57 protein-coding genes, 1 pseudogene and 1 riboswitch (2 of these 59 cut by a window edge) are annotated in these 54174 nt (G+C 64.6%); of the genes and pseudogenes, 27 read left to right on the top strand and 31 right to left on the bottom strand.

Translation table 11 applies throughout. The features are described from left to right. Positions 1-771, bottom strand: partial view of a GTP cyclohydrolase FolE2 gene (gene folE2, locus DEA8626_RS02980; RefSeq protein ID WP_108851572.1) — the 5' portion only. The gene continues 327 nt to the left of window position 1, outside the view; 771 of the gene's 1098 nt are visible here — the first part of the coding sequence; it begins with the start codon at positions 769-771; the stop codon falls past the left edge of the window. 104 nt (positions 772-875) lie between these two features. Continuing rightward, positions 876-2054 carry an O-succinylhomoserine sulfhydrylase gene (gene metZ / locus DEA8626_RS02975; RefSeq protein WP_438502426.1) on the bottom strand — a complete coding sequence of 393 codons (1179 nt, stop codon included), beginning with the start codon at positions 2052-2054 and terminating at the stop codon, positions 876-878. 44 nt (positions 2055-2098) lie between these two features. Next, a riboswitch (SAM riboswitch) is annotated at positions 2099-2175 on the bottom strand. Between the two features lie 119 nt (positions 2176-2294). Between metZ and DEA8626_RS02970 the strand changes: the two genes are divergently transcribed. The 3 genes from DEA8626_RS02970 (at position 2295) to phaR (ending at position 4008) form a co-directional block, all read left to right on the top strand. Further along, the gene (locus tag DEA8626_RS02970) at positions 2295-2543 is read left to right on the top strand and encodes a hypothetical protein (RefSeq protein WP_108851570.1); all 249 of its coding nucleotides are present in this window, start codon (positions 2295-2297) and stop codon (positions 2541-2543) included. Positions 2544-2616: 73 nt separating this feature from the next. Further along, on the top strand, positions 2617-3318 hold the full coding sequence (locus tag DEA8626_RS02965) for a glutathione S-transferase N-terminal domain-containing protein (protein WP_108851569.1): 702 nt from the start codon (positions 2617-2619) through the stop codon (positions 3316-3318). Positions 3319-3420: 102 nt separating this feature from the next. Further along, positions 3421-4008 (top strand): polyhydroxyalkanoate synthesis repressor PhaR, encoded by a 588-nt coding sequence (phaR, locus tag DEA8626_RS02960; protein WP_108851568.1) that lies wholly within the window; start codon positions 3421-3423, stop codon positions 4006-4008. 16 nt (positions 4009-4024) lie between these two features. Here phaR and DEA8626_RS02955 read toward each other — a convergent pair whose 3' ends face one another. The 11 genes from DEA8626_RS02955 to DEA8626_RS02905 all read right to left on the bottom strand — a co-directional run bounded on the left by DEA8626_RS02955 (position 4025) and on the right by DEA8626_RS02905 (position 13919). Then, positions 4025-5227 (bottom strand): DegT/DnrJ/EryC1/StrS family aminotransferase, encoded by a 1203-nt coding sequence (locus tag DEA8626_RS02955; RefSeq protein ID WP_108851567.1) that lies wholly within the window; start codon positions 5225-5227, stop codon positions 4025-4027. Between the two features lie 104 nt (positions 5228-5331). Beyond that, positions 5332-6690: a glutamine synthetase family protein gene (locus DEA8626_RS02950; RefSeq protein ID WP_108851566.1), complete on the bottom strand. Its 1359-nt coding sequence runs from the start codon at positions 6688-6690 to the stop codon at positions 5332-5334. A gap of 14 nt (positions 6691-6704) precedes the next feature. After that, entirely contained in the window at positions 6705-7385 is a 681-nt protein-coding gene (locus tag DEA8626_RS02945) for a type 1 glutamine amidotransferase (RefSeq protein ID WP_108851565.1), read from the bottom strand. A gap of 66 nt (positions 7386-7451) precedes the next feature. After that, positions 7452-8786, bottom strand: a complete 1335-nt coding sequence (locus DEA8626_RS02940) for a glutamine synthetase family protein (RefSeq protein WP_108851564.1) — start codon at positions 8784-8786, stop codon at positions 7452-7454. Positions 8787-8982: 196 nt separating this feature from the next. Then, positions 8983-9822, bottom strand: a complete 840-nt coding sequence (locus DEA8626_RS02935; RefSeq protein WP_108851563.1) for an ABC transporter permease — start codon at positions 9820-9822, stop codon at positions 8983-8985. After that, positions 9819-10700, bottom strand: coding sequence for an ABC transporter permease (locus DEA8626_RS02930; RefSeq protein WP_108851562.1), 882 nt, complete (start codon positions 10698-10700; stop codon positions 9819-9821). The genes DEA8626_RS02935 and DEA8626_RS02930 overlap by 4 nt, the downstream gene beginning before the upstream one ends. Before the next feature lie 45 nt (positions 10701-10745). Continuing rightward, the gene (locus DEA8626_RS02925; RefSeq protein ID WP_108851561.1) at positions 10746-11468 is read right to left on the bottom strand and encodes a transporter substrate-binding domain-containing protein; all 723 of its coding nucleotides are present in this window, start codon (positions 11466-11468) and stop codon (positions 10746-10748) included. Positions 11469-11504: 36 nt separating this feature from the next. Then, entirely contained in the window at positions 11505-12284 is a 780-nt protein-coding gene (locus tag DEA8626_RS02920) for an ABC transporter ATP-binding protein (RefSeq protein WP_108851560.1), read from the bottom strand. A 94-nt stretch (positions 12285-12378) separates the two neighbouring features. After that, positions 12379-13146 carry a phosphate/phosphite/phosphonate ABC transporter substrate-binding protein gene (locus DEA8626_RS02915; protein WP_108851559.1) on the bottom strand — a complete coding sequence of 256 codons (768 nt, stop codon included), beginning with the start codon at positions 13144-13146 and terminating at the stop codon, positions 12379-12381. Next, positions 13143-13586 (bottom strand): tellurite resistance TerB family protein, encoded by a 444-nt coding sequence (locus DEA8626_RS02910; protein WP_108853292.1) that lies wholly within the window; start codon positions 13584-13586, stop codon positions 13143-13145. Before DEA8626_RS02910 ends, DEA8626_RS02915 begins: the two co-directional genes overlap by 4 nt. 105 nt (positions 13587-13691) lie before the next feature. After that, positions 13692-13919, bottom strand: coding sequence for a hypothetical protein (locus DEA8626_RS02905; RefSeq protein ID WP_108851558.1), 228 nt, complete (start codon positions 13917-13919; stop codon positions 13692-13694). A gap of 145 nt (positions 13920-14064) precedes the next feature. On the opposite strand from DEA8626_RS02905, the gene DEA8626_RS02900 reads away from it, so the two are divergent. Both DEA8626_RS02900 and DEA8626_RS02895 read left to right on the top strand, forming a co-directional pair. Continuing rightward, positions 14065-14826 carry a TIGR01458 family HAD-type hydrolase gene (locus tag DEA8626_RS02900; protein ID WP_108851557.1) on the top strand — a complete coding sequence of 254 codons (762 nt, stop codon included), beginning with the start codon at positions 14065-14067 and terminating at the stop codon, positions 14824-14826. 137 nt (positions 14827-14963) lie between these two features. Further along, on the top strand, positions 14964-15737 hold the full coding sequence (locus DEA8626_RS02895) for a MipA/OmpV family protein (RefSeq protein ID WP_108851556.1): 774 nt from the start codon (positions 14964-14966) through the stop codon (positions 15735-15737). A gap of 68 nt (positions 15738-15805) precedes the next feature. Here DEA8626_RS02895 and pyrG read toward each other — a convergent pair whose 3' ends face one another. The 5 genes and pseudogenes from pyrG to DEA8626_RS02870 all read right to left on the bottom strand — a co-directional run bounded on the left by pyrG (position 15806) and on the right by DEA8626_RS02870 (position 20906). Then, a complete protein-coding gene (gene pyrG, locus DEA8626_RS02890; RefSeq protein ID WP_108851555.1) occupies positions 15806-17449 on the bottom strand; it encodes a CTP synthase in 1644 nt (547 codons plus the stop codon). A gap of 166 nt (positions 17450-17615) precedes the next feature. Further along, positions 17616-17972 carry a preprotein translocase subunit SecG gene (secG, locus tag DEA8626_RS02885; RefSeq protein ID WP_108851554.1) on the bottom strand — a complete coding sequence of 119 codons (357 nt, stop codon included), beginning with the start codon at positions 17970-17972 and terminating at the stop codon, positions 17616-17618. A 62-nt stretch (positions 17973-18034) separates the two neighbouring features. Next, positions 18035-18335 (bottom strand): annotated as a pseudogene (locus DEA8626_RS02880) (DUF6524 family protein). Between the two features lie 208 nt (positions 18336-18543). Beyond that, entirely contained in the window at positions 18544-18993 is a 450-nt protein-coding gene (locus DEA8626_RS02875) for a phasin family protein (RefSeq protein ID WP_108851553.1), read from the bottom strand. 119 nt (positions 18994-19112) lie between these two features. Further along, entirely contained in the window at positions 19113-20906 is a 1794-nt protein-coding gene (locus DEA8626_RS02870) for a PHA/PHB synthase family protein (protein ID WP_108851552.1), read from the bottom strand. Positions 20907-21003: 97 nt separating this feature from the next. Here DEA8626_RS02870 and phaZ point away from each other — a divergent pair, with 97 nt between their 5' ends. Then, positions 21004-22281 (top strand): polyhydroxyalkanoate depolymerase, encoded by a 1278-nt coding sequence (phaZ, locus tag DEA8626_RS02865; RefSeq protein ID WP_108851551.1) that lies wholly within the window; start codon positions 21004-21006, stop codon positions 22279-22281. Between the two features lie 7 nt (positions 22282-22288). Here the strand turns inward: phaZ and DEA8626_RS02860 are convergent, their stop codons facing one another. Together DEA8626_RS02860 and DEA8626_RS02855 are read right to left on the bottom strand one after the other, a co-directional pair. Continuing rightward, positions 22289-23269 carry an alpha/beta hydrolase gene (locus tag DEA8626_RS02860; protein ID WP_219929154.1) on the bottom strand — a complete coding sequence of 327 codons (981 nt, stop codon included), beginning with the start codon at positions 23267-23269 and terminating at the stop codon, positions 22289-22291. Then, on the bottom strand, positions 23262-24017 hold the full coding sequence (locus tag DEA8626_RS02855; RefSeq protein ID WP_108851550.1) for an alpha/beta hydrolase: 756 nt from the start codon (positions 24015-24017) through the stop codon (positions 23262-23264). Before DEA8626_RS02855 ends, DEA8626_RS02860 begins: the two co-directional genes overlap by 8 nt. A gap of 163 nt (positions 24018-24180) precedes the next feature. On the opposite strand from DEA8626_RS02855, the gene thrS reads away from it, so the two are divergent. The 6 genes from thrS (at position 24181) to DEA8626_RS02825 (ending at position 29201) form a co-directional block, all read left to right on the top strand. Next, complete coding sequence (thrS, locus tag DEA8626_RS02850) at positions 24181-26127, top strand: threonine--tRNA ligase (RefSeq protein WP_108851549.1); 1947 nt, start codon at positions 24181-24183, stop codon at positions 26125-26127. 196 nt (positions 26128-26323) lie between these two features. Continuing rightward, positions 26324-26617: a BufA1 family periplasmic bufferin-type metallophore gene (locus tag DEA8626_RS02845; protein WP_108851548.1), complete on the top strand. Its 294-nt coding sequence runs from the start codon at positions 26324-26326 to the stop codon at positions 26615-26617. A 58-nt stretch (positions 26618-26675) separates the two neighbouring features. Then, entirely contained in the window at positions 26676-27530 is an 855-nt protein-coding gene (bufB, locus tag DEA8626_RS02840) for an MNIO family bufferin maturase (RefSeq protein WP_108851547.1), read from the top strand. Beyond that, positions 27527-28270: an HvfC/BufC N-terminal domain-containing protein gene (locus tag DEA8626_RS02835; RefSeq protein WP_108851546.1), complete on the top strand. Its 744-nt coding sequence runs from the start codon at positions 27527-27529 to the stop codon at positions 28268-28270. Before bufB ends, DEA8626_RS02835 begins: the two co-directional genes overlap by 4 nt. Beyond that, on the top strand, positions 28267-28815 hold the full coding sequence (locus DEA8626_RS02830; protein WP_108851545.1) for a DoxX family protein: 549 nt from the start codon (positions 28267-28269) through the stop codon (positions 28813-28815). The genes DEA8626_RS02835 and DEA8626_RS02830 overlap by 4 nt, the downstream gene beginning before the upstream one ends. Positions 28816-28994: 179 nt before the next feature. Next, positions 28995-29201, top strand: a complete 207-nt coding sequence (locus DEA8626_RS02825; RefSeq protein ID WP_108853290.1) for a cold-shock protein — start codon at positions 28995-28997, stop codon at positions 29199-29201. 46 nt (positions 29202-29247) lie between these two features. Here DEA8626_RS02825 and DEA8626_RS02820 read toward each other — a convergent pair whose 3' ends face one another. Continuing rightward, positions 29248-29574: an arsenate reductase family protein gene (locus DEA8626_RS02820; protein WP_108851544.1), complete on the bottom strand. Its 327-nt coding sequence runs from the start codon at positions 29572-29574 to the stop codon at positions 29248-29250. A gap of 294 nt (positions 29575-29868) precedes the next feature. Here DEA8626_RS02820 and DEA8626_RS02815 point away from each other — a divergent pair, with 294 nt between their 5' ends. The 4 genes from DEA8626_RS02815 to DEA8626_RS02800 all read left to right on the top strand — a co-directional run bounded on the left by DEA8626_RS02815 (position 29869) and on the right by DEA8626_RS02800 (position 31787). Further along, a complete protein-coding gene (locus DEA8626_RS02815) occupies positions 29869-30150 on the top strand; it encodes a hypothetical protein (protein ID WP_146188826.1) in 282 nt (93 codons plus the stop codon). A 207-nt stretch (positions 30151-30357) separates the two neighbouring features. Continuing rightward, positions 30358-30639 carry a hypothetical protein gene (locus DEA8626_RS02810; RefSeq protein ID WP_108851542.1) on the top strand — a complete coding sequence of 94 codons (282 nt, stop codon included), beginning with the start codon at positions 30358-30360 and terminating at the stop codon, positions 30637-30639. A 59-nt stretch (positions 30640-30698) separates the two neighbouring features. Further along, on the top strand, positions 30699-31349 hold the full coding sequence (locus DEA8626_RS02805; RefSeq protein WP_108851541.1) for a hypothetical protein: 651 nt from the start codon (positions 30699-30701) through the stop codon (positions 31347-31349). A 177-nt stretch (positions 31350-31526) separates the two neighbouring features. Then, entirely contained in the window at positions 31527-31787 is a 261-nt protein-coding gene (locus DEA8626_RS02800; protein WP_108851540.1) for a hypothetical protein, read from the top strand. Positions 31788-31793: 6 nt separating this feature from the next. On the opposite strand, the gene DEA8626_RS02795 is transcribed toward DEA8626_RS02800, so the two are convergent. Continuing rightward, on the bottom strand, positions 31794-32204 hold the full coding sequence (locus DEA8626_RS02795; RefSeq protein WP_108851539.1) for a DUF1810 domain-containing protein: 411 nt from the start codon (positions 32202-32204) through the stop codon (positions 31794-31796). 396 nt (positions 32205-32600) lie between these two features. Between DEA8626_RS02795 and DEA8626_RS02790 the strand changes: the two genes are divergently transcribed. Further along, positions 32601-33074, top strand: a complete 474-nt coding sequence (locus DEA8626_RS02790; protein WP_108851538.1) for an REP-associated tyrosine transposase — start codon at positions 32601-32603, stop codon at positions 33072-33074. 241 nt (positions 33075-33315) lie between these two features. After that, the gene (locus DEA8626_RS02785) at positions 33316-33960 is read left to right on the top strand and encodes a VPLPA-CTERM sorting domain-containing protein (protein WP_108851537.1); all 645 of its coding nucleotides are present in this window, start codon (positions 33316-33318) and stop codon (positions 33958-33960) included. Positions 33961-34294: 334 nt separating this feature from the next. Here DEA8626_RS02785 and thyX read toward each other — a convergent pair whose 3' ends face one another. Continuing rightward, a complete protein-coding gene (gene thyX / locus DEA8626_RS02780) occupies positions 34295-35200 on the bottom strand; it encodes an FAD-dependent thymidylate synthase (protein ID WP_108851536.1) in 906 nt (301 codons plus the stop codon). A 183-nt stretch (positions 35201-35383) separates the two neighbouring features. On the opposite strand from thyX, the gene DEA8626_RS02775 reads away from it, so the two are divergent. The 4 genes from DEA8626_RS02775 to DEA8626_RS02760 are packed head-to-tail and all read left to right on the top strand — an operon-like array spanning position 35384 to position 37954. Continuing rightward, complete coding sequence (locus tag DEA8626_RS02775) at positions 35384-35812, top strand: VOC family protein (protein WP_108851535.1); 429 nt, start codon at positions 35384-35386, stop codon at positions 35810-35812. Further along, positions 35806-36495: a DUF1194 domain-containing protein gene (locus DEA8626_RS02770; protein WP_108851534.1), complete on the top strand. Its 690-nt coding sequence runs from the start codon at positions 35806-35808 to the stop codon at positions 36493-36495. Before DEA8626_RS02775 ends, DEA8626_RS02770 begins: the two co-directional genes overlap by 7 nt. Further along, on the top strand, positions 36492-37181 hold the full coding sequence (locus tag DEA8626_RS02765) for a DUF1194 domain-containing protein (protein WP_108851533.1): 690 nt from the start codon (positions 36492-36494) through the stop codon (positions 37179-37181). The genes DEA8626_RS02770 and DEA8626_RS02765 overlap by 4 nt, the downstream gene beginning before the upstream one ends. Next, positions 37178-37954: a DUF1194 domain-containing protein gene (locus DEA8626_RS02760; protein ID WP_108851532.1), complete on the top strand. Its 777-nt coding sequence runs from the start codon at positions 37178-37180 to the stop codon at positions 37952-37954. Before DEA8626_RS02765 ends, DEA8626_RS02760 begins: the two co-directional genes overlap by 4 nt. A gap of 109 nt (positions 37955-38063) precedes the next feature. On the opposite strand, the gene DEA8626_RS02755 is transcribed toward DEA8626_RS02760, so the two are convergent. From DEA8626_RS02755 to DEA8626_RS02745, 3 genes are all read right to left on the bottom strand, one after another. After that, positions 38064-38561: a MarR family winged helix-turn-helix transcriptional regulator gene (locus DEA8626_RS02755; protein WP_108851531.1), complete on the bottom strand. Its 498-nt coding sequence runs from the start codon at positions 38559-38561 to the stop codon at positions 38064-38066. A gap of 80 nt (positions 38562-38641) precedes the next feature. Then, complete coding sequence (locus DEA8626_RS02750) at positions 38642-38890, bottom strand: succinate dehydrogenase assembly factor 2 (protein ID WP_438502430.1); 249 nt, start codon at positions 38888-38890, stop codon at positions 38642-38644. 35 nt (positions 38891-38925) lie between these two features. After that, positions 38926-39348: a helix-turn-helix domain-containing protein gene (locus tag DEA8626_RS02745; protein WP_108851529.1), complete on the bottom strand. Its 423-nt coding sequence runs from the start codon at positions 39346-39348 to the stop codon at positions 38926-38928. An 84-nt stretch (positions 39349-39432) separates the two neighbouring features. Here DEA8626_RS02745 and DEA8626_RS02740 point away from each other — a divergent pair, with 84 nt between their 5' ends. Further along, complete coding sequence (locus DEA8626_RS02740) at positions 39433-40635, top strand: pyridoxal phosphate-dependent aminotransferase (protein ID WP_108851528.1); 1203 nt, start codon at positions 39433-39435, stop codon at positions 40633-40635. A 4-nt stretch (positions 40636-40639) separates the two neighbouring features. Here the strand turns inward: DEA8626_RS02740 and DEA8626_RS02735 are convergent, their stop codons facing one another. Beyond that, positions 40640-41530, bottom strand: a complete 891-nt coding sequence (locus DEA8626_RS02735; protein ID WP_181366339.1) for a LysR family transcriptional regulator — start codon at positions 41528-41530, stop codon at positions 40640-40642. Positions 41531-41615: 85 nt separating this feature from the next. Between DEA8626_RS02735 and DEA8626_RS02730 the strand changes: the two genes are divergently transcribed. Further along, positions 41616-42236 (top strand): class I SAM-dependent methyltransferase, encoded by a 621-nt coding sequence (locus DEA8626_RS02730; RefSeq protein WP_108851526.1) that lies wholly within the window; start codon positions 41616-41618, stop codon positions 42234-42236. 67 nt (positions 42237-42303) lie between these two features. Next, entirely contained in the window at positions 42304-42720 is a 417-nt protein-coding gene (locus DEA8626_RS02725) for a hypothetical protein (protein WP_108851525.1), read from the top strand. Here the strand turns inward: DEA8626_RS02725 and DEA8626_RS02720 are convergent, their stop codons facing one another. The 4 genes from DEA8626_RS02720 to DEA8626_RS02705 all read right to left on the bottom strand — a co-directional run bounded on the left by DEA8626_RS02720 (position 42721) and on the right by DEA8626_RS02705 (position 46468). Next, positions 42721-44100, bottom strand: coding sequence for an MATE family efflux transporter (locus DEA8626_RS02720; protein WP_108851524.1), 1380 nt, complete (start codon positions 44098-44100; stop codon positions 42721-42723). 65 nt (positions 44101-44165) lie between these two features. After that, entirely contained in the window at positions 44166-44702 is a 537-nt protein-coding gene (locus DEA8626_RS02715; RefSeq protein WP_181366338.1) for a GNAT family N-acetyltransferase, read from the bottom strand. 174 nt (positions 44703-44876) lie between these two features. Beyond that, a complete protein-coding gene (ppk2, locus tag DEA8626_RS02710) occupies positions 44877-45965 on the bottom strand; it encodes a polyphosphate kinase 2 (RefSeq protein WP_108851522.1) in 1089 nt (362 codons plus the stop codon). Between the two features lie 89 nt (positions 45966-46054). Next, positions 46055-46468 carry a c-type cytochrome gene (locus DEA8626_RS02705; RefSeq protein WP_181366337.1) on the bottom strand — a complete coding sequence of 138 codons (414 nt, stop codon included), beginning with the start codon at positions 46466-46468 and terminating at the stop codon, positions 46055-46057. A 202-nt stretch (positions 46469-46670) separates the two neighbouring features. On the opposite strand from DEA8626_RS02705, the gene DEA8626_RS02700 reads away from it, so the two are divergent. Next, positions 46671-47330, top strand: coding sequence for a glutathione S-transferase family protein (locus DEA8626_RS02700; protein ID WP_108851520.1), 660 nt, complete (start codon positions 46671-46673; stop codon positions 47328-47330). Between the two features lie 689 nt (positions 47331-48019). Beyond that, positions 48020-54174: the 5' portion of a CLIPPER-2 domain-containing protein gene (locus DEA8626_RS02695; RefSeq protein WP_181366336.1), read on the top strand. 919 nt of this gene lie beyond the right edge of the window; the window shows 6155 of its 7074 coding nt (coding positions 1-6155); the start codon lies at positions 48020-48022; its stop codon lies beyond the right edge, outside the window.

Raw genomic sequence — 54174 nt, 5'->3', positions numbered from 1 at the left:
CTCGACAACCGAGATCCGCGCGACCGAACGCTGCGAGTGCGGCGTGGCAAGCTGACCGCGCGACTGGCGGGCGTGTTCGGAAAGTTCAAGCGAACAGGGGCAGGTCGACGAATAGACGTAATCGAGATGGGTAATGCGCTTCTGCCGGCCTTCCCCCTCCATCAGTTCCAGCGCGATGTCGTAATACTGCCAGCCGGTGAGCCCCGACCTGAGCGAATCCACCCGCGCGGGAAAGGAAAACCGCATCATCAGCCGCGCATCGACGCTGTCATGGTCCTTCTTGTAGTCCTCGAGCACGGCTTCAAGGACCGAGAAGGAAAACGTCCGCTCGGCATGGGCGTAGAAGGACCGCATGATGCGGCTCATGTTGATGCCCTTCTTCTCGCCGATGAGACTGACGGTGCCGGTGACCGAGGTCTCGAGCGTGATGTCGCCGCCGTCACGGGTGTGGAACCGGATCGGCAGGCGAAAGTTCGAGATGCCGACATGCTGGATCGGCGCCTGCGCGCCGACGATGAGGCTGGCGGGGCCGTTCTGCAGGTCGGGCATCGAGGCGCGATAGCTCGCATCCGGCGTGAAGTTCTCCGGGTAGATTCTTGATAGCTCGGGATAGTTTCCGACTTCGCGCCCGGGCAGAAGCCGCGCGATGGCTGGGTCCAGCCGCACGATTTCCGCCGGGTCAGCTTTCTCCGCCCAGCGCCTTAGAAGGTCGAGCGCCTGTTCGGCGTCCCGACGGTCGGGTTCCCGGCCGATCTCGCCAACGAAGTTCATCGCCCTCTCCTCGAAGTCCCGGACGGCCCCGGGATGATCCATTATGTGGGATCGCGCCGCCAGATGTCCAATCCTACGCGGTAATCCGCGACCGATTCACGACCTCAGACCGATGCCAGCGCGCCGCGAATGTCGGCCAGAAGGTCGTCCACGTCCTCGATCCCGACCGAAAGCCGCACGAGGCCGGGCGTGATGCCGAGTTCTGTCCTCTGTTCGGGAGGGAGGCGCTGATGCGTTGTCGTCGCGGGATGGGTGATGATCGTCTTCGCGTCGCCGAGATTGTTCGAGATCTTCACGATCTCCAGCGCGTTCAGGAAACGGAAGGCACCCGCCTGCCCGCCCGCGACATCAAGTGACACGACCGTCCCGCCGGCCCCCATCTGCTCCATTGCGATCGCGTGCTGCGCGTGGCCGGGAAGGCCGGGGAAGAGCACGCGCGACAGCTTTTCGTGGCCTTCGAGCGCCTCGGCGATTGCATGCGCGTTGGCCGCCTGCTGCCGGACACGGAGATCGAGCGTCTCCATCCCCTTCAGCATGACCCAGGCGTTGAACGGGCTCATCGCTCCGCCGGTATGCTTGAGATAGGGCTCGAACACCTTGCGGACGTAGTCGCGCGGGCCGCAGACCACGCCGCCAAGGCAACGCCCCGATCCATCGATATGCTTGGTCGCCGAATAGACGACGACATCGGCGCCAAGTTCGACCGCCTTCGAGAAGGTGGGCGTGGCGAAGACGTTGTCGACGATGACGGTCGCGCCCTTCGCGTGCGCGATCTCCGCAACCGAGCGTACGTCGATGACCTCGAGCGTCGGGTTCGACACCGACTCGAGAAAGACAGCCTTCGTGCCGTCCCTGACCGCGTCGCGCCACTGATCCAGATCCGTGCCGTTGACCAGCGTGACCTCGACGCCGAACCGGCCGAGGATTTCGAGGACGTAAAGGCATGACCCAAAGAGCGCCCGCGCCGCGACGACATGGTCGCCCGCCTTCAGCATCGACGTCAGCGCGCCGTTGACGGCCGCCATGCCCGAGGCAGTGGCGAAGGCGTCCTCCGTCCCCTCGATCGCCGCCATGCGTTCCTCGAACATCCGTACGGTCGGATTGCCATAGCGGGCATAGATGAACTCATCCGGGCCGCTCTCAATGAACCTGGCCTCGGCCTGTTCTGCGCTGTCATAGACGAAGCCCTGCGTCACGAATATCGCCTCGGACATCTCGCCGTACTGGCTGCGCCGGGCGCCCGCATGGACAAGTTTGGTGCGCGTCTTCCATTCGTTCATCACCGTTCCTCCGGCAACAAAAAAGCCCCCACCGGTTTGGGTGGGGGCATTTTGGGCCACCTACCTCTTTAGCGGCATGTTTTACGTGGCCCGCAATCCGGTACAAATCGCCACGGCCTTTTCGATAGCGCGAAGCGTCTTCCGGGTCAACTGCGTTGCGGCATGGGGGCCAGACCGGGGCGGCTCTTGCGGCGACGCGAGATTTGCGGTCAACTGACGACTCGCCCCAACACAGCCGGTGCCATGTTCCGCCTCGCCCCCCTGTCCTTCGCCCTTGCCCTCTCCGCCTGCGTCACGGGCTCCAAGCCTGAACCTGTGGGCAGCGTCACGGTGAACAACGTGACCTATCCGATCGAGGCGCTTTCCGACGGGACTTGGCGGGTACGGGTGGATGGCAAGCCCGTCGTCTGCGCGCATGCAACGCTTGAGGCCTGTTTCTGGTCCGCGCGCCATCACCTGACCGCGCGGGAGCTGCTCGACGATCTGGGCTGAGCGGCCCCGCGCCTTGCAGACACGTGACTGACCGGCCAGATTGGCCCTGACGATTCCGACAGAGGACGACCGCATGACCGCCCCGATCGCGCTATATTACTGGCCCACGCCGAACGGCTGGAAAATCTCCATCGCGCTCGAGGAGATGGGTCTTCCCTACGAGACCCATCTGGTGAATATCGGCGCTGGCGATCAGTACAAGCCAGAGTTCCTGAAGATCTCGCCGAACAATCGGATGCCCGCGATCGTCGACCCCGACGGACCGGACGGAAAGCCGGTCTCCGTCTTCGAATCCGGCGCGATCCTCATGTATCTCGCCCGCAAGACGGGCAAGTTCTACGGCGCGAGCGAGCGCGACCGGATCGCGGTCGAGGAATGGCTCACGTGGCAGATTGGCGGCGTCGGGCCGATGGCTGGCCAGGCGCATCACTTCCTGAAATACGCGCCGTCGCTTGAGCCGGCGCAGGTCCTGCCCTATGCCCAGTCCCGTTACAAGCGCGAGGTCGCGAGGCTTTACGAGGTGCTCGACCGACGTCTGGCCGACAACCGCTATGCCGCGGGCGATTTCTTCTCGATCGCCGATATGGCGCTCTGGGGCTGGTGCTCGCTCTGGGAGGGACAGGGACAGACGCTCGACGACAAACCCCATTTGGCCCGCTGGCTCGACGAGGTTGGCGCTCGCCCGGGGGTGCAGCGGGGTCGTGCGCTGGCATCCGACAGGCGCTCCGACCTTCAAGCCGACCGAAAGGCGCAGAAAATACTCTTCCAGCGCTGAAAACCGGGCCTTCCTTCGCCTCACCGTTCTTTTTGTTGTCTTTTCTGCTGCGCAGCTTAATCTCGCCGCAACGCCAAAAAGAATGACTGGGGAGACTGGCCCATGGCCGAGGGTGCCAAGCCGCTGCTGATCAAGCGCTACGCCAGCAGGCGGCTCTACAACACCGAAACGAGCGACTATGTGACGCTCGAAGATATCGCCGCCTTCATCCGCGACGGGCGCGAGGTGCAGATCGTTGACCTGAAGTCGGGCGACGACCTGACGCGACAATACCTTCTTCAGATCATCGCGGAACATGAAAGCCGCGGTGAGAGCGTTCTGCCAATCGACGTCCTGACCGATCTCGTGCGCAGCTACACCACTAACGCGCAAAGCGTCGTGCCGCAGTTCCTGGCGGCAAGCTTCGAGATGCTGCGCGAAGGACAGTCGAAGATGCTCGAAAATCTGTCGACCTTTCCCAATCCGATGGCCTCGATGCCCGGCTTCGAGGCGCTTCAGCGCCAGCAGCAGGCCTTTCTGAAGTCCATCATGGCGGGCTTCCCCGGATCCTCCGGCCCCGAGCTGGAGGCGGACGAGGACGAAGCACCGAATGAGAAGGGCAAGGCGAAGTCCAAGGGGTCGGACGAAGGCGACCTGGAATCGATCAAGAAGCAACTCAGCGAGTTGCAGAAGAAGCTTTCCAAGCTCTAGTGGGTTGTCTGGCGCCTCAGGCGCCTTTCACCTCCGCAGCTGCGGCCAGGATCGCGTCGGCGATCACGTCCAGTTCCTCGCGCGTCAGACGCGCGGGCAGGCGCAGGTCGCAGGCCCGCATCAGCATCTCGCGCGTCTTTGGCAGGTCGGGCACGGGGCCAAGGAACTGCCAGTTCCAGAACGCGCGGGCGTTGTCCTTGGACAATCCGAAGACCTGCACCGAGACTCCGCGCCGCGCGGCCGCCTTCTGAAAGGCCCGCGCCGCGTCATCCTCATCAAAGCCTAGAAGGTTGAACTGCAGGGAATCCGGCGCGCGCGTCTCTTGTGGCAGGGGCGGCGGCACGTCGATCCAAACGCTCGTGCAGAGACGCTCGGCGACATAGTCGTGGTTGGACCGGCCCGCGGTCACGCGATCGTCGATGAGCGGGATCTGTGGTCGGATCACCGTGGCCGAAAGGTTCTGCATCCGCATGTTGTAGAGCGGCAACTTGTTCTGCCAGTAGTGGAAGCTGTTCTGCAGTCCGTGATGCTTTTTCCAGTTGTGCTCGTAGGCGCCCGACATGATGATCGCGCGGGCGGCCAAGTCTGGATCGTCAGTGATGAACATGCCGCCCTCGCCCGCATTGACGAGCTTGTAGGACTGAAACGAGAAGCAGCCGATCCTGCCGATCGTGCCGATCTTGCGGCCGTTCCAGAGCGTGCCAAGCGAATGCGCGGCATCCTCAATCACCGGCAGGCCGCGCGCATCCGCCTCTTTCATGATCGCGTCCATGTCGGAGGTGTGGCCGCGCATATGGCTGATAAGCACCGCATCGGCGCCGTCGAGTTTGGCGCGGAAATCATCGAGATCGATGCGGAAGTTGCGCCCGACCTCGACCAGAACCGGCACGCAGTCCGCGTGGACGACGGCCGAGGGGACGGCGGCGAAGGTGAAGGCCGGGATCAAGACGCGCGCGTCGCGCGGCAGACCGAGCGCCTTCAGCGCAAGGAAGAGCGCAGCGGAACAGGACGACACCGCAAGCGCGTAGCGCGCGCCGATATGTTCGGCGAATTCCCTCTCCAGAAGCGCCACCGGCGCGTTTGCGGGCGCCGTGTAGCGGAACAGATCGCCCGAATTCAGCAGCCGGTCGATTTCGGCCCGAGCGGATTCGGGGATCGGTTCGGCCTGGTAGGTGTCGGGGGCCTGGCCAGACTGAAGCGCAAGGGTCGCGGAGGCCATGGTTCACCTTTTTGAAATGTCAGGTTGCGAATTTCCTTACCCCATGCCCACGGAAAAGACTACAGGCTGCCCGGGGACGCCGCGGAAAACTGCCGATAAAAGCGTCACACATTCAGCAGCAGGTGCTCACGTTCCCAAGGGCTGATGACCTGCAGGAACTCCTTGTATTCGTTCCGCTTGACGGCCTCGTAGATATCGCAGAACTCTGCCCCGAGCGCCTCGCGCACGGGCACGCATTCGGAAAACAGATCGAGCGCGTCGCCTAGGTTCGTCGGCAGCTCGTCGGCGTTTATATAGGCGTTCCCCTTCGCCTGGGGGCGCGGTTGCTTCTTTTCCATCAGCCCGAGATAACCGCAGACGAGCGTCGCGACGATCCCGAGATAGGGGTTGCAGTCCATCCCTGGCAGCCGGTTTTCAAGCCGCCGCGCCTCGGGCTCGGAGATCGGAACCCGCAGCCCGGTCGTGCGGTTGTCCCGCCCCCATTCGAGGTTGATGGGCGCGGCGAAATCCGGCACGTAACGGCGGTAGGAATTCACGTAGGGCGCCATCAGCGCCACCACCGCTGGCAGGTAACTCTGCATGCCCGCGATGAAATGCATGAACTCCTCGGTCTCCTCGCCCTTCGCGTTCGAGAAAAGGTTGGTGTCGTTCGTGATGTCCACGACCGACTGGTGAATGTGCATGGCCGAACCGGGTTCGCCCTCGATCGGCTTGGCCATGAATGTCGCGAAGCAGTCGTGGCGAAGCGCCGCCTCGCGGATAAGGCGCTTGAAGTAGAAGACCTCGTCGGCAAGATCCACCGGCGCGCCGTGAGACAAGTTCAGTTCCACCTGCCCGGCGCCGCCTTCCTGCACGATGCCGTCGATTTCGAAGCCCTGCGCCTCGGCGAAGTCGTAGATGTCATCGACGACGCGGCCGTATTCGTCGACGGCCGACATCGAATAGGCCTGATTTGCCATCACCCGCCGGCCCGAGCGGCCGATGGGCGGGATCACCGGCTGGTTGGGGTCGATGTTGCGGGCGACGATGTAGAATTCCATCTCGGGCGCGATGATCGGTTTCCAGCCTTGATCGGCGTAAAGCTGGACCATTCGCTTCAAGACATTGCGCGGCGCCAGCGGCACCGGATTGCCCACCTGGTCATTCACGTCGTGGATCACCTGCAGCGTGATGTCGACCGACCAGGGTACCGCCGTCGCGGTCTTGAAATCGGGGACGAGCACCATGTCGGGCTCGGTGAATTCGCTTTCGTCCGGCATGTCGGCGTATTCACCGGTGATGGTCTGGGCGAAGATCGAGTTCGGCAGGTGGAAATATTTCTGCTTGCCGAATTTCGACGCCGGCATCGCCTTGCCCTTCGCGACCCCAGCGAGGTCGGAGACGAGGCACTCGACCTCGTCAAGCCGGCGTCCGGCGATGTAGTCCTGGGCGGCTTCGGGCAGTTCCTGGGTCCAGTCGGACATGAATCACACTGTTGTCAGTTTCGATGCTCTTTGAAGAAATCCGCAATCCGGTCGGCGATTGCCGCCGACGAATTGGGGGGGCCGAGTTTCTTGGCGGCCTCGGCCATGACGTCGTCGGGGACCACGCCCTTACCGCGTGTGCGCATCAGCCCTTCGACGAAGGCATCCTCGAATTCGGGATGGGCCTGCACCGTGAACGCGCGGTCGCCGTAGAGAAGCGCGGCATTCTCGCAGAAGTGGTTGCTGGCGACGACCTCGGCCCCCTCTGGCCGCGTGGTCACTTGGTCGCGGTGCCAGGCGTTCACTGTCAGGATCTCGCCGCCGAAATCGTAACTCGTCGGTCCGATCGCCCAGCCGCCCCCGAACCGCTCGACCTTGCCGCCGAGCGCCTGGGCGATGATCTGATGGCCGAAGCAGATTCCCACAAGCGGCACCTTGGCAGCAATGGCCGCCCGCACGAACTCCTCGAGCGGCGCGATGAAGGGGTGGTCCTCGTAGGTTCCATGACGCGAACCGGTGATGAGCCAGCCATCGCAGTCGTGGACATTCTCAGGGAACACCATCCCCTCGACATGGTAAGCGCGGAACTCGAGCCCGCGGCCGGCAAGAAGCCGAGCGAACATATCGGGATAGTCGCCCAACTCCTCCCGGAGGATGTCGGGCGATTTCCCGGTCTGGAGGATGCCGATCTTCATGAACGTGCCTGTATCCGGTTTCGAAGAACGTAGCGCCGCCCCCGGCGGGTCGGCAAGCGGGCGTCGTCAGACGGTGTCGAGATAGATCTCGGTCTTCTCCTCGGGCGTCAGTTCTTCCATGTAGTGCATCTCCTGCCGCTTGGTCATCACCAGATTGCGGATAAGCCCATCGGGGAAGATCCGGTGCATTGCCTCGCTCTTCTCGAACGTGTCGATCGCCTCGCCCCAGTTGTCGGGCAGAAGCGGAAGATCGAGCGCATAGGCGTTGCCGGTGATAGGTGGCGGCGGCGTCATTTCCTCCTCGATCCCGGTTAGGGCGGCGCCGAGAATGCCCGCGAGCATGAGGTAGGGATTTACGTCGCCGCCGGCGACGCGATGCTCGATCCTCCGCGCGCTCGGGTTGCCCGAGGGGATACGGATCGCCGAGGTGCGGTTCTCGTAGGCCCAGCAGATGCCGTTCGGTGCGTGGGCCTCGGGAACCAGCCGGTCGTAACTGTTGGCGTGAGGCGCGAAGAGCAGCGTGGAATCGGGCATCGCCGCGATGCAGCCGGCGACCGCGTGTTTCAGGCGCTCCGAGCCGTCCGTTCCGCCGTCCGAGAAGATGTTGTTGCCCTCGGCGTCGAGGACCGAGAAATGGGTGTGCAGACCGTTGCCGGAATATTCCGGATATGGCTTGGCCATGAAGCTGGCGGCAAAACCGTGGCGGCGCGCAAGGCCCTTCAGAAGCAATTTGAAAAGCCAGGCATCGTCGGCGGCGCGCAGCGCATCATCCGTGTGCATCAGGTTGATCTCGAACTGGCCGAGGCCCGCCTCCGAGATCGCAGTGTCGGCCGGAATGTCCATCGCCTCGCAGGCATCGTAAAGATCGGTGAAAAATGTATCGAAGGCGTCGAGTGCGCGGATCGACATGATCTCGGCTGCCTTGCGGCGTTTGCCGGATCGCGGGCTGGTCGGGACCTGCAGCGTCTTGCCGCTGTCGTCGATTAGGAAGAACTCAAGCTCCATCGCGCAGACCGGCGTCAAGCCCAGCGCCTTGTAACGTTCGACGACGCGCGCGAGCGCATGGCGCGGGTCACCCTCGTAAGGCTTGCCGTTCTCGCGGAACATCCAGATCGGTAGCAGCGCCGTCGCGGAGTCGAGCCAGGGCATGGGCATGAATCCGCGCTCGGTGGGCTTTAGGATGCCGTCCTGGTCGCCGGTTTCGAAGACCAAGGGGCTGTCTTCGATATCCTCGCCCCAGATGTCGAGGTTGAGGACCGACATGGGAAAGCGCGTGCCGTTCTCGACGACCGTGTCGGCGAAGCGCACCGGCACGCGCTTGCCGCGCGGCTGACCGTTGAGATCGGCGGCGGCCACGCGGATCGTGCGCACCTCGGGGTGTTTTCTGAGCCAGTTCTTCATCGTCGCACCTGAATGCCGGGGCCGTGCTCCGACGCCGCCATGGGCCCGGTCCCGAAGAGTCCGGTCGGCTGCATCTGCCCATGCCCTTGGGCCTTGCCTGTTTATGATCAAATAATACCGTAGCTCCGCCGCTCTCAAGCTATGGGAAGAATTATGGAAGCAACGCAGCGCTCAAAATTTGATCAAATGAGGATTACTACCGGATGATCTGCGGACGCAAGCGAATTCTGCTCCGGCTCGCCTGCGGAAGGTGACGGTTGAGCTTCTTGTTGATCTGACCGAAGGCCCAGATGATGACGAGCGTGAGCAGGATGAAATAGGCCGCGATCACCGGGTATGCGATGAACGGATTGAACGTCTTGGCCGAGAAATAGGTCGCGTAGTAAAGCGAATCTCCCTTTTGCTGGAACGCTGGGAAGCCTGAGAAATAGACCAGCGTCGTGGCATGGAAGAGGAAGATCGCCTCGTTCGTATAGGCTGGCCAGGCAAGCCGCATCATGGTCGGCCAGATCACGCGGCGGAAGCGCGCCCAGCCCGCCATGCCGTAGGCGTCCGCCGCCTCTATGTCGCCCTTCGGAACGGAGCGCAGCGCGCCGTAGAAGATCTCGCCCGAATAGGCGGCGGTGTTGAGGAAGAGCACGAGAAGCGCCCCTGCCCAGGCCTTCGACAACCACGACGTTGCGACCGTGATCGTCATGAAGCCGAGCGGAATATCGATCCCGGCGCGCGGCAGCAACACGAAGGTTTCGTAGGCCAGGAAAAACTGGATGAAGAGCGGCGAGCCGCGGAAGATGAAGATGAACCATTCGGCAGGCGCCCTGGCCCACGGGTTGGCGCTCGCCTTGGCCACGGCAAGCGCGTTGGCGAGAAAGAAGCCGAGGCTGAGCGCAAGGATTCCGAAATACAGGTTCCAGATGAGGCCTGACCCGATCAGCACGAAATGCTCGCAGAGCGTAAAGTCGGAACGCGGCAAGAGCCGCTCGCCGATCCCGATCGAGCGCAGGGCATAGCCTGTGAAGGTTTCCCAGCAACTCATCGCGCGGCCTTCCGCTGCATCTCACCCGCGAGCGTCGCCTGGCCGTGGCTGAGCCGCACCGTTAGACGGCCGAGCACGCCTTCCGAGAGCCGTGTCATCGTAAGGTAGAAGACGAGCAGACCAAGGAAGTACCACACACGCCAGTCGGGATGCGGATAGTCGTATTGTGAGGTCTTCGACCCGCCGAGTTCGCGCGCCCAGTAGACGATGTCCTCGACGCCGAGGAGAAAGAGAAGCGGCGTCGCCTTGATGAGGATCATCCAGAGGTTCGACAGGCCCGGCAGGGCGTAGATCCACATCTGCGGCACGAGCACGCGCCAGAAGGTCTGCCTGTGGGTCATGCCGTAGGCTTCGGCCGTCTCCATCTGCGCCCGAGGCACGGCCTGCATGGCGCCGTAGATCACGTTGGCCGCGAATGCGCCGAAGACGATCGAGAAGGCGAGCACGGCGAGCGAGAAGCCATAGGCCTCGTGCATCCATTGCGGGCTCGTCGACAGGGGCAGCTTGGCCTCGGCGCAGACGACGAAGTCATTGCCCTGCCAGACCGGCTTGTCCCAGCCGGGGCACTTCACCTTGTGGCGCAAAAACTCGAAGGCCTGGTCGAGCGCGATGGGCACGAAGAGAAAGAAGATGACATCCGGCACGCCCCGCACCATCCCTGTGTAGGCCTTGCCAAGCCAGCGGAGCGGCGGGATGTGTGACTGCGCTGCCATCGCGCCCCCGAAGCCGAAGGCAAGCGCGGCAGGCGCCGTGATCAGCATCAGAACCAGCACGACCCCGAACGAGGTATAGAAGAGAAAATGCTTGCCCGTGGTCAGGTAGCACACGAGCCAGGTCAGGCCCTCGATCGACTTTGGGTCGGTGCAGAATGAAAACATCGGAATGAAGAAGGACGGGGCCGGCCGGCCCCGCCCTAATCGTCATCAGTAGACGAGTGCTTCGTCGCCGAACCACTTCTTGATCATGGCATTCAGCGTGCCGTCATCCTTCATCGACTGAATCGCGGCGTCGAACTTGTCGCGAAGCTCGGTATCGCTTTCGCGGATGCCCAGGCCCACGCCGCCGCCGAGCTGCACGTCCTCGCCGGCCCAGACGAGCTGACCGTTCGATTCCGCGACGATGGGCGCGAGGAAGTCCTTGTCGGCAAACACCGCATCGGCCTCGCCGTTGCGGACAGCGGCGATCGTCTCGTCCGGCGTCGGGTATTCCAGAAGCGTCGCGCCGGATTCGGCGACATGGGCGGCCTGGATCGTCGCGGTCTGCGCCGCGATCACGCCCGAGCTCACGTCGGCATCGGCAGAGAGCGCCGCATAGGCCGAGGCCGCCGGCGGGATGTAGTTCTGGGTGAAGTCGATGACCTTGTCACGCTCATCGGTGATCGACATGCCGGCGATGATCGTGTCGTAGTTGCCCGAGACGAGGTTCGGGATGATCGAATCCCACTCGTTCGTCACCCACTCGCAGGTCAGTTCGGCTCGTGCGCAAAGCTCGTCGCCCAGTTCCCGCTCGAAGCCGTCCACTTCGCCCGCATCGTTGATGAAGTTGTACGGAGGATAGGCGCCCTCGGTCCCCATGCGGACGGTCTGCGCGGTGGCGAGGCTGGCGCTCAGCGCCAGCGCGGCGGCGGAAAGGATCAAGTGTTTCATCTCGTTACTCCCGGTTGTCTTGAGCTGCTTGGGATTTCATGCCGCGACAGTCGCGCTCAGAAACTGTTGCAGGCGTTCGGTTTTCGGTTGTCCGAACAGGCGATCGGGGGGACCCTCCTCCTCGATCCTGCCCAGATGCAGGAAAATGACGTGGTCCGACACGTCGGCCGCAAGCCGCATGTCGTGGGTCACGAGGAGCATCGTGCGCCCCTCGTCGGCAAGCGCCTTGATGACCTTCACAACCTCCTGCTCGAGCTCGGGGTCGAGCGCCGAGGTCGGCTCGTCGAAGAGAAGCGCCCGAGGTTCCATGCAGAGCGCCCGTGCGATCGCGGCGCGCTGCTGCTGGCCGCCGGAAAGCTGCGCGGGATAGACGTCGCACTTGTCGCCGATGCCGACCTTGTCGAGATACTTGCGTGCCGCCGCCTCGACTTCGGCCCGGTCGCGGCGCAGGACCGTCAGCGGCGCCTCCATGACGTTGTGCAGGATTGTCATGTGGGACCAGAGGTTGAACTGCTGGAAGACCATCGACAGGTTCGTGCGGATGCGGATCACCTGCGCCCGGTCGGCGGGATGACGGTTGAGCCCCTGGCCCCGCCACCTGACCTTCTCGCCCTCGAAAATCACGTCGCCCTGCTGGCTTTCCTCAAGAAGATTGCAGCAACGCAGGATCGTCGACTTGCCCGAGCCCGACGAACCGATGAGCGAGATCACCTCACCGCGATGCGCCGCGAGCGACACGCCCTTGATCACCTCGAGCTGGCCATAGGCCTTGTGCAGGTCACGGATTTCGATGACCGGTGTTTCCAGTTCCGACACGTGGTTTTCTCCCCGGGGCCAGAGTAGGGCGGATATTTTGCCGGTTTACAATGCACTTTTTAACCGGATTGGCAGGAAAATACCGGCGAACAGCTCAGTCCGCCGGCACTTCTTCCGTGGGTGACGCGGGGGTAGGCACGGCGAGATAAGCCTCCGACGGGATGGCGACCAGGCCGCGAATCCCGGTTGCCGTGCGGTCAACCGAATCGAGCGCGGCGATGGCGGCGCCGACGGCACGCGCGATAGTCGCGGCGTCCTGGCCCGGCGAGGTTATGAGCGGCAGGCCGGGCGTCGGCTCGCTGTGGTCGATGAGGCGGAGCTGCGCCGCGAGGTCCGGCAGGTGGCGCGCGATAAGCCGCCACGTCACCGCGTCGATGGCGGCGATATCGGCGCGGCGCTCGGCCACGGCGCGGGCGCTGTCGCGATGGGCACCGGTGCGCAGGGTCCGCGTGAAGCCGCGCCCGAACAACAAGGCTCGGTTCTGCGGCGCGGCCCAGCCGGACTGGCTGAGCGGATCGTTGTAGGCCAGCCTGCGTTCGACGAAATCCGCGAACCCGCCCGGCTCGTCGGCGCGCGTCACAAGGACGGAATAGTAATGTCCGGCCGGCGCGTCGGGCAGCCCGTAGTCGGGTGTCGCCACGAGTTGCACCCGACCGTGAAGCCGCGTCCGGTACGGCATGCCGCAGGTCTGCGCGAGGACGAGCGCGGGGCATTCCCAGATGTCCCACAAACTGCCATCTCGGGTTAGTCCTTCGGGCGCGGCGATCCCCTCATCGGCGAGAGCCTGGCGGATTCGTATCCACAGGCGATCGTTCTCGGCCGCGTTCTGCGGCCAGTCATACATCGCGAGGCTGGCGATCATTTCCTTCGGTTCTCGACATTCTGGCGGGCGATCGCGCGGTCGCGGTCGTTGATGCCAAGAAGGTCCGCCGTGACACGGATCATGGCATCCTCGCGCGGGTCGCGGTCGTCGTCCGACAGCGCCACCGACCACATCGCCTCCATCAGGCTCATCCGGTCCTCGTGCGGCACCGCATCCTTCAGCGCGCGGGTAAAGCGGACCGTGTCGGGCGCTTCTGCTTCCAGCACCTCAGCCTCGGCGCGGATCTTCGCGGCCTCGAAGGGCGAAAGGCCGTAGCGCTTTGCTACAACCCGGTCGATCCGCGTACGCTCGGGATCGGTGTAATGCTCGTCTGCTCGCGCGAGACGCACGAGCAGCGCCGCGAGCGCGAGGCGCGCATCCGGATCAGGCAGGCGCTCCGGCTCCTGGGCCATGAGCGAGGAAAGAAGTCGGCCGAACATGAAGCGCGATATAGGACCTTTCGGCGCGGTCTGCAAAAGGTCCGTCGCGCTGCGCGCATCCGGCGGCATCGAAAAATCGCTACGCGCGCAGTCGCCGGGACCGCCTCAGGCGCTCCGGCGCAGCAGGAAGAAGAGCGCGAGCAACATGCCGAACCCGGCAAGCCCCGCCGCAGTCTGCAAGGTGCCGAACTGTTCTGTGGCCGAGATCACGGCGGCGTTAAGCGCGCGGGTCTTGGACGAACCGCCGTCGCCGCCGGGGAAGCTGCCGATCAGAACCGCATAAGACGCCCAGCCGAAGAGGCCGAGCGAGAGAATGGCCTGAACGTATTTCATCGTCGTACTCCTGCGGTTTCCGCGCAGGAAACATCAAACCCGAATGCGGCGGCAATTGGACGACTCCGTGGACGATCCGCGGACCCCCCCCTTCGCAATGACGGGTCTGATTGACGGCCTTTGGGGCGGCACGCACACTTAGGCCATGGTGAAGGGTGTCCTGATCGATCTCGCAGGCGTGCTCTACGACGGCAACGCGGCGCTTCCCGGCGCGGCGGATGCGCTCGCCCAACTCCGGAATGCGGACCTGCCCGTTCGGTTCCTGACCAACTCGACGCGCGCGCCTAAGGCGCGACTTCTGAAACGGCTCGAAGGGTTCGGGATCGAGGCAGGACCGGACGAGCTTTTCACTCCCGCCGCAGCCGCCTGCGACTGGCTCGCGCGGCATGGCCACGCGCCCCATCTCCTGATCCATCCCAACCTCGCTGAGGATTTCGCGGATTGCGCCGGCACGGGCCCCGAGGCGGTGGTCCTCGGCGATGCCGGGCGGTTCTTCACCTACGAGGCATTGAACGCGGCCTTCCGGGCTTTGTCACGCGGTGCCCCGTTCCTCGCGCTGGCGGCGAACCGCGTCTTCCGCGACGCGGACGGAGAGCTAAGTCTCGACGCGGGGGCCTTCGTCGCGGCGCTGGAATTCGCGAGCGGGGCCGAGGCGCAAATCCTCGGCAAGCCGTCGCTCGACTTTTTCGCGGCGGCGGCGGACAGCATGGGGCTTTCGTTAGCCGAGGTCGCCATGATCGGCGACGACGCGGAAGTGGATGTGGCGGGCGCGCTTGCGGCGGGTGTCGGGACGGCCATTCTGGTTCGGACGGGAAAGTATCAGGAGGGCGACGAAACGCGGTTCGAGCCCGCACCTTCGGCAGTGGCGGCCGAGATAAACGAGGCGGTGGAAAAGCTTTTGGCGTGACCCGGCTGAAGCGCCTGGGCTGGGTCGCGCACCGCAAACGTCAGGACGTTCCAACAATAACATTGCGCGACTCGCCATATCCGTGCATTTGGCGGCTAGAGGGCCGACTTGCCCGATCTGTCAGTACGGAGTGCCAGATGAACCCCTTCCGCAAGGCCGCCGCCACGATTGCCGCCGCATTCGTCTGCGCCGCGCCGCACTCCGCTTTAGCCGAGCCCGACATGGTCCTGACCTTTGGTCTCGGGGCGCAGGTGGCGCCCGGCTATTTCGGCTCGGACGATTACGAAGTTGGCCCCGGCTTCGCGTTCCGGGTCAACTATCTACGGCTCGGCGGGCGCCGCTTCGGATCACCCGACCCCTATCACGAACCGGAAGGGCTGGGCCTGCGCGGCTCGTTCCGCTACGTCGCGGACCGGACGGCGGGCGAATATCCCGAACTCGCCGGGCTCAATGACGTCGATGATGCTCTGGAACTCGGAATCGGGCTCGGCTGGGAGCAGCCGATCTACCGGGTTTTCGGCGACGTACGCTACGGCGTGATTGGGCACGAGGCGTTCGTCGGCGAGATCGGCGCGGACGTGAAGTTCCGGCCCAGCGACCGGCTGCTTGTCACCTTCGGCCCCCGAGCGCAGTTCGGCAGCGACGACTACGCGGCAACCTATTTCGGCGTGACCCCGGCTGAGTCGCTGGCCAGCGGCCTGCCGACCTATTCAGCGAGCGGCGGGATGGTCTCTGCAGGACTGGAACTCGGCCTCCGCTACCGGCTGAACGAGAACTGGGGTGTCGAGGGCGCGCTGACCTGGAACAGGTTGACCGACGACGCGGCAAGTTCGCCGATCACCGGGCTCGGTAGCGAGGATCAGTACGGCGCGAAGGTGGTGCTGACGCGCCGGGTGTCGTTCGATTTCTGAAAGAGGGCGGATCCGCCTTCGACATGTCAAGATGCGCAAACCGTTGGCTTGTCACGTGCGCAGTGTTCTCACACCAACCGTTCCACCTCCTTCGCCGCCCGGACGAAATCTGCGAACAACGGGTGCGGGGCGAAGGGCTTTGATTTGAGCTCGGGGTGGAACTGCACCCCGATGAACCACGGGTGGTCGGTCCATTCCACGATCTCGGGCAGCCGCCCGTCGGGGCTCATGCCTGAAAAGATCAGGCCGCATTTCTCGAGCTTCTCACGGTACTTCACGTCCACCTCGTAGCGGTGGCGGTGACGTTCCTCGATTACCGTGGCGCCGTAGACGTCGGCGACCTTGGAGCCGTCCTTCAGATGCGCCGTATAGGCGCCCAGCCGCATCGTGCCGCCCTTGTCGTCGTCGACTTTCCGCGCGACCGTGTGGTTACCTTGGATCCACTCTTTCAGGTGATAGACAACAGGCTCGAACCGCTTTTCGCCCTTCTCGTGGTCGAATTCCTCCGACCCGGCCTTCGTGACACCCGCGAGATTTCGTGCGGCCTCGATCACTGCCATCTGCATGCCAAGGCAGATGCCAAGATAGGGGATCTTCTTCTCGCGTGCGAACTGGGCGGCCTTGATCTTGCCTTCAGTACCCCTTTCGCCGAAACCGCCGGGGACGAGGATCGCGTGGAAGCGTTCGAGATAGGGCGCGGGATCCTCGGCCTCGAAGATCTCCGCGTCTATCCATTCCGCCTTCACCCGCACCCGGTTGGCCATGCCACCGTGGGTCAGCGCTTCGGCGATTGACTTATAGGCATCCTCGAGCTGGGTGTACTTGCCGACGATGGCGACGCGGACCTCGCCCTCGGCGTGGTCCAGCCGGTCCATCACGTCTTCCCAGCGCGAGAGATTTGGGCGCGGCGCGGGCGAGATTCCGAAGGCGTCAAGCACCGCCTGGTCGAGACCCACGCGGTGATAGGCCATCGGCGCTTCGTAGATCGACTTCAGGTCATAGGCAGGGATCACGGCCTCGGGCCGCACGTTACAGAAAAGAGCGATCTTGGCGCGTTCCTTCTCCGGGATCTCGTGTTCGGAGCGGCAGACGAGCACGTCAGGCTGAAGCCCGATGGAGCGCAGTTCCTTGACCGAATGCTGAGTAGGCTTGGTCTTCAGCTCGCCCGATGCGGCGAGGTAGGGCAGAAGCGTCAGATGCATGAAGATGCAGTCGCCGCGCGGCCGCTCCTGGCTGAATTGGCGGATCGCCTCGAAAAACGGCAGCCCCTCGATGTCGCCCACCGTACCGCCGATCTCGCAGAGCATGAAATCGACCTCGTCATCGCCGATGCGGATGAAATCTTTGATCTCGTTCGTGACGTGGGGAATGACCTGGATCGTCTTGCCGAGGTAGTCGCCGCGGCGTTCCTTTTCGAGAACCGTCGAATAGATGCGCCCGGACGAGACCGAGTCGGTCTGGCGCGCATGCACGCCCGTGAAGCGCTCGTAATGGCCAAGGTCGAGATCGGTTTCCGCGCCGTCGTCGGTGACGAACACCTCGCCGTGTTCGAAGGGCGACATCGTGCCGGGATCGACGTTGAGATAGGGGTCGAGTTTCCTCAGCCGCACAGAGAAGCCGCGGGCCTGCAAGAGCGCGCCCAGTGCGGCGGAGGCGAGCCCCTTGCCAAGCGACGAGACCACACCGCCAGTGATGAAAACGTAACGCGCCATGGTCAGGATGCCCCCGTGATTGCCTCAACTCGTCTGGGTCAGCAGCAGCCCTCGGGGACGCTGCATCACGGGATTCAAGACCTAACAGATTCGCGCCCTGCCCGCAACAGGACCGCAAGGTGTTGTGGCCACTTTCGCCGCCGGGTCAATTCGTTGTGGTATATTTCTAGTCCGCAGGCGGTGGCGCCAAGGGCGCATCGCCGGCGGCCGGCGGCAGAAGATCGCCTTCGGGCACCGCAGGTGCGGCCGGTTCGGACACAGGCGCTGTGGCTTCGGGTGCGGGCGCATCGAGGATCGAGGTCGTGCCGGCATTCCGCGCCGCGACGATCGTCAGCGCGAGCGAGGCCGCCATGAAGGCGCCGCCAAGGACCCATGTGAGCTTGGTCAGCGCGTTGCCGGTGCCCCGGGCGCTGAACGCCCCGCCGCCCGACAACAGGCCCCCGCCCTCCGAGCGCTGGAGAAGAACCACGCCTATAAGGAGCAGGGCGAGGATCAATAGAACGGTGAGCAGAACGTTTTCCATCGGGACTTTCTTCGTGTCGCTGACGCGCCTATCTAGGCCCATGGGGCACGGGCCGCAACCCCTCAGTCGCCGACACCGTCAATGTCCGACTGGCCCGAGAGGCGCCTCCGCGCATGGCTCCAGCTAAGCCCGATTCGGAGGATGACCGACAGCGCCAGAATGCCGAGCCAGGCGTTCAGCGAAGGGTTGTCGAGCCTCAGTAGGCCCCGATCGACGAACACCCAACCGAGCGCCGCCACGACCGCAGCCACGAGGATCATGCCGAAGCCGCGTCCGCGCCCAGTGGGCGAAGCTCCGGCCCGTCGGGTTGTAGGTTGCCGAGAAAAGCACGAAGGCTACGAGCCAACGGATGAGGAAAGTCATGGACTGACCTCCGTTTCCTCCTGACCAGCCAGAGCGCGCGGCTTTGTCCAGCGCAGGGGATGCGCGACAGAGTTAATCGGGCGGGCTCGATGCATCTTTCCGGAACCGCGCACGCGTCCCGCCCGCCAAAGAAAAAGGGCGGGCCACGTGGGCCCGCCCAGTTTCGGTCTCACCGACAGGGAGGAGTTTCGGAGACCGTAAACTCGACTTACTTGACCGACGCGGCGGCTTTCTTGGCGGCCGAGGTCACTTCGGCTTGCGCCTTCTTGACCGCAGCGGTCGCATCTTCGGAGAAGTCCTTGCCGGCGGCGAGCATCAGCTCGACCGTTTCCATCTGGGCTTTCTTCGCGACTTCGGCGAAGGCAGCCATGTTCTCGGCAGCGGTTTCGGCGGCGGCCGAAGCGAAGTCGGTCAGCGCTTTGGTGTAGTCGGTCGGCTCGTCCTTGACTTTGGCCAGAACGCCAACCTTGGTGAGCGTGTCCTTGGCCCACTTGGACGAGATCTCGTTCGACTTGTCAGCGGCTTCGAGCGCGACCTTGGTCATCCGCTCGCCGAGGACGGCGGACGTCTTGAAGGTGTCCTGAAACGCTTTCGCGTCGAAGGGGAACGAAGCGGCCATGTCCTGCATGACCTTCGTGAAATCCTGGTTCTTCTGCATCTGTATCTCCTGACTTGGGCGGCGGCCCGTTCTGCGTCTGCGAAAACATATACGTTCTGCAGTGCAGCAATGCAACCCCAGAATGCTGCACTGCAGAAAAAATTAACTTGCAAGCAAAATCAGATGATTGGCGTCTCGGTGACGTAGGTGCCAGGTGCCGGCGCCATCATCGGGTGCTTCGAATCGCCAAGCGGCCGGGCGTCCACCATCCTGCCCGACCGTTTTTTCAGCCAGGCTTCCCAGGTTGGCCACCAGCTGCCCTTGTTGAAGCTCGCTGTGGCCAGCCACTCGTCCGCGTCGCCCATCTCGGCGTCGTTGACGTAGTGGCCGTATTTCTCCTTCGTCGGCGGATTGATGATCCCGGCGATGTGACCCGACTGCGAGACCACGAAGGTCTTGTCCTTGGAACCGAACTGCCGGATGCCGTGGAACGAACCCTTCCAGGGCGCGATATGGTCGGTTTCGCAGGCGACAGCGAACAGCGGCACCTTGACGTCCTTGAGGCCGATCGTCTCGCCGCAGATCGTGATCTTGCCCTCGGCGAGCCGGTTGTCCTGGCAGATCCAGCGCAGATACTCGACCGCCATCCGCGCGGGCAGGTTTGTCCCGTCGCCGTTCCAGTAGAGAAGGTCGAAGGCGGGCGGCGCCTCGCCCATCATGTAGCTGCGGATTGCAGGACCATAGATCAGGTCGTTGGAGCGCAGGAACGAGAACGTGCGCGACATATAGTACTTGTCGAGATAGCCGTCCTTGGCGACCTGGCTCTCGATCCCGTCGATGAAGTCGTCGTCGAGAAAAACGGCGACTTCGCCCGGATCAGAGAAATCGGTGAGCGTGGTGAAGAACGTGGCCGACTTGACCGACTTCTCGCCGCGATTGGCCAGCACCGCCTGCGCCATGGTCAGCGCGGTGCCCGCGATGCAGTAACCCACCGCGTTCACGGACTTCTCGCCGGTGATCTTCTTCACTTCCTCGATCGCCTCGATCAATCCCTCATCGACATAGGCGTCGAGCCCGACATCGGCGTAGCTCTTGTCGGGGTTCTTCCAACTGACGACGAAAAGCGTGTAGCCTTGATCGACGATCCACTTGATCAGCGAGTTCGAGGGCTTCAGGTCCATGATGTAGAACTTGTTGATCCACGGCGGGAAGATCACCACGGGCGTCGCATGCACCTTGTCCGTCGTGGCTGCGTACTGGATGAGCTCCAACATCCGGTTGCGATAGACAACCGCACCCTCGGTCGCGCCGATATTGTCGCCAAGCGCGAAGGCGTCGGGATCGGCCAGCGTGACAAGGACGTCGCCGCGGTTGGCCTCGATATCGCGGACGAGGTTCTCGAGCCCCTTCACGAGGCTCTCACCCTCGGTTTCCACCGCGCGCTCGAGCGCATCGGGATTTGTGCCCAGAAAGTTGGTCGGCGCCAACATGTCCATCATTTGCCGGGCGAAGTGTTCCACGCGCTTGCGCTCGTGCGGTGCAAGCTCGTCGATGGCGGCCAATGCCTGCTCCATCGCCTCGACATTGCGGAAATACTGCTGCTTGACGAAGTTGAAATAGGGATGCGTCTGCCAGAGCGGGTTGGCAAAGCGCCGATCCTTCGGGCTGGTATCCTCGGGCGCGCTGAACTTGCCTGCGGCAAGCGCGTGCTGGGCGTCGATGTAGTGCTTCAGCGTCCGGCCCCAAAAAGTCGCCTGCTGCTCGATCAGCTTGCCCGGGTTTTCCATCGCCTCTTTCCAGTAGGCGTTCACCGCATTGACGAAAAGCCCCTGCCCCGGCGCCTCGACCGAGGGATTCGGCGCGCGCTTCTGCGCCAGTGCCTGAATGAGACGTTGCGTCAACTCTTCGACCCTGGCGAGATTGGCGTTGAGTTTCTCGAGATTTTCGGAGGGTTCGGTAAGCCCGGTTGTCATCGCAGATCTTCCTCCTTAGAATACTGCGCTGCAGCATAACGTTGCGCACCCGCCGGGGAAAGCAGCGAATTCGCCGCGCGCCGGCAAAGGAGTGGCCATGAAAGGTGTCTATTCGTACGATTTGATGGAGAGCGTCCGCAATACCAATGAATGGTTGGGCGCATCTGCCAGGGCCATGGCCTCCTACCCTGTCTGGGGACTCGTGCCGCATCCGATGTTCAAGGTGATGTCGGCGTGGGGCCGCATCACAGAGCGCAGTTTTGCGCGCATGGTCATCAAGCCCGACTGGGGCATCCGCACCGTGGTCGGCGCAGACGGGCGCGACCATCTCGTGGATATCCAGTCGCTGATCGCCAGCCCCTTCGGCGACCTCATCCAATTCGGCGTGCTCGGCCGCGATCCGATGCCGCGCCGCGTTCTTCTTGTAGCGCCGATGTCGGGTCACTACTCGACTCTTCTGCGCTCGACCGTGGCGAGCCTTCTGCCCGACTGCGACGTCTACGTCACCGACTGGCACAACGCCCGCGACATTCCGGTCAGCAAGGGCAAGTTCGACATCGAAGACTATACGCTCTACCTCGTCGAATTCATGCGTCATCTTGGCCCCGACATCCACGTCGTCGCGGTCTGCCAGCCGGCCCCGATCGCGCTTGCGGCAACTGCCTATCTCGCGGGTGAAGACCCCGCCGCGCAGCCCTGCACCCTGACGCTGATCGGCGGCCCGATCGACCCCGACGCCGCGCCGACCGAGGTCACCGACTTTGGCCGCCGCCTGACCATGGGCCAGATCGAGCATCTCGTTATCCAGCACGTGGGTTTCAAGTCCGCCGGGGCCGGCCGACTCGTGTATCCGGGGCTGCTTCAACTCGCCTCGTTCATCTCGATGAATCTTGATCGGCACGCTCAGGCCTTCTCGAACCAGATCCTCCGCGCCGCGAAAGGCGAGGACGGGGAGCGCGACGCCCACAACCGGTTCTACGACGAATATCTCTCCGTCATGGACATGACGGCGGAATTCTACCTGTCCACCGTCGAGCGTATCTTCAAGAAGCGCGAGATCGCGCGAAACTGCTTCGAGGTCGAGGGCAAGCAGGTCGATATAGGCAAGATCACCGACGTGGCGGTCATGGTTGTGGAAGGCGAGGAGGACGACATCTCCGCACCCGGCCAATGCGCCGCCGCGCTCGGACTCTGCACCGGGCTGCCTGATTCGATGAAGGATTCGCATCTGGAGCCGGGTGCCGGCCACTACGGCATCTTCGCCGGCAAGTCGTGGCGGAACAACATCCGGCCGCTGGTGCTCGATTTCTTCGACCGCAACTCTGAAGGCAAGCGCAAGCGCAAGAATCCGCGCAACAACATCCGCGCCGTCTGACGATTCATCAGAGACCCTTCGCCCAGTTCACGATCCGCGCCGCCAGCGGTGCGGTCATCGACGGGCTGAGCGCGTCGCCCGCGATCACATGCGCGAGCGGATCGTCCCCACGTCCCGGCTCAACTGCCAATATCTCGACCGCGCCACCCCAGTCGGAGGCAACCCTCTCGGTCGCCGTCGCCGACACGACTTGGTCCTCCCGCGAAAAGATGAAGAGCGCAGGCACCTGCACCCCGCTGTAATCGGCGCCGCCCGCATGGGCAGCAAGTGCGGCCATCGGCATCAGCGCCGTCGTCGGATAGCAGGTGGTCCAGAAGCGGGCCTGAGCCTCGTTTCGCGGCTCGAAGCAGCGCTCGGCGCCCGCGACGACGGGGGCCCAGTGCCGGGCAAAGGGCCAGGTCAGAAGCGCAGCTTCCGGTGCGGCAAGCTCAAAATTCGGCGAGACGAACACGACCGCGTCCATCTCCGACGCGAGGTCCGGCTGCAACAGCGCCTCCGCCGCGATCGTTCCACCGGTCGAGGTCGCGATCACGAGAACGCGCTCGCCGATACGCCGCCCGATGGCGAGCGCCTCGGACAAATCGACCATCCAGTCCTGCGCCGAGGGTCCGGTCAGCGCGGCTCCCGGCCGCCCATGCCCGGCGAATCGCGTGAAGTAGAGATTGGCACCGAGCGCCCCGGCCACCTTGTCAGGCAGGGGCCTGACCTCCTCGGAGGTCGCGGAGAAGCCATGCAGGTAGACAACAGCCCACCCGGTGCGCGTACTCGGCGCACCGGCCCAGAGGATGCGTTTTTCCGTCCCAGGCACAAGATCATCGAACACACCCTCGCGCGCGACGAGATAGGCGTCGAGATCGTCGGGCAAAGCGGCCGCGTCGAAGCGCGGCACGAGGTCCAGGGGCTCGCGCGCCCCGAAGACGAACAGTCCCGCGATCACGATCGCCAGCACGAGGAGCGCGCGCCCGATCATCCGCCCCACCCTACGCATCGGCGTATCGCGCGGCGATCTTCTGGACGGACAGAAGGATGAGCTTCAGGCAATCGGGCGTCGAGAACCGGTGATCGGCCCCCTTGACGAGCGTGAGGCGGATATCCTCGCCTTCAGCATGGTCGAGAAGCTTGAGTGCGACCGAGACCGGCACGTCCGCATCCGCCGTGCCCTGGAGCATGCGAACCGGAAAGGGCAACGTCAGGGGCGACCGCAGCACGAGCCGCCCGCGCCCCTCCTCGATGAGATGGCCGGTGATGATGTAGGGCTCGTCGGAATAGTCCGAGGGTAGCGCCACCTGGCCCTCCTCCTTGAGCGTCCGCCGCTGCTCGGGCGTGAACTCGGCCCACATCCCGTCCTCGGTGAAATCCGGCGCAGCCGCGACGGTGACGAGGCCAGCGACTTTCTCCGGACGCTCCCGCGCCAAGAGAAGCGCGATCCAGCCGCCCATCGACGAGCCCACAAGAATCTGGGGTCCCTCGGACAGCGAAAGGATCGCCGCGCGCGCGTCCTCGAACCAATCGCCGATAGACCCGTCGAGAAAGTCGCCGGATGACGATCCGTGCCCTGAATAGTCGAACCTCAGAAAGGCCCGCCCCGTCGCCCTCGCCCAATCCTCGAGCGCCAGCGCCTTCGTCCCCTCCTTGTCCGACCGGAAGCCACCGAGGAACACCACGCCCGGCCCCGCGCCCTCGACGCGGTCATAGGCGATCCTTCGGCCTTCCGGCGTCGTCAGAACGTCGCTCATCTCCACCCCTTCTTCTTCTTCATTGCTCAAATACCTCCGGGGGTGCGGGGGTGGAACCCCCGACGCCGCGTCCGTTGACTTCGCCTTGCCGATCCCCGATAGAGCTTCGACATACCCGCAACCGGGCGTTCCGTGGGCGCCAAACCGACGAGGAGCATGGGCCATGACCCAGATTTCCCTGACCTTTCCCGATGGCAACAAACGCGACTTCGACAAGGGCGTGACGCCTTTCGAGGTGGCTGCCGCGATCGCCCCCTCGCTCGCGAAGGCAGCGATCTCGGCCAGCGTCGACGGCCGGCACTACGATCTCCAGTGGCCGATCGACGAAGATGCGAAAATCGCCATTCACACGATTAAGGACGACGCCCAGGCGCTCGAACTCATCCGGCACGACTTCGCACATGTCATGGCGCGGGCCGTCCAGACGCTGTGGCCCGACGTCAAGGTCACGATCGGCCCGGTGATCGAGAACGGCTGGTACTACGACTTCGACCGCGAGGAACCCTTCACGCCCGAAGACCTGGGTGCGATCGAGAAGGAGATGAAGGCGATCATCAACCAGCGCGACCCGGTCAGAACCGAGGTCTGGGACCGTTCGCGCGCGATCGAGCACTACATCCGCAAGAACGAACCCTTCAAGGTCGAACTGATCGAGGGCATCCCCGGCGATGAGCCGGTCCGCATGTACTGGCATGGCCACTGGCAGGACCTCTGCCGCGGCCCGCATCTTCAGCACACCGGCCAGCTTCCGGCGGATGCCTTCAAGCTCATGTCCGTCGCGGGCGCCTATTGGCGCGGCGATCACCGCAACAAGCAGCTTCAGCGCATCTATGGCATTGCCTTCAAGAACCGCGACGACCTCAAGTCGCATCTGACGATGCTCGAAGAGGCAGCCAAGCGCGACCACCGCAAGTTGGGACGCGAGATGGAGCTCTTCCACCTGCAGGAGGAAGCGCCGGGCATGGTTTTCTGGCATCCGAACGGCTGGACGATCTACCGCGAGCTCGAAGCCTACATGCGCCGCCGCCTCATCCGCGCGGGCTACCAGGAAATCAAGACCCCCCAGGTCGTCGACCGCGTCCTCTGGGAACGCTCCGGCCACTGGGAGGCTTACCGCGAGCACATGTTCATCGTCGAGGTCGAGGAAGAACATGCCAAGGAAAAGCGCATCAACGCGCTGAAGCCGATGAACTGCCCCTGCCACGTGCAGGTCTACAACCAGGGACTCAAGAGCTACCGCGACCTGCCGCTGAGGCTTGCGGAGTTCGGTTCGTGCCACCGCTACGAATCCTCGGGCTCGATGCACGGGCTCATGCGGGTGCGCGGTTTCGTGCAGGACGACGCCCATATCTTCTGCACCGAGGACCAGATCGAACAGGAATGCGCGGGTTTCATCGAACTTCTGTCATCGATCTACCGCGACCTCGGCTTCACCAAGTTCGACGTGAAACTTTCGACGCGCCCTGAAGTTCGCGTCGGATCGGACGACATCTGGGACAAGGCCGAAACCGCGCTCGAGAACGCGGTCCGCAAGGTCACGAACGATTTCGAAATCGACCCCGGCGAAGGCGCCTTCTACGGGCCGAAGCTCGACTTCAAGCTCACCGACGCCATCGGCCGCGAATGGCAGTGCGGCACGTTCCAGGTCGATTTCAACCTGCCGATGCGGCTCGGCGCGGAATATGTCGGCGAGGACGGCGGCAAGCACCGGCCGGTGATGCTTCACCGCGCGATCCTCGGGTCTTTCGAGCGCTTCATCGGCATCCTCATCGAGAACTATGCGGGCAAGATGCCGTTCTGGCTCGCACCGCGGCAGATTGTAGTCGCCTCTATCGTGTCGGATGCTGACGACTATGTGACCGAGGTCACGGCGCGGCTTCGCGATGCCGGGTTGAGGGCCGAGTCCGACACGCGGAACGAGAAAATCAACTACAAGGTCCGTGAGCATTCGGTTGGTAAAGTCCCCGCCATTCTCGCCATCGGCATGAAGGAAGTAGAGGGCCGGACTGTTTCAGTCCGCCGCCTCGGCGAGTCCCGGACAGAGACCATGCCGCTTGAGCAGGCAATCGCCGAGTTCAGCGACGACGCGGCGCCACCGGACAAGAAATAACTGAAAATCAATGCTCTATGTGGAAAACTTCACACGCTCAGGCGGCACTGACAAGGCGCCCATACGTGTGTTCGGCCCGTTACATTTCATCACGCCGCCGTGGCCCACGGGTTCGTGAATGGAATTTGTAGAGGGCTCTTGGCAGGGTTGCGCTGTCGCTCTGACGACGCACGACATTTCAACAAGGGAAACACCTATGTCTCAATCCATGAAAACCCTCGCCGTCGCCGGCTCGCTCGCCGCCGCTCTTGCCGCTCATGTCGCGACGCCTGCCGCCGCGCAAGACAAAGAGAAGTGCTTCGGCGTCTCGCTGGCCGGTCAGAACGACTGCGCCGCGGGCCCGGGCACAACCTGCGCCGGCACCTCGTCGGTGGACTATCAGGGCAACGCCTGGAAGCTCGTCCCGGCCGGCTCCTGCGAGACCATGGAACTGCCGGATGGCCGCATGGGCTCGCTCGAAGCGCTTGACCGCGACCTGCCGCAGGGCTGACAGTGACACGAGCCTCTCCGGCTTTGGCCGGAGAGGCTCCAGACGATCGGGGGACGCGATGCTGGACCAGACCGCAAGACAGACCCTGCCCGCCCGCCCCGGCGTCGGCTACAAGCCGCAGCACTTCTCGAACATTCTAGAGGCCCCAGACCCGGTCGCGTGGCTTGAAATCCACGCAGAAAACTACATGGGCGACGGCGGCCGTCCTCTCGCGCAGTTGCGCCATCTGGCAGAGCGCTTCCCGATTTCGGTGCACGGAGTGGGCCTTTCTATCGGTGGCGAGACGCCGCTCGATCGCGACCATCTCGACCGGTTGAAGCATCTCTGCGGCTGGCTTGGTCCGGCAAGCTTTTCCGAACATCTCGCCTGGTCTACGCATGATGCCGAATTCCTGAACGACCTCCTGCCCTTGCCCTATACCGAGAAAACGCTCGCCCGCGTCGCGGAGCATGTTGAGCAGGTGCAGGACCATGTCGGCCGGCGGATGCTGCTGGAAAATCCCTCGGTCTATGTCGAATTCGCCGAAACGGAGATGGACGAGATCGACTTCCTGACCGAGATCGCCAAGCGCACGGGCTGCGGCCTTCTCCTCGACGTCAACAACGTCTTCGTCTCCTCGACGAACCGCCAGACCGACGCCAACACCTATATCGACCAGTTCCCGCATCACCTTGTTGGCGAGGTCCATCTCGGCGGACATGACGAGGATCACGACGATACCGGCGCGCCCTTGCTGATCGACGCACACGGCTCCGAGGTCGTCGATCCGGTATGGAAGCTGTACGATCACACGATCCGCACCGGTGGACCGAAGCCCACGCTCATTGAATGGGACAACGACGTGCCCGACTGGCCGGTCCTCGCCGATGAGGCCGCGCGCGCCGCCCGGATTCTCGACAGGGTCGCCGCATGAACCAGTCCGAGTTCCGCGCCGCGCTCCTCGACCCCGCGCGACCGGCGCCGGCGCGTCTCACCGACCCGCAGGGCCGCCCGGCGGGACGCCGCTTCAACGTCTACCGCAACAATGTCACCGTCTCGCTGACCGAGGCGCTCAGGCAGGCCTTTCCGGTCATCCTGAAGCTCGTGGGCGAGGAGTTCTTCGCCGCCATGGCGCGCGAACACCTGCGCGCCCATCCGCCGGCCTCGCCGCTGATGATGTTCTACGGCGAGGCGATGCCGACCTTCCTCGAACATTTTCCACCGGTCGCGCATCTGGGCTACCTGCCCGACATGGCCCGGCTGGAACTTGCAGTCCGCAGGTCCTATCACGCGGCCGACGCCGAGCCCGCCGATCCCGCCGCGCTCGCTGCCCTCGCCCCCGACGCGCTCATCTCCGCGCGGTTCGAGCTTGCACCACCCGTGCGGCTCGTGCGGTCGCGCTGGCCGATCCATACGATCTGGTCGGCGAATATGCGCGGCGCGCCGTCACCCAAGGCCACGGTGGCCGAGGACGTGCTGATCGTGCGTCCCGAATTCGATCCCGACCCCCGCCTCCTGCCTGTGGGCGCAGGTGATTTCGTCGAACGCCTCATCGCCGGCTCGACGGTGGGCGAAGCGCTCGACAGCGCCGGAGAATTCGACGTCACGGCGACCCTGGGGCTCCTGATCGGCGCGGGCGCCATCGCGAACATCAAGACCGGAGATTCAACGTGAACGCCCTTATTGCGCCCTACGACCGCGCGGCCCAGGCACTGGACCGAATCGCGCCCGCGCTTGTGCCGCTCATCGCCCGGCTGGTCTTTGCCGGAGTGCTGCTGGTCTACTTCTGGAACTCCGCCCGCACGAAGGTCGGAGAAGGCGTGGCAGGGCTCTTCCAGCCCTCCGACGGCGCCTATATCCAGATCTTCCCCAAGACGATCGAAGCGTCGGGCTACGACTTTTCGCAGCTCGGATGGTTTCACTGGGCGGTCGCGGTCGCCGGCACCTGGGCGGAGCTCCTCTTGCCTGCACTGATCATACTGGGGCTATTCACCCGCCTCGCGAGCCTCGGCATGATCGGGTTTGTAGTCGTCCAAAGCGCCACTGACATCGTCGGCCATGGCGTGGCGGGCGACGACCTCGGCCGCTGGTTCGACGCCGCGTCGGGCGCGCTCATCCTCGATCAGAGGGCGCTCTGGATCGCGCTGCTCGCGACTCTCGTGCTGCTGGGCGGCGGCGCCCTGTCGCTGGACCGCATGCTGTCGGGGCGGCGCCGATAGGGCTAACCGGTTGCATGCGTCTTGATTTTTCCCCCGGATCGCTCATCATCCATCAGGCGTGAATTCAGACTTTCCTACCGCTCCCTCGCTATCGGGGCAGCCGGAAGACTTGGAAGACCTGGCTGCACGACCCCGCGCAATCACGCCCGGGGAAAGACGACGCGACGGAGGATATGCGGATGGCCACCGGCACCGTAAAATGGTTTAACACGACAAAAGGGTACGGATTTATCGCACCCGACGACGGCGGCAAGGATGTGTTCGTGCACATCTCTGCGGTCGAACGGGCGGGGTTGAAAACCCTCGCCGACAATCAGAAGGTCGCTTTCGAGATGCAGGCCGGCCGCGACGGCCGCTCCTCGGCGTCCGATCTGAAACTGCTCTAGGGCGCCTTTGGCACCTTTCCTACGGCCTGCGCCCGCAGGCCGTTTTTCATTTGAGAACAAGCTCCTGCACGCCAGCCTTCCAACCGAGATGCAGGCTCTGTCCATTACGGATCACAGGCCGTTTCATGAGCGTTGGGTGTCGCTCCAAAAGCGCGTCCGGCGACGCTGCCCGCTCCTCGTCTGACAAGCCGCGCCACGTCGCAGAGGCGCGATTGATCAGGGCCTCGCCAAAGGCATCGATAAACTCGCGCCGCTCGTTGGGCCCAAGAGGTTTCTGGCGGATGTCCCGAAACGCAACCTCGCGCCCGGCCGCACGGATCGCCTTCAGCGCCTTGCGGCAGGAATCACATGTTGCAATGCCGTAAAGCATCATCGCGCCACCTCCGCCGACAACGAGCCATCCCTAAACGCTTCGTTGCGTCACGACAAGCGATCGGCAATAAGCCGCCAGAAGCCGCTCTCCCGATCGCCGCTATCGGCGGAATTCCGAGCATTTTCGGCAAATTTCCGGCGTGGATCTAAACCTCCTTTCCGCGCCGGTTGACCGATCGGACAGGGCAATTTAGCACCGAATTGCTGCTGGTGGGCGGCTCTGTACAGCACGAGTTTCCTGTTTCTAACTAGAACCGCGCGGACCTGCCCTCACGGGATCGCGCAGGGGGGCATGATGACAGTTTCGAATGAACTGATCGAGCGGCTGTCGACCGAGACAGGTCGCCGGTTGAGCGAACGCGCGCGCAACGGGCGGCGGCGGGCGCTTTCCCGGCATGCGCATTTTTGCGTGACGATCACAGTCGACGGACAAAACACTCACGACGTCTACTTCGAAGATACGCCGACGCTCGGCGACATCTTCGACCGCATCGGACCGGGCGTCTACATCGTCGCAGTGACGATGAAGCGCCGTCCGCTGCGTGAACGGCTGCGGCTCGCGCTGGCGGCTGAGTAAGCGCATCGGCCCGCGGGTAAGCGCGGGCCGTGGCCGCTTTACAGGAATTCCGGACTTTCGCGAAAGGGCCGGAACGTTCACACTTTGGCCATTGAAAACCATTTTATTGGATGGATTCCGACCCGGGGTGGCGGGGCGTTAATTGAATCATTAATCGACGTACTTTCGATGCCTCGCTTTGCACCCCACGCATGAAAGGGGTTTGCCATGAGCGATTTTTTCGGTGTTATGGCGTTTTACTACGCCTGCGACCAGGCCGCGATCAACGGCCGGCTGGCGGCGGCCGACATTGCACGTTGTGCCGAGGCCTACGAGACGGTCAAGATCCGCTTCCTGTCCGATGAGGAACGCGCCGAGTTCGGGCTGGCGAATGGCCCACGCCGCGCCGCCCTCGACCGATCCGCCTACCGCCGCTTCAAGAGCTGGGAAGAGGACCATCCCGGCCTTATCCGCGCACTCAGAAACGGGGAGCGGTTGTCTCTTCTCTGACGCGCCGGCTGGGCACGGGATCGCGCCCCCCGCGCCGGCCCGCACGAAAGGACTGATCCATGCCGCGCTACGCATCATTTCTGCTGCCCGTCGCGCTAACCGCCTGCACGGCGATCTTCAGGGACGACTTTGAGGCTGATCCGGCCGGCAGCGCGCCGCTTGCCAATCCGGCCGGCGCGCCCGCCGACTCGCTCACCTTCGCCGAAGGCCCGGGCGCGGTCAGCGTCACGACCGCGCTGCCGCTTGAGGGCGAGCAGTCGCTCAGGATCGACGGGCCGAGCAGCCGCACTGCGCCTCGCGTGATCATGTACGCCGCGCCGATCTTCGACCAGACGAAGCCGGTCTTCCTGTCGTGGTCGGGCCGCATGGGCAGCGGCGCCCAGGTCGAGATCAACATCTGGGTCGATTTCGACAAATTCCCGCTGAGGCTCAATTTCGAGCAGGGGCTCGTCTACGCCAACGGCAACTCGATCGGCAGCTATTCCGGCACGGGCGAACACGCGGTCTTCGTGAGCCTCAATCCCGTCACCGATCAATGGGGTGTGAGCCTCTCGGGCGCGGCCGACAGCGGCGGCGGCGTCGCGGGCGCCTTTCCCGACGCAGACGACTTTCCCGGGTCCCATGTCGGGATCGCGGTCCAGCTTCTCAACGCCACGGGTCCTACGGGCTACTGGATGGACGACGTCCGAATCTCGCACTGGCAGGGCTAGGATCGGACCAGATTCGTCGATGCCGTGAACAATGCGCCGCGAACCCCTGCGATCATTTCCGAACGGGCGACTGGATGCCGGAATTTCCGGCCAATTTTGCCGCAAACTTGCCACATTTCCGGATCGTCGGCACCATGATGCCGTGACAAGGGTAACGGGTCATCGGGAGTGGGTGAGATGACAGCGATCATGGAGAACAACGACTTCATCGGCCGGCTGCGGCGCAAGCTGGGGACCGACGCGGGAAAGACCAAGCCAGAGGGGCCGGCGCGGCGCTTCATCGTCCAGGTCACGCGCGACGGGCGCGACGTGCAGCGGCTGGTCTTCGACCATCCGCCGTCGATCGGGGCGATCGCGGCGCGGGTTGGGACGGAGCCCTACGTCGTCTCCGTCGAGGTGATGGAGATGGGCGCGGCCGGCACGATCGCAGCGGAATAAAGGGCGTCAGGCGAGCGCAAGCTCGGTCAGGGGGCAGGCCGTGCCGTCGTAGTAAGTGTCCAGAATCGCTTGGAATTCTGGACCTCCGCCGGCCGCGCGGAAGAGCGTGGCGGAGGAACGCAGCTTCAGCGCGTCGACGGGGCCGAAAATGGCCTCGGGGGTGTCGGCGGGGTGGAGAAGGAGGGCGCGGGCTGCCTCGTGGAGCCGGGGGCCAAGGGTTGGGTCCGCAAGGTAGGCCCGCGCCTCCGACAAGCCGGAAATTCCATAATGTTTCGCGGTGGGTGAACGCCCGAGCGCGGCGAGCTGGGGGAAGATGAACCACATCCAGTGGCTCCGCTTGCGGCCCGCTGTCAGCTCCGCCAGCGCGGTGTCCCAGGTGGTTTCCTGGGCGTCGTGGAAGCGGGCGAGGTCGGCCATTGGGCGAGAGTGCGGGATTCCGGCGGCGCTGTCACGGGGCGTCTGACATGCGTCGGGTCCGCGTAGGACAAGCGTAGGAACTCCGTAGCTACACGGGCGGGCCGTGCGTTCGGGATTTGGTTACGGATTGGGGAGCGGCGGAGGGCGGCGCCCGGCCCGGCGGGGAGGGCGAGAAGCGCCCGCCCCGTGGGGTGAGGCGGGACCGTCGCGCCAGTGGCGTGGGCCACACACCCGCCGAACGGTCGGGCGCTGCCCGGTCAGTTGGACCGGGCCGGTGGTTGGGTTCGGAGAACGGTGGGTGAACCCGCGCCAGAGCGCGGAACCACGCACCCTACGCTTGCTGAGCGGGAGCGGTCATTAACGCGGCAGTAACCATCGACACCCGATGATCGGGCAATGTCCCGTTACCTCCGCCCCAGGGTTCCCGGAGCGACGGTGTTCTTCACCGTGGCGCTCGCCGACCGAAGCTCGGACGCCCTCGTCCGGGAGGTCGGGGCCTTGCGCGATGCCGTGCGGGCAACACGCGCGGAACGCCCGTTTGCCATCGACGCATGGGTCACCTTGCCGGATCACATGCATTGCCTGTGGACATTGCCGGTGGGCGACCGGGACTTTTCGACACGATGGAGCATCATCAAGGCGCGGTTTTCGCGCGCAATGCCGATCGTCGAGCGCCGGCGCAGCCATGAGGCGCGCCGCGAGCACGGGATATGGCAGCGGCGGTTTTGGGAACACCACATCCGCGACGAGGCGGATTACCAAGCACATGTCCGTTATTGTTGGATCAATCCGGTGAAGCACGGATATGTCGAGCGGCCCGAGGATTGGCCGTATTCGTCGTATCACCGCGACGGCGGCGTCATCGCGTAGGGTGCGCATTCATTGCGCACCGTTTTCACGATTAAACGCAACGATTGCGCGGTGCGGATCGGAGAGCGACGTAACGGAGCGAACGCGCATCGATGGTGCGCAATGAATGCGCACCCTACGGCCTGCTACGTTTGCATGTCTTCGCAATCCATGAAACTTATCATCTTTCGAACGGAAATTTGCCACAGTTTGTCTCCAGTGCTGGACTTGGCGAGGGGCCGTTTGAAAAGGTTAAAAAATCATGAATCTAAAAATTACTGCGGCGACCGCAGCTCTGTTCGGCGCCATGGCGCCACATGCATTGTCTGCTGCGACCGTCTTGCCTACAAGCTACGATATGCCAAACGGCAACTCTGGTTTCTTCACTTACTTCGACGACTCGTATAACGGCTCCGGCAACCCATCCTTAAGCGGCGATCAGTTGTCGGGTGGGCTCGGCCAGCTTACGGATGGTACAATTGCTACGCAGAGCTGGAATAGCACTGCGGGTTCCCACCTTCCGTACGTGGGATGGCTAAATGTCGATCCCGTCATCACCTTCAACTTCGCGACCAACCTGTCCTTCAATTCCATGACTTTTTACTTTGACGATACCAACGGCGTCGGTGGCGTTTCACAACCCGCTAGCGTCACGGTAAATGGTGTTAATCAGATCGTGCCGACAAACCCCGGGAGCACGCCGTTCTCGTTCACGTTTGACTTAAACGGTGCGACAACGAACACCTTGACTGCATCAATCACCAGACAAACCCAGTGGGTCTTCTTGAGTGAGGTGACGTTTGACGCTGTACCGGCGCCAATCCCCGTCCCAGCGGCGCTGCCAATGCTCTTGGCGGGGCTCGGGGGTTTGGGTTTCATGTCACGGTATAGGCGCAAAGCTGCTTGACTGTCATATTGCGAAGCAAAAGGGGTGCTGTTTAGCACCCCTTTCTAGGAGGCATTCACCCGCGTCTTCTAATATTGTTAAATTATATACGCTCAATCTTCAGAAACTCAGGCGGATTGATGTTTATTCTCTAAGCTTTGACTGCAAGCAATATCATACTTTCAACTCTTTCGCGCCCATCAGGGATTTATCAACATCACCAAACAGAGGAAAACAGAACTACTATTATCGATTCTGTCATCATCATGTTGACCCTGCCCGTCTATTTACAAAGACGAACATATTGCAGCTCTCTCGAGTTTCTTAATATCTCAGAAAAGCGTCTGGGTCCCGCTCACCCCCAAACCCCTTCAAACTCCCGCCATTCGCCCTTGCTCATGCCGGAGTTCTCCTGCGTGACGGTCTCGCCTGCCAGCCGCCGCTTCAGCGCCTCGACGCCCTTCTGCGACAGCTGCGCGCCGCCCATCCGGTAGTCCTCGAACGCGCCGTAGGCCAAGGGCACCCAGTCCCGAACGATGCCGCACATCGTCTCGGCATAGGCGCGGATCTCGTATTGGGCGTGGGCGTCCGCGCGCAGGCGGAGGAAGTGGAAGAGGTTGTGGAGGTCGGTCTTCCAGTACCACTGGGTGTAGACATTCGCGGGCAGGTTCATCCGCGCGAGCTCCCGCGCGAGGCCCTTCTGGCCGTCCTGGCTCAGCATGTCCTCGTAGTGGTCGTAGCACCGCGAGGCGTCGCCCTTGAGGATGTCGAGGACGCGGGCCGCCTCCTCGCCCTCCAGAAGCTCGCCCCGGCCCTGGTTGTTCTGGGTGGACTGGGCGGCGAGGTGTTCGGGCGCGGGGATGTAGAATTCGCGGTCGAGGATCGAGTAGCGGGCGGAATATTCGTTCACGTTCGCGGTGCGGTGGCGGATCCACTGGCGGGCGACGAAGACCGGCAGCTTGACGTGGAACTTGACCTCGCACATCTCGAACGGCGTCGAGTGCCAGTGGCGCATGAGGTAGCGGATGAGGCCTTCGTCGTTCGAGACGGCCTTGGTGCCGCGGCCGTAGCTGACGCGCGCGGCCTGGGTGATGGCGGCGTCGTCGCCCATGTAGTCGATGACCCGGACGAGCCCGTGGTCGAGGACCTCGTGGGCCGCGTAGAGGTGCTTTTCCATCCCCTCGGAGGTGGCGCGCAGGGTTTGCCGCGTCTCGGCCCGCGCCGCCGCGATCTCGGCCTGTTGGTCTTTCGTCAGGGTCATGGCTCCGTCCTCCCGCATCCGAATCGCACCCACTATATCTATGGGCGCGCGCGCGGGGTACCACGATGGGCTGTGTGAGGCGGAAAATTTACCGGGGCGGCGGGCGAAAGGCGGGGCTTGCCGCTTGGCGGCGGGCGGGGGCGGCTGGTAGGCTCGTGCGGGCGCGGCTTCAGGGAGGCGAGGATGGCGGTGAAATATCTCCATACGATGGTGCGGGTGAAGGATCTGGAGAAATCCATGGCGTTCTACGGGCTCCTCGGGCTTGAGGAGACGCGCCGGATGGAGAACGAGGGCGGCCGGTTCACGCTGGTCTTCATGGCGCCGCCGGGGCAGCACGAGTGCCCGGTGGAGCTGACCTGGAACTGGGACGGCGACGAGGGGCTGCCGTCCGACAGCCGGCATTTCGGCCATCTCGCCTACGAGGTCGACGACATCTACGCGATGTGCGCGCATCTTCAGAAGAACGGCGTGACGATCAACCGGCCGCCGCGCGACGGGCGGATGGCCTTCGTGCGCTCGCCCGACAACATCTCGGTCGAGCTTCTGCAGAAGGGCGCGGCGCTCGCGAAAGAGGAGCCCTGGGCCAGCATGGAGAATACCGGGCATTGGTGAGAGCGGCGGTCCTTGCGCTTGCCTCGGCGCTCGCCGCCGGACCGGCGGGAGCGGAGTGCCGGCTGGCGCTCGTCCTCGCGCTCGACATCTCGGCTTCGGTCGATGCGGCGGAGGACCGGCTGCAGCGACAGGGGCTGGCGCATGTCCTGACGCTGCCCGAGGTCGAGGCGGCGTTCCTCGCCTTTCCGGGCCGTCCAGTAGCGCTCTCGGCATTCGAGTGGAGCGGGCGCTACCAGCAGCACCTGATGCTCGGCTGGCACATGATCGAGGGCGCCGAGGACCTGCGCGCCGCCGCCGCGGCGATCGCGGCGAGCGAGCGGGAGAGGAACGACATGGCGACCGCACTCGGCTACGCGCTCGGCTTCGCGGCGGTGCATTTCCGCGACGCGCCGGCCTGCGACGAGAAGAAAATCGACGTCTCGGGCGACGGGCGCAACAATGACGGGTTTCCGCCGTCGAGCGCCTACCGGGCGTTCGATTTCCACGGTGTCACGGTGAACGGGCTGGCGATCGCGGGATCGGACCTGGAGCTCGGCGAGTACTACCGGCGCGAGCTGATCCGGGGGACCGGCGCGTTCGTGATCGTGGCCGAGGATTTCGAGGATTTCGCGCGGGCGATGCGGCTGAAGCTTCTGAGGGAGCTCGAGGGGCCGGTGATGGGCGGGCTCGGGGCGGCGCGGTGAGGGCGGCGCTGGCGCTTGCCGTGCTGCTCGCGGCGGGGCCGGCGGCCGGCGCGTGCCGGCTGGCGCTGGCCCTCGGCGTGGACGTGTCGCGCTCGGTCGATGCGGAGGACTACGCGATCCAGCGCCGAGGCATCCTCGCCGCGCTGGCCGATCCGGCGATCCGCGACGCGTTCCTGAAGCCCGAGGACGCGGTCGCCTTCGCGGTCTACGAATGGAGCGGGCAGGCCTATCAGGAGGTGATCGTGGACTGGACGCTCGTCAGGAGCGAGTCCGGACTGGCCGCGATCCGCGCGGTGATCGAGGCTCACGAGCGGGGCGGGACGGCGCTGCCGACCGGGCTCGGCGCGGCGCTCGACTACGGCCATGCACTGATCGCACGGGCGCCGGACTGTGCGGCCCGGACGCTCGACATTTCGGGCGATGGGCGGTCAAACGACGGGCGCGGGCCCGAGGAGGTTTATGCCGAGACGGATTTCGGCGATATCGTCGTGAACGGCCTGCCGATCGGCGGGCACGAGGCCGATATCGCGATCTATTACCGCGCCCGGGTCATCCGGGGGCCGGGCGCCTTCGTCGAGGTGGCGCGGGACGAGACCGACTATCCCCGCGCGATCCGGCGTAAGCTGGAGCGCGAGCTGACCGAGCAGCTCATGGGCGCGCTCGGCGGACCGGACGGTCCGGGATGAACGCGGCATACGCGGCCCTCGCCTCCCTGCTTTGGGCGGAGATCGCCCATGCCGATTGCCGTCAGGCGCTCGCCATCGGGCTGGACGTGTCGGCATCGGTGGACGAGCAGGAATATGCGCTTCAGATGCAGGGCGTTGCGCGCGCTCTGGCCGATCCGAAGGTAACAAGCGCGCTGCTCGACCAGCCGCTGAAGCCGGTCTGGCTCGCGGCCTATACCTGGAGCGGCGCGGAAAGCCAGCGCCTGATTCTCGACTGGACTGCAATGACGGATGCCGACGCCATCCTGCGCGCCGCCACCGCGATCGGGACCGCGCCGCGCCCGGCGCTGTCGCCCAGCACCGGCGTCGGCACGGCGCTTCTTTACGGCCACGCGCTTCTGGACAGGGGGCCGGATTGCTGGCGCTACACGCTCGATCTGACCGGCGACGGCAAGAACAATTCCGGACCCCAGCCGCGCCAACTCGCGCTAGCGCCTCTTGGCGCGGCGCTGACGGTCAATGCGCTCGTCATCGGGTCGGACGAGGAAGAGGGCTGGGACGGCGGTGATCCGGGGATCGCCGAGTTGACCGCCTGGTTCTGGGTCGAGGTGGTCCGCGGACCCGACGGCTTCGTGGAAGCCGCGCTCGGTTTCGAGGATTTCGAGGCGGCAATGACACGCAAGCTTTTGAAGGAGCTGTCAGGCTTCGCGGTGGGCACCGCGCCGCCGCCGAGACCGGAGCCGGTTGAACGCGGTCGCGGCGGCGCACCCGAACCTCTCCCCGAGGACGGCTGAGGACCAGTGTGTGCGTGCCGGGTGATGGCTCGGGCTTCCGCGCCACGAGGCGACCGCGCGCGGCGCTGCTCGACCGCCACGGCGGATCCGCCGCGTGTCGGCCGCCGGCTCAGTAGATGTAGCGGATCTGGTCGGTCCAGAAGCGTTCCAGGCGCCGCAGATGCCCGTTCACCTCCCTGGACGCGGATAAGCCGATGAGGCCCTTGCTCTCCATCACCTCGGCATGGCGCCCGAAGAGCGCCGCCACCGCCTGGCGCACCGCGATGCCCTTGTCGGTCAGCCGCACGCGGACCGAGCGGCGGTCGACCTCGCAGCGTTCGTGGTGCATGTAGCCCGCCTCGACGAGCTTCTTGAGGTTGTAGCTGACGTTGGAGCCCTGGTAGTAGCCCCGGCTCTTCAGTTCGCCTGCCGTCACCTCGGCCTCGCCGATATTGAAGAGAAGAAGCGCCTGGACCGCGTTGATCTCCAGTTGGCCCAGCCTCTCGAACTCGTCCTTGATCACGTCGAGCAGGAGCCGGTGCAAGCGCTCCACCAGCCCCAGCGTTTCAAGATATGGGGCCATCAGGCCGGCCTCGCCGCCCTCCGGCACCTGCGCGTGAATCGTCATCTCACACTCTCCGCCCGTTATTCGCTGGGCGGCAGGATGGGCGGAAAGGGCAAACTTTCAGTTAAATCCGCTGCGCCGTCTCAGGCGGCGCCGGCGCGGCCCTCGCGCACGGGATCGGCCGCGAAGCGGGCGATGCGGGCGACGAGCCCCGCGAAGTGGCCGGGCGCGGGCGCGGTGCCCGTCATCCAAGCGTAGAGGTCCTGGTCATTCTCGGCCAGAAGCGCGTCGTAGAGGCGAAGCTCGTCCTCTGCCATTGCGGCGAGATGGGCCCCGGCGTAGGGACCGAGGATCAGGTCCATCTCCTTCGTGCCGCGACGCGCGCTGCGCATCGCCAGACGCTTGAGCCGCGCCTCGCCCGTTTCGCTCACGCGGCGTCCCGGCTGCTGCCCTGACGCAGCTTCTTCTCCAGCCGGCCAAGCCGTCCGGTCATCGCCGTCATCGCGGCGCGCAATTCGCGGATCTCGGCCAGAACGCCCTTCACATGCGCGCTATCAGTACTGTCCTCGGCCGGCGGTTCCACACCGTCGCCCTCACCGGTCAAGAGCCACATGAGCGACACGCCGAGCATCCCGGCCAGCATCTGCAGCCGGTTGGCGCGCGGCTCTTTCGCATCGGCCTCCCAATGCTCGACCACGCGGGTCTTTACGCCGAGACGTGCGGCAAGCTCGGCCTGGCTGAGCCCGGCTGCTTCGCGCGCCGCGGCGAGGCGGTCTCCGAAGGTCGCAGCGTCGTTGCTGAACCAGTTTTCGGTCGCATCGGTCGAGTTATCGAGCGTGTCGGTTGTCATCGCATCCTCGCTGAAGTCGCTTGTCGGAGAGTCGCGCGCAATCTATGACATGGCCCCGGCGATTACAAACCGGAGTTCCGACCAATGCCGTTCATTTCCGACACTCTGGCCCGCGTGAAGCCGTCGCCGACCATCGCGGTGACGACCAAGGCGGCCGAGCTGAAGGCGGCGGGCCGTGACGTGATCGGCCTCGGCGCGGGCGAGCCGGACTTCGATACGCCGGACAACATCAAGGCCGCCGCCAAGCGGGCGATCGACGCGGGCAAGACCAAGTATACCGCCGTCGACGGCATCCCCGAGCTGAAAGAGGCGATCTGCCGGAAGTTCAAGCGCGAGAACGGGTTGGACTACACTTCCGGGCAGATCACGGTAGGCACGGGCGGCAAGCAGGTGCTCTACAACGCGCTCATGGCGACCTTGAATCCGGGCGACGAGGTGATCATCCCCGCGCCCTACTGGGTGAGCTATCCAGACATGGTGCTTCTGGCGGGCGGCACGCCGGTTCCGGTCGTGGCGGGAATCGAGACGGATTTCAAGCTGACGGCGGACCAGCTCGCAGGCGCGATCACGCCGAAGACGAAGTGGTTCATCTTCAACTCGCCTTCGAATCCCACGGGTGCGGGCTATTCGGCGGCCGAGCTGAAGGCGCTGACCGACGTGCTGATGCGCCATCCGCATGTCTGGGTGATGTCGGACGACATGTACGAACACCTCGTCTTCGACGATTTTGAGTTCGTGACGCCGGCCGAGGTGGAGCCGGGTCTCTACGAGCGGACTCTGACCTGCAACGGCGTATCGAAGGCCTATGCAATGACCGGCTGGCGGATCGGCTATGCGGGCGGACCCGCCGACCTCATCAAGGCGATGCGGACGATCCAGTCGCAATCGACGTCGAATCCCTGCTCGGTTGCGCAACATGCCGCCGTAGAGGCGCTGACGGGCCCGCAAGACTTTCTGGCCGAGAACCGCGCGCTTTTCCAGCGCCGCCGCGATCTCGTCGTGTCGATGCTGAACCAGGCCAAGGGCATCACCTGCCCGCGGCCCGAGGGCGCGTTCTACGTCTATCCCGATATTTCGGGCTGCATCGGCACGACCTCGACCGGGGGTGCTGCGATCACCGACGACGAAGCCTTCGCGACTGCGCTTCTGGAGGAAAACGGCGTCGCCGTCGTCTTCGGCGCAGCCTTCGGCCTGTCGCCGAATTTCCGGGTCAGCTACGCGACCTCGGAGGACGCACTGGAAGAGGCCTGCCGGCGCATTCAGAGCTTCTGCGCGGGGCTGCGCTGAACGCCTACCAGCGCTCCATCTCCTCGGCGAGCAGGTCGTAGACCAGCCGGATCCGGCGGCTGGTGTGCAGCTCGCGGTGTGTCGTCAGCCAGACCGGCACCGGGATCGGCTCGAAATCCGGCAGGATCCGCTCGACGCCGGGCGTCAGCGCCGCTATCTCGCGCACCATCACGCCGATGGCGAGGCCCTGCCGCACCAGTTCCCAGCCGACGAGCGTGTTCGTGCAGAACAAGCGGAAGTTCTGCTCGGTGACATGAAGCCCGTGCCGGTTCAGGACCTCGACCATGCGATCGGAACGGTCGACGCCTACGAAGAGCGCGCCGGTCAGGTCCCGGACGGAGCGCGGCCGCCCGTGGCGGCTGAGATAGTCGGGCGCGGCGTAGATATGGGCGACGCTGTCGCGGACCAGTTTCGCGATCAGCTCTGGCTCGGTCGGGCGGACATGACGGATGGCGATGTCGGCCTCGCGGCGGCGGAGATCGCTGAGCTCGTTCGAAACGACGATCTCCACCTCGATCCCGGGTGCCACGCGCTGCAACCGCTCGAGCGCGGCGGGCAGAAGATAGGCCGCAACCGAGTCGCTCGCGCTGATCCGCACGCGACCCTCGATCGCCTGACTCTGCCCCGTAGCGGTGAGCGAAATCCGGCTCGCCGCGTCGCCCATCGCCCGGACATGATCGAGAAGCTCCAGTCCCGGCTGGGTGAGGACGAGCGACTTGCCCACCCGCTCGAACAAGGTCACCCCCAGCCCCTCCTCGAGCCCGGCGACTTGCCGGCCGAGCGTCGGCTGCGTCAGCCCGAGCGCCCGCGCGGCAGCCGAGAACGAACCCTCCTCGACCGTGGCCAGGAACGCCCGGACCTGGTTCCAGTCGAAGGAGACGGATCGCCAATCCATGCATTTCTGTATATAACGAATATGAATTTCTGCAATTTCCTTTGACGAGCCGCGGCTCTATCCCTCCTGCGCAAAGGAGACAGCCATGACGAATGCAAGCTTCTGGGACCGGATCGCGCCCAAATACGCGACCCATCCGATCAAGGACACGACCGCCTACGAGCATACGCTCGACCGCACCCGCAGCTACCTGCATGAAGACGACCGAATTCTCGAAATCGGCTGCGGCACCGGCAGCACCGCGCTCTTGTTGGCGGAGAACGTCGCCCATGTGACAGCGAGCGACTATGCCGAGGGCATGGTCGCCATCGGGCGGCAGAAGGCGCGCGACCAGGCGGTGGGCAATATCGACTTCGTGCGCGCCAGCCTTGAAGACGGCGCCCTGCCCGACGGCCCCTATGATGCGGTGATGGCCTTCAACCTTCTCCACCTCCTGCGCGACCCCGGGGACGCGGCGAGAAATGTGTACGGGCTTCTGAAACCCGGCGGGCTCTTCATCTCCAAGACGCCGTGCCTCTGCGGGATCTTCCGCGCGCTGTGGCTTCCAGGCACGGTCATGCGCGCGCTGGGCAAGTGGCCCGGTATCCGGTTCTTCAATCCGGCCTGGCTGGAACGCACGATCGCGGCCCAGGGCTTCGAGATCGTGGAATCCGGCGATTTCCCGAAGACCCCGCCCCGGCGCTACATCGTGGCGCGCAAGCGCTGACGCAGTCTCGCTTTGACACCGGTTCCGGCTCTACCTAGTTTGGCCGAAACGCCCCGGGGCCGGTGCCATGTCAGATATTCCCGACTACTATTTCCGAATCCGAGAGAACGGCGCGGCGGTCTTTCGCGTGGATACGGAAAACCGCCAGCGGCGGATCGAGATGGACCAGATCGCCGTCGTCAACGTGAAGAACGGCGAGGTCAGGGCGCACGGCGACCGCGAGCTTTCGCCCAAGGACATGGAGGTCATCCGCGACTGGCTGACCCGGCGCGTCGAACGGCTCGCCCGGCGCGACATCGACGACATCCACCGCGCGGTCGACCATCTGAACCTGACCGCGCAATGGGCGCAGTCGAGGGCCACGGACGAGCAGCTCGAAGAGGTGACGGACGTGCTCCTTCTGGCCATGCACGACCTGCGCACCGTGCTCGTCAGGAAGAAGTCCGAACGGCTGGTGCAGACCGAGGATCGCGCGAAAGGCTGATCACGCCTTCACCGCCCATCCTGCCGGAACCCCGCGCCCCCAGCGCGCCCAGAACCGCCAGGTCAGAAGGACCGCCGCGACCGCGAGCCCGATCGTGAGCCCGAGCCACAGCCCGACCCCGCCAAGCCCCATCGGGAAGGCCATGACGTAGCTCGCGGGGATGCCGATGATCCAGTAGCTCACCGCGCTGATCCACAAAGGGCCCTGCGTGTCCTGCACGCCGCGCAGGAGCCCGAGTGCCATGACCTGCGCCGCATCGAACATCTGAAAAAGCGCCGCGACCGCCAGAAGCACGACACCGAAGGCAAGAATGGCGTCGGTACCCGGCTTCGTCTCGTCGAGGAAGAGGCCCACGATCGGCCCCGGCAGCGTCAGGAACACCGCGACCACAACAAGCCCGAAAACCATCGACAGCGCGATCGCCGTCACCGCCCCGTCGCGCAGCTTTCTGAGGTCCCGCTCGCCCTCTGCCCGGCCCGCCCGCACCGTTGCCGCGCTCGAGAGCCCGAGATGGACCATGAACGCGAGGGCCGCGACCTCGAGCGCGATGCCGTGCGCGGCAAGCTGGATTGTGCCGACCCAGCCCATCATCAGCGCCGAGGCGTTGAAGAGTCCGCCTTCCGCGAGCCCGGTGAGCCCCACTGGCCAGCCGAGACGCCACACCTGCGCGAAGGCGGGCCAGTCCGGCCGCCAGAAGCGCTGAAAGAGGTGAAACCGCGCCAATTCGGGCTTTTGCGCCGCATAGACCATCAGGATCGCCATGGTTGCGACCTGGGTCACCAGCGTCGCGATCGCCGCGCCGCGCACGCCGAGTTCCGGCGCACCCCAGTTGCCGAAGATCAGCATCCAGTTGAGAACGACGTTCACCACCGCGCCCGAGAGCGTCGCCCAGAGCACGATCTGCGTGCGTTCAAGAGCCGACAGGTAGCTCTTGAGCGTGTTGAGGAGAAGCGCCGGGATCATCCCGAACCCCGCGATCCTGAGATAGTCCTGCGCGAGCGCCGCGAGGGCCGGATCCTGTCCGAGCAGGACGAGTATCGGCCCCGACCACCACAGGATCGGCAGGACGACGACGCCGAAGAGAATCGAGTGCCACATCGTCATTCGGGTGTCGCGCCTGACCTGGGTTTCGTCGCCCCGGCCGAGGGCGGAGGCGACCATGCCCGCGACGGCGATCGAGTAGCCCGCGCCGAGAATGAAGAGGATGAAGAAGGTCGACGCGCCGAGGACGACCGAGGCCAGCGCCTCGACCCCGTACCAGCCGAGCATCACCGTATCGGTGACATGCAGGATCATCTGCGCGAGGTTCGAGCCGACGAGCGGCAGACCCAGCACAAGAAGCGCCCGCACATGGGCACGGTATGTCAGCCGTTCCGTCATCCCCGTGCCTTACGCCCGGCGGCGGGCAACGTCCAGACTGGCCGGCTGGGGCCCGGAATCGGGGCTCAGGAAATGCGACCGGGCGGGTCGAGACGGCGGGCGGCGGCAGCCTCGGGCGGCAGGGGTCGGCCGACATGGGATTGCACGATGCCCGGGTCCATGTCGGGAACCGGGGTAAATCCCGCACGTTCCGAGATCCGGCGGATCGGCTCGTTCGTGCGCAGGTAGACGATCCAGATCTCCCACACGCCACGCTTGCGGCACTCCCTCAGCGCCTTGTCGAACAAGGCCGAGCCGATGCCCGCGTCGCGGTCGCCCTCCTCGACCGAGAGGGCGATTTCAGCAACGGGACGGCGGCCGGGGCGGATATGGACCTCGGCGATGCCCACGACGCGGCCCCGCCGCCAGGCATGGATGACGGCGGCGGCAGCGGTCGTCTCGGCGTAGCGCCAGACCGCGCTGTCCGACGTGGCGCTGAGGAACCTGTTCTGACGCGAGTCGGGGCCAAGCCGCAAAAGATGCGCGCCCAAATTCAGGCGGCAGTCGAGGTCCACCGGAGAGCGGACCGACAGATCGAGACCAGCGAGAAGTGGGCCGGGCATGAGTTCAGCTCCGTTTCTGCGCACGCATTGCTGCGGCGCGGCAAACATGGAGGCAGTTGTCCAAGATTGGAATGGCAATGCCGCAACGTAAGCGGAAAGGCGACCGCGTGGCGCGGTCACTGCACCTAAAATCAAGGCATCTGCCGCAATTTCGGGCGGCAGATGCCAATGAAATCAGCGCGTCTTCTCGCCGGCGTCACCGCCATTCGGGGACGGCGCCTTGCGCCGGGGCGCGCGTGGGCTGGCAGGCTTGGCTTCGGAATTGCGCGGCGTGCGCCGCATCTCGGGATGCAGCGATGCCCCGAGGATGTGATCCGACCCATGAACGACATGGGTCGCCCGGCCGACGATCAGAGCATCTGGCCCCTGCACGATCTCGCAGTCCTTTCCGGGATAGTCGAGCGAGGCGAGGAAGTGGCGCATGCAGTTCAGCCGTGCGCGCTTCTTGTCGTTTGACTTGACGATCGACCAGGGCGCATCGGCGGTGTCGGTGTAGAAGAACATCGCCTCCTTGGCCTCGGTATAGTCGTCCCACTTGTCCAAGGACGCCTTGTCGATCGGCGACAGTTTCCAGCGCTTCAGGGGATCGGTCTCGCGGCTCTCGAAGCGGCGGCGCTGCTCGGGCCGGGTGACGGAGAACCAGTATTTGTAAAGCCGGATGCCCGACCGGACGAGCATCCGTTCGAACTCGGGCGCCTGACGCATGAATTCGAGGTACTCGTTCGGCGAGCAGAACCCCATGACCCGCTCGACGCCCGCGCGGTTGTACCAGGAACGGTCGTAGAACACCATTTCGCCCGCGGTCGGCAGATGCTCGATGTAGCGCTGGAAGAACCATTGGCCCTTCTCGGATTCCGAGGGCTTGTTGAGCGCCACCACACGGGCGAAGCGCGGGTTCAGGTGTTCCATGAAACGCTTGATCGTGCCGCCCTTGCCGGCGGCGTCCCGGCCCTCGAAGAGGATCACGAATTTCTGGCCGGTCTCCAGCGCCCATTTCTGGACCTTCAGAAGCTCTGCCTGAAGCCGCGCCTTCTCAGCCTCGTAGGTCTTGCGCGCCATCTTGCGCGCATAGGGATAGCGGCCGCTTTCGAAGGCGTGACGGATCGCGTCGGAATCCACCACAGGAAACGACTTAACGCCTTCGCCTGTCGTGGCGCCATCCACCGAATCCACCGTCGCCTCTAAAGCCGGCGCATCGCTCTTGACAGGTTTCGCAGCTTCATTCTCTTCGATCTCGCCCTTTGCCGGTCGCGATGACTCCATGCGGCATCCTCCACTCAACTTGAGTTCGAAGCATACAGTACAGGGCGGAAATCAGCCTTGATCCGGGTCAAAGGAAGTGTTTTTCGGCCCTATTCGCTCTGAAGAGACTGCAGGTAATAGACGACGGCGAGAATTCGGCCCTGCGTGACGGCCATCGCGTCTCGCGGATTGCTGGCCGGGTCGGCCATCTCATGCGCCATGAAATACTCACCCCAGATCGGCATCTTGGAATAGCCGTGCCCCGTGATCTCGCGCCGGCCGTCGATGGACTGGTACACTGCGTCGAAGGGGTAGACCCCGCCGTTATCCTTGGCGAGCGTCGTGAGGTTACGCGGCTTCTGATCGAACAGTTCGGCTACGATCCCGTCCCCCGCGCCGGTCTCGCCGTGACAGACGACGCAGCGGTCCTGGAAAATCTCCTGACCGATCGCCGCATCCTGGGCTGCGGCCCCGGTCACGCAAAGCGCCAGCGCAATAGTCGAATGGAAAATCGATTTCAGCATATTCTGCTCCTCCACATCCAAAACAAGCCCAGTCTCGATTGAACCCGGATCGGACGCATTGACGCGCATCAGGGGGTGCCCGTCTGCGCTTCAGCCTGCCTCGCCGCCCGTCCGAAGCCCCGGCAAAACCGCCAAGGGGACTATCCAGCGCCCGCGCTTCGCGTTAGCCATGAAGGCATCCCTTCACATCCGGAGGCTCGCCATGCTCACTATCTACGGCGTCTACCGCAGCCGCGCCGCGCGCAATTTCTGGCTGCTCGAGGAATTCGACATGGAGTTCGAGCATGTGCCGGTGATCCAGGCCTACCGCCTGCCCGACCCCGAGGCCGAGAACGCACCTTTCAACACGCAGTCGCCCGGTTTCCTGTCGGTCAGCCCGGCGGGCGCGGTGCCGGTCCTGAAGGACGGCGATTTCGTCCTGTCGGAATCGCTCGCGATGAACCACTACATCGCGCGCAAGGGGGGCGGCGCGCTCGCCCCGGCCGACGACAAGGAGACCGCGCTGATGGAGCAATGGGCGCTCTACGGCATGACCGCGATCGAGGCGCATGCACTCGCCATCATGTACGTCCATGCCGAGGGCCGGGCGAAGACGCCCGGGGGAGAGGCTGAGATCACCGCCGAGACGGGACGGCTCCGCCGCCCGCTCGCCGTCCTCGATTCGCATCTGAGGGAACACGGCCACATGGTCGGCGGCCGCTTCACCGTGGCGGACATCAACATGGCCGAGATCGTGCGCTACGCCCAGGCCGAGCCGGGACTGGTCGACCTTTACCCCGCCGTCGCCAAGTGGCTCGCCAACTGCCACGCAAGGCCCGCCTTCAAGGCGATGTGGGAACGGCGGCTGGCCGAGCCGGCGTGACCGGGGGACACTCCCCGGCCTCCGAGGCGGAATGACCGCTTTGAGCCCAATCTGACCAATGCTGCGCGACGATCGAACTGGTGCGAAGCGCGCATAGCGGCCATTGGCCGTTGTATGGGCGGCCCCGACCCGCCAGTGGCGTCGACTGGGTTGGCGCGTGCCGGCATAGACGACACAACCCTAAGGCGACATTTGGCGCGGATCTAATTAGCGCTGGGCGCCGCGCAGCTCGGCGAATCTGCGGAGATCCATCGGGAGGATGACGCATTGTGTGCCAAAAGCCCTGACCATTAGCTGACCGCGCGCCGCACGTATCCCCGGAGCGGAAAATAGCAATTAGAATGCGCGGATCAGCGGGTCGGCGCAGCATTATGTTTCATATGGGTCGCATGACGCAATTTCTGTTTTGGCGACATCACAAAAGCTTGAGATCGTTCTTCATCTCTCCATAGATGTTCGACGTACGATTCGCTTCGTGGGGGATGTGTGTTTTGTTCGCATTGGTTGCTATTGCTCGTCGTTGGTGTTGTGGACATCCCTCCTCGATAACTGCAATTCTCAACCATCGCGAGAGTCAGCCCACACTTGGTGGTCGCCGGTCGTTGTCGGCCGTTCTTCGTGGTTTCGTTCTGATTTTCGCCGCGTTCGCGGCGACATGCGGGGGTTCGGGCCGGGTCGAAGCACAGGTCGTGGACTGGGTCCTCAACCTTGACGACATCGGTTCGGACCCGATCGCGGCCGGCGGGACCATCACCTATAACGTCCGGGTGGACAACAACGGCACCGGGGCCGCGCCGGCGACGACTCTCAATCTCGTCGTGCCGCCAACGACGCAGCTTCTGACCGCGACAGGCGGAATCACCGGGTGTGCGCCGATACCGACAGGCGTCGCCGGTCCGGGCGGCATCGCCGTGACCTGCAACGTGCCGCCACTCGTCGTCGACGCTACCACTGGCCTGACGCTGGGCGTCAGGACCACCGTCTCCGGCACCGTCGGGCTTCAGGCAAGCGTCCCGACGGCCGGCGACGTGAATAGCGCTAACAACGCAGCGACCGAGAACACCACCGTTCAGGCCGGTTCGGATTTCAGCCTGAACATCAGCGGCCCCGCGACGGCGTCGTCGGGCAGCACGGTAAGCTACGACCTGATCGCCACCAACAGCGGTCCGAACACGGCCACGTCCTTCACATTCAGTTTCCCGATTCCGAGCGGCGTCACCAATGTCACGCCGCCGTCGGGTTGCACGCAGTCGGCTTCGACCTATTCCTGCGTGATCGCAGGACCGATCGCGTCGGGGGCAAGCGTCACGCGGACCTTCAGCGGCCAGATCTCCGCAGCCGGCGGCTCCACCGTTACGGCGGCGGCGAGCGTCATTAACGTCTCACCCACCGATCCGATTCCGGCCAACAACACCGCGACCGCGGCCACGACCATCACCGGCGGCAGCGACGTGTCAATCGGTAAGAGCCGCTCGCCCGGCGGCACGCTTCTGGTAGGTGCGCCCGTCACCTTCAATCTGACGCCGCGATACACCGGCGACACGCCGACCGGGCTGACGGTGACGGACACGGTTCCCGCCAACTATACCCTGGGCGCCATCTCCGCGCCGGGCTGGAGCTGTTCGACCGCCGGCCAGACCGTCACCTGCATCCGCGCCAGCGGCGGGGCGGCTGGCGCGAACGTCTCGCTCGGCAACATCGTCATCAACGCAACCGCGGCAAGCGCGGGGACGCCGCCGGCGACAACCAACACGGCGACAATCGCCTCGGCCGGCCCTGCCGACCCAAACCTGACCAACAACAGCGCGAACGACGGCGGCGCGACGATCACCGCTCCGGTTGTCGACCTGCGCGCGAACAAGTCCGGGCCAAGCCCGGCGCTGGTCGTGGTCGGCAACAGCTACAACTTCTCGATCAGCACCTCGAACGTCGGCAATGCAGCCTTCTTCGGCACCGCTGTGATGACCGACAGCCTTCCTGCCGGACTGACCGTCACGAGTTACGGCCTTAACGGCTGGACCTGTTTGCCTGCCGCGAGCGTCGTCGGACCGGCGTCGATCACCTGTCAGCGGGTCTATACCTCCGGCGCGCCGCTTGCGCCGGGCGCAACGACGCCCGCAGTCACACTGACCACGACGGCGACCGGCACGGGCAGCATTGTCAACGGCATGACCGTCAGTTCACCAAACGCCAACATCGCCGACACCAATACGGCGAACGATACCGCCACCTATAGCGTCACCGGCTCTACCGGCCCCAATTCGGCTGACATCTCGGTGACGAAATCCGCGTCGCCGGGCTCGGTAGTCGCGGGCGACATCGAGACCTTTGCGATAGAGGTGGTGAATGCCGGGCCGCAGCCATCGGCAAACGTCAACGTGACCGACAACCTGACCGGGCTCATCAACAGCAATGCCGGAGCGACCGGGGCCGGTTTCGTCGGCGTCAGCGTCGCCGCCAACGCCGCTTCGGGCGTGAGCTGTTCCAGCAGCGCGGCGGGTTCGACCACCCGCCGCCTCAACTGCTCCATCGCAACGCTTCCGGTCTGCACCGCCGGGTCGACCTGTCCGGTCGTGACCGTGCAGGTTCGCCCCGGCGGCAATGCGGGCAGCCGCACGAACAGCGCCAATGCAACCTCGACCGCAACGGCGGATCCGAACCTCGGCAACAACACCGGGACTGCCTCCTATATGGTGACGCCGCGTGCAGATGTGACGGTGCAGAAGACCGCGAGCCCGGCCACGGCTGTGGCCGGGCAGAACCTGACTTATGTCGTGACTGCGCAGAACCTCGCGAACGGTCTGAGCGCGGCTGACAACGTGACCGTCACCGACACGCTTCCAGCCGGGCTGACCTTCATCTCCGCGACGCCTTCCACTGGCAGCTGCTCCGCCGCGCCGGCGGCGAATTCGACCACCGGGCCGGGCAACAACGCCGTCATCTGCAACCTCGGCACCATCTCCAACGGCGCGCAGCAGACGATTACCATCGTGGTCCGCCCCAACAACGTCACCCGCGGCACGACGATCACGAACAATGCCGCGGTGACGACATCGACGCCGGAAACCGATACGACCAACAACTCCGTCTCACGCGCGACACCTGTTGCCAACCCGGCTCTCGACCTCCAGGTTGGCAAGACCGAAAGCGTCGACCCAGTCGCGGTGGGCGACCTCACCGTCTACAGCCTGACGGTCACCAACAATGGACCATCCTCGGCCGAGAATGTGGTCGTGACCGACCAGATGCCGCCTGCGCTGATTTCCTACCAGTCACATACGGTTCCGGCCGGCGGAGTATGCTCTTCGGTGCCAGCGGCCAATTCCCTCGGCGGCACGCTGACCTGCTCTTTCGCGACGATCCCCTCTGGTCAGAGCCGCGTCATCACCATCACCGCGCGCGGCGACGCGAAGGGTACGGCTTCGAACCAGGTCTCGATCACATCGGACGAGATCGCGGCGGGTTTCGACACCGATCCGTTGAACAACTCCGATATCGAGAACACCACCGTGCGCACCAAGGCCGATGTCCAGGTCGTCAGCAAGACGCCCTCGTCCAACCCGGTCAACCTGCGCGATCCGTTCAACTTCGTGATCGTCGTGCGCAACAACACCGGACCGGGTCTGGATGAGGCCGACAACGTCCTTGTCTCGGACACGCTGCCTGCCAACATGCAGCTTACCGGCAATCCGAGCGCAGCCGTCGCATCCGGCAGCGCCAGCGCGACGTCGTGCACGGGCGCTTCCGGCGGCACCGCCTTTACCTGCGATCTGGGCACGATGACCAGCGGCGCGGTCGTCAACATAACCGTGCCGGTGCGCGTTATCGCGGTCTCGAGCCTGCCGCAGAGTTTCACCAACACCGCCTCGGTTGCGACCTCATCGCTCGATGTGAATCCGGCCAACAACAGCAATTCCGGCAACGTCGGCGTCGACTCCTCATCTCTTGCCGGCACCGTCTTCTACGATTTCAACGATAACGGCGCGATCAACGGCCCAGGCGATACGGGTCTGGGCGGCGTCACGATGACGCTGACCGGAACAGCCTTCGACGGAGCGCCGATTACGCAGACCGTGACCACGCAGCCGAATGGCAGCTATGTCTTCAACTACGTGCCGCAGGGCACCTACACGGTGACGCGCGGGACGGTTTCCGCCGCGAACGTGACAAACGGCACCAATACGCCCGGTACGGCGGGCGGAAGCGCTACGCCGACAACGATCGCTGGCGTCTCGCTCCCCTCCAACACCGCCGCGACGGGCTATCTGTTCGCCGTGGTGCCGACGGCGCGCGTCGGCATCGCCAAGGCGGTGCAATCCGGGCCGACGCCGAATGCCGACGGATCGTTCAACGTGACATTCCGTCTGAACGTCACGAACTTCAGCCTCGAGGCGCTGAATGCCATGCAGGTCAGCGATCCGCTGGCCGGGGCCGCGCCGTTCTTCGGCACGCATGCTTCGGTTGGCGCACCCGCGACGGACCCGCTGGCGCGCGGCACGTACACGATGCTCTCCGGGCCATCCGGCACCTGCGGCGGGCTCAACGGCGGCTTCAATGGCGCGGGCGCGCAGACCGTGGCTTCGGGCTTCACGCTCGCGGCGGGGGCGACGTGCCAGATCGACATCGCGCTTCGGGTGCAGCCCACGGTGCCGCAGCCGCCACTGCTGCCGTCCGGCGGACGTTACCAGAACCAGGCGACGGTGACAGGCACCGGCGCGCTCTCCGGTCAGACATCCGCCACCAACCCGCAGCTTCAGGACTTGTCCGACAACGGCACCAACCCGGACCCGAGCGGCAACGGTATCGCCAACGAACCTGGTGAAAACGATCCAACGCCGGTGAACCCGTCCTTCGCGCCAGCGATCGCCCTCATCAAGACGGCGGATACCAGCGGTATCTCAAACCCGCCGGTCGCGAATGAGACTGTGACCTACGCTTTCGCGATCACCAATACCGGGAACGTGACACTGACCAATGTCACCCTGACCGACATTCTGCCGGGCATCGTCATCACCGGCGGGCCGATCGCGAGCCTTGCGCCCGGCGTCACGGACACGACGACCTTTACCGCAACCTATGCCCTGACGCAGCCGGATGTCGATGCAGGGCAGGTGACGAACCAGGCGACCGCGACTGGCGACGATCCGTTCGACAATCCGGTTAGCGACCTTTCCGGCACGACGAACGGCGATGACATTCCGCTTGTCACGCCGTTGACGGCAGGACCCGCGATTACCCTGATCAAGACAGCGACGCCGAACTTTTCGAACCCGGTCGTGGTGGGCGATACGATCGCCTATGCCTTCACGATCCGGAACAGCGGCAACGTCACGCTGACAAATGTTACCCTGACCGACACTTTGCCTGGCATCGTGATCTCGGGCGGCCCGATCGCCTCTCTGGCGCCGGGGGCGACCGACAGCACGACCTTCACCGCTCTCTACACGCTTCAGCAGGCCGATCTTGATGCGCTCCAGGTGACGAACCAGGCGACCGCGACCGGCACGCCGCCATCGGGTCCGAACGTTAGCGACCTGTCGGGTGCTACGGCGGGCGACGACAATCCGACGGTGGTGCCGATCACCGCCGCCGCGGCCATCAACCTCGTCAAGACGGCGGATGACAGCGACTTCCTCGATGGTCCGGATCCCGGCGATCAGGTGCGCTACAGCTTCGCGATCACCAATACCGGCAATGTCACGCTGACAAACGTCACCCTGACCGACATTCTGCCGGGCATCGTGATTTCGGGCGGGCCGATTGCCTCGTTGGCGCCGCGCGCGACCGACACCACGACCTATTCCGCCACCTATGCGCCGACACCCGCCGACTTTACCGCGGGAACGGTCAACAACACCGCGACGGCGACCGGCTTCTATGGCCCTGGCGGCACCTTGAGCGTGACCGACGTTGACAGCGCCTCGGCCTTCGTCGTCGCCATCGACGCAAATCCGGAAGTCTTCCCGCCGTTCGCCACCAATGGCGGCACGACGACATCCATGCTGGCATCCGACACGGTACGCGGGGTTCCAGCGACGCTGTCGAACGTCACGATCACCGTGATAACGACCGATCCAGAGCTCACTCTCAATCCCGCGACGGGGCTCGTAACGCTTGCGTCCGACTCGCCGGCGGGCACCTACACCGTGACCTACGAGATCTGCTCTATCGCGCCGCCGGTGATCTGCGACCAGGCGACCGAAACGGTGGTGCAGCTTCCGCTGCCGGCGATCGAGGTGACGAAGACGCAGAATGTCGTCGACAACGGCGACGGTGTCACCGGGGTCGGCGACCGTGTCGACTATACGATCACCGTGGAGAACACTGGCAATACGCCGTTGACCAATGTCGCGCTGACCGATGCGCTGACAAGTCTAACGGGCACCCCGCTGTCGCTCGACAGCGGGCCGACATTCACCACGGCGTCGGCGGGTTCGCCGGCGGGCGATCTTCAGATCGCCGAGACGGCGACCTATACCGCGAGCTATACGCTGACTATCGCATCGGTCACAGATGGCGGCGTGTCGAATACCGCCACCGCCACCGCGCTGCCGATCTACGGCCCGGGGGTCATTGGCACGCCTTCGCCGATCAGCGATGTGTCTGACAACGGCGTGGACTCGGACGGCAACACCACCGACGATCCGACCGTTCTGCGGGTCAGCGCATCGCTTGCGCCCAATGGCCTGACGGTGACCAAGACCACCCCGCGCGGCGTCGTCGAGCGGGGCAGTGTGGTGCCCTATACGATCACGGTGCGCAATGACAATCCGGTGGTCTCGGGCACGCTGAACATCGTCGATGCCCTGCCGCCGGGCTTCCTCTACGTCGCCAACAGCGCCAC

It is taken from the genome of Defluviimonas aquaemixtae (assembly GCF_900302475.1).
Taxonomy (GTDB): domain Bacteria; phylum Pseudomonadota; class Alphaproteobacteria; order Rhodobacterales; family Rhodobacteraceae; genus Albidovulum; species Albidovulum aquaemixtae.
Note: the sequence above shows the minus strand (reverse complement) of the source record. Positions and strands in the feature narration are given on the sequence as shown.

What these genes read in the sequence shown, in the direction of transcription:
- DEA8626_RS02945 (WP_108851565.1), bottom strand. Translation starts at nt 7,385, where the DNA reads ATGAAGATCGGCATCCTCCAGACCGGGAAATCGCCCGACATCCTCCGG.
- DEA8626_RS02905 (WP_108851558.1), bottom strand. Translation starts at nt 13,919, where the DNA reads ATGAAATACGTTCAGGCCATTCTCTCGCTCGGCCTCTTCGGCTGGGCG.
- DEA8626_RS02740 (WP_108851528.1), top strand. Translation starts at nt 39,433, where the DNA reads ATGCCGTTCATTTCCGACACTCTGGCCCGCGTGAAGCCGTCGCCGACC.
- DEA8626_RS02800 (WP_108851540.1), top strand. Translation starts at nt 31,527, where the DNA reads ATGACAGCGATCATGGAGAACAACGACTTCATCGGCCGGCTGCGGCGC.
- DEA8626_RS02775 (WP_108851535.1), top strand. Translation starts at nt 35,384, where the DNA reads ATGGCGGTGAAATATCTCCATACGATGGTGCGGGTGAAGGATCTGGAG.
- DEA8626_RS02870 (WP_108851552.1), bottom strand. Translation starts at nt 20,906, where the DNA reads ATGACAACCGGGCTTACCGAACCCTCCGAAAATCTCGAGAAACTCAAC.
- DEA8626_RS02730 (WP_108851526.1), top strand. Translation starts at nt 41,616, where the DNA reads ATGACGAATGCAAGCTTCTGGGACCGGATCGCGCCCAAATACGCGACC.
- DEA8626_RS02875 (WP_108851553.1), bottom strand. Translation starts at nt 18,993, where the DNA reads ATGCAGAAGAACCAGGATTTCACGAAGGTCATGCAGGACATGGCCGCT.
- phaR (WP_108851568.1), top strand. Translation starts at nt 3,421, where the DNA reads ATGGCCGAGGGTGCCAAGCCGCTGCTGATCAAGCGCTACGCCAGCAGG.
- DEA8626_RS02815 (WP_146188826.1), top strand. Translation starts at nt 29,869, where the DNA reads ATGACAGTTTCGAATGAACTGATCGAGCGGCTGTCGACCGAGACAGGT.
- bufB (WP_108851547.1), top strand. Translation starts at nt 26,676, where the DNA reads ATGCTGGACCAGACCGCAAGACAGACCCTGCCCGCCCGCCCCGGCGTC.
- DEA8626_RS02925 (WP_108851561.1), bottom strand. Translation starts at nt 11,468, where the DNA reads ATGAAACACTTGATCCTTTCCGCCGCCGCGCTGGCGCTGAGCGCCAGC.
- DEA8626_RS02855 (WP_108851550.1), bottom strand. Translation starts at nt 24,017, where the DNA reads ATGAGCGACGTTCTGACGACGCCGGAAGGCCGAAGGATCGCCTATGAC.
- thrS (WP_108851549.1), top strand. Translation starts at nt 24,181, where the DNA reads ATGACCCAGATTTCCCTGACCTTTCCCGATGGCAACAAACGCGACTTC.
- DEA8626_RS02970 (WP_108851570.1), top strand. Translation starts at nt 2,295, where the DNA reads ATGTTCCGCCTCGCCCCCCTGTCCTTCGCCCTTGCCCTCTCCGCCTGC.
- DEA8626_RS02755 (WP_108851531.1), bottom strand. Translation starts at nt 38,561, where the DNA reads ATGACGATTCACGCGCAGGTGCCGGAGGGCGGCGAGGCCGGCCTGATG.
- pyrG (WP_108851555.1), bottom strand. Translation starts at nt 17,449, where the DNA reads ATGGCGCGTTACGTTTTCATCACTGGCGGTGTGGTCTCGTCGCTTGGC.
- DEA8626_RS02720 (WP_108851524.1), bottom strand. Translation starts at nt 44,100, where the DNA reads ATGACGGAACGGCTGACATACCGTGCCCATGTGCGGGCGCTTCTTGTG.
- ppk2 (WP_108851522.1), bottom strand. Translation starts at nt 45,965, where the DNA reads ATGGAGTCATCGCGACCGGCAAAGGGCGAGATCGAAGAGAATGAAGCT.
- DEA8626_RS02845 (WP_108851548.1), top strand. Translation starts at nt 26,324, where the DNA reads ATGTCTCAATCCATGAAAACCCTCGCCGTCGCCGGCTCGCTCGCCGCC.
- DEA8626_RS02930 (WP_108851562.1), bottom strand. Translation starts at nt 10,700, where the DNA reads ATGTTTTCATTCTGCACCGACCCAAAGTCGATCGAGGGCCTGACCTGG.
- DEA8626_RS02940 (WP_108851564.1), bottom strand. Translation starts at nt 8,786, where the DNA reads ATGAAGAACTGGCTCAGAAAACACCCCGAGGTGCGCACGATCCGCGTG.
- secG (WP_108851554.1), bottom strand. Translation starts at nt 17,972, where the DNA reads ATGGAAAACGTTCTGCTCACCGTTCTATTGATCCTCGCCCTGCTCCTT.
- phaZ (WP_108851551.1), top strand. Translation starts at nt 21,004, where the DNA reads ATGAAAGGTGTCTATTCGTACGATTTGATGGAGAGCGTCCGCAATACC.
- DEA8626_RS02790 (WP_108851538.1), top strand. Translation starts at nt 32,601, where the DNA reads ATGTCCCGTTACCTCCGCCCCAGGGTTCCCGGAGCGACGGTGTTCTTC.
- thyX (WP_108851536.1), bottom strand. Translation starts at nt 35,200, where the DNA reads ATGACCCTGACGAAAGACCAACAGGCCGAGATCGCGGCGGCGCGGGCC.
- DEA8626_RS02835 (WP_108851546.1), top strand. Translation starts at nt 27,527, where the DNA reads ATGAACCAGTCCGAGTTCCGCGCCGCGCTCCTCGACCCCGCGCGACCG.
- DEA8626_RS02825 (WP_108853290.1), top strand. Translation starts at nt 28,995, where the DNA reads ATGGCCACCGGCACCGTAAAATGGTTTAACACGACAAAAGGGTACGGA.
- DEA8626_RS02735 (WP_181366339.1), bottom strand. Translation starts at nt 41,530, where the DNA reads ATGGATTGGCGATCCGTCTCCTTCGACTGGAACCAGGTCCGGGCGTTC.
- DEA8626_RS02900 (WP_108851557.1), top strand. Translation starts at nt 14,065, where the DNA reads ATGGTGAAGGGTGTCCTGATCGATCTCGCAGGCGTGCTCTACGACGGC.
- DEA8626_RS02805 (WP_108851541.1), top strand. Translation starts at nt 30,699, where the DNA reads ATGCCGCGCTACGCATCATTTCTGCTGCCCGTCGCGCTAACCGCCTGC.
- DEA8626_RS02745 (WP_108851529.1), bottom strand. Translation starts at nt 39,348, where the DNA reads ATGACAACCGACACGCTCGATAACTCGACCGATGCGACCGAAAACTGG.
- DEA8626_RS02705 (WP_181366337.1), bottom strand. Translation starts at nt 46,468, where the DNA reads ATGCTGAAATCGATTTTCCATTCGACTATTGCGCTGGCGCTTTGCGTG.
- DEA8626_RS02895 (WP_108851556.1), top strand. Translation starts at nt 14,964, where the DNA reads ATGAACCCCTTCCGCAAGGCCGCCGCCACGATTGCCGCCGCATTCGTC.
- DEA8626_RS02820 (WP_108851544.1), bottom strand. Translation starts at nt 29,574, where the DNA reads ATGATGCTTTACGGCATTGCAACATGTGATTCCTGCCGCAAGGCGCTG.
- DEA8626_RS02750 (WP_438502430.1), bottom strand. Translation starts at nt 38,890, where the DNA reads ATGCGCAGCGCGCGTCGCGGCACGAAGGAGATGGACCTGATCCTCGGT.
- DEA8626_RS02910 (WP_108853292.1), bottom strand. Translation starts at nt 13,586, where the DNA reads ATGTTCGGCCGACTTCTTTCCTCGCTCATGGCCCAGGAGCCGGAGCGC.
- DEA8626_RS02950 (WP_108851566.1), bottom strand. Translation starts at nt 6,690, where the DNA reads ATGTCCGACTGGACCCAGGAACTGCCCGAAGCCGCCCAGGACTACATC.
- DEA8626_RS02795 (WP_108851539.1), bottom strand. Translation starts at nt 32,204, where the DNA reads ATGGCCGACCTCGCCCGCTTCCACGACGCCCAGGAAACCACCTGGGAC.
- DEA8626_RS02785 (WP_108851537.1), top strand. Translation starts at nt 33,316, where the DNA reads ATGAATCTAAAAATTACTGCGGCGACCGCAGCTCTGTTCGGCGCCATG.
- DEA8626_RS02965 (WP_108851569.1), top strand. Translation starts at nt 2,617, where the DNA reads ATGACCGCCCCGATCGCGCTATATTACTGGCCCACGCCGAACGGCTGG.
- DEA8626_RS02955 (WP_108851567.1), bottom strand. Translation starts at nt 5,227, where the DNA reads ATGGCCTCCGCGACCCTTGCGCTTCAGTCTGGCCAGGCCCCCGACACC.
- DEA8626_RS02810 (WP_108851542.1), top strand. Translation starts at nt 30,358, where the DNA reads ATGAGCGATTTTTTCGGTGTTATGGCGTTTTACTACGCCTGCGACCAG.
- DEA8626_RS02935 (WP_108851563.1), bottom strand. Translation starts at nt 9,822, where the DNA reads ATGAGTTGCTGGGAAACCTTCACAGGCTATGCCCTGCGCTCGATCGGG.
- DEA8626_RS02760 (WP_108851532.1), top strand. Translation starts at nt 37,178, where the DNA reads ATGAACGCGGCATACGCGGCCCTCGCCTCCCTGCTTTGGGCGGAGATC.
- DEA8626_RS02860 (WP_219929154.1), bottom strand. Translation starts at nt 23,269, where the DNA reads ATGCGTAGGGTGGGGCGGATGATCGGGCGCGCGCTCCTCGTGCTGGCG.
- DEA8626_RS02715 (WP_181366338.1), bottom strand. Translation starts at nt 44,702, where the DNA reads ATGCCCGGCCCACTTCTCGCTGGTCTCGATCTGTCGGTCCGCTCTCCG.
- DEA8626_RS02725 (WP_108851525.1), top strand. Translation starts at nt 42,304, where the DNA reads ATGTCAGATATTCCCGACTACTATTTCCGAATCCGAGAGAACGGCGCG.
- DEA8626_RS02700 (WP_108851520.1), top strand. Translation starts at nt 46,671, where the DNA reads ATGCTCACTATCTACGGCGTCTACCGCAGCCGCGCCGCGCGCAATTTC.
- DEA8626_RS02915 (WP_108851559.1), bottom strand. Translation starts at nt 13,146, where the DNA reads ATGATCGCCAGCCTCGCGATGTATGACTGGCCGCAGAACGCGGCCGAG.